The sequence below is a fragment of the Pseudomonas sp. MDT1-17 genome (assembly GCF_054898105.1).
Genome location: NZ_JBUBVM010000001.1, coordinates 3,663,004 through 3,720,674, shown reverse-complemented (window position 1 = coordinate 3,720,674; position 57,671 = coordinate 3,663,004). Strand labels below are relative to the sequence as shown.

Annotated in this window: 44 protein-coding genes and 1 pseudogene (2 of these 45 only partly in view); 29 read left to right on the top strand and 16 right to left on the bottom strand. The window is 58.8% G+C overall.

Features of this window, described 5'->3' with window-relative positions; all coding sequences use genetic code 11:
- The 7 genes from ACYZTX_RS17200 to ACYZTX_RS17170 form a co-directional block, all read right to left on the bottom strand.
- Positions 1 to 154 carry the 5' portion of a response regulator gene (locus tag ACYZTX_RS17200; protein ID WP_462037061.1) on the bottom strand. Its footprint begins 1,499 nt before the window's first position, so only the first 154 of its 1,653 coding nucleotides appear in the window; it begins with the start codon at positions 152 to 154; the stop codon falls past the left edge of the window.
- A 14-nt stretch (positions 155 to 168) separates the two neighbouring features.
- On the bottom strand, positions 169 to 1,671 hold the full coding sequence (locus tag ACYZTX_RS17195; RefSeq protein ID WP_462035078.1) for an ATPase domain-containing protein: 1,503 nt from the start codon (positions 1,669 to 1,671) through the stop codon (positions 169 to 171).
- Between the two features lie 115 nt (positions 1,672 to 1,786).
- Positions 1,787 to 2,842, bottom strand: a complete 1,056-nt coding sequence (locus ACYZTX_RS17190) for a HEAT repeat domain-containing protein (RefSeq protein WP_462035077.1) — start codon at positions 2,840 to 2,842, stop codon at positions 1,787 to 1,789.
- Positions 2,843 to 3,162: 320 nt separating this feature from the next.
- Positions 3,163 to 4,584: an efflux transporter outer membrane subunit gene (locus ACYZTX_RS17185; RefSeq protein ID WP_462035076.1), complete on the bottom strand. Its 1,422-nt coding sequence runs from the start codon at positions 4,582 to 4,584 to the stop codon at positions 3,163 to 3,165.
- Positions 4,581 to 7,763 carry an efflux RND transporter permease subunit gene (locus tag ACYZTX_RS17180; protein ID WP_462035075.1) on the bottom strand — a complete coding sequence of 1,061 codons (3,183 nt, stop codon included), beginning with the start codon at positions 7,761 to 7,763 and terminating at the stop codon, positions 4,581 to 4,583. The genes ACYZTX_RS17185 and ACYZTX_RS17180 overlap by 4 nt, the downstream gene beginning before the upstream one ends.
- Positions 7,764 to 7,778: 15 nt before the next feature.
- Complete coding sequence (mexE, locus tag ACYZTX_RS17175) at positions 7,779 to 9,032, bottom strand: multidrug efflux RND transporter periplasmic adaptor subunit MexE (protein WP_462035074.1); 1,254 nt, start codon at positions 9,030 to 9,032, stop codon at positions 7,779 to 7,781.
- A gap of 310 nt (positions 9,033 to 9,342) precedes the next feature.
- On the bottom strand, positions 9,343 to 10,260 hold the full coding sequence (locus ACYZTX_RS17170; protein ID WP_462035073.1) for a LysR family transcriptional regulator: 918 nt from the start codon (positions 10,258 to 10,260) through the stop codon (positions 9,343 to 9,345).
- Between the two features lie 268 nt (positions 10,261 to 10,528).
- On the opposite strand from ACYZTX_RS17170, the gene ACYZTX_RS17165 reads away from it, so the two are divergent.
- The 4 genes from ACYZTX_RS17165 to pgm all read left to right on the top strand — a co-directional run bounded on the left by ACYZTX_RS17165 (position 10,529) and on the right by pgm (position 16,843).
- Positions 10,529 to 11,551: a zinc-dependent alcohol dehydrogenase family protein gene (locus tag ACYZTX_RS17165; protein ID WP_462035072.1), complete on the top strand. Its 1,023-nt coding sequence runs from the start codon at positions 10,529 to 10,531 to the stop codon at positions 11,549 to 11,551.
- Between the two features lie 577 nt (positions 11,552 to 12,128).
- Positions 12,129 to 13,619 (top strand): hypothetical protein, encoded by a 1,491-nt coding sequence (locus ACYZTX_RS17160; protein WP_462035071.1) that lies wholly within the window; start codon positions 12,129 to 12,131, stop codon positions 13,617 to 13,619.
- A gap of 67 nt (positions 13,620 to 13,686) precedes the next feature.
- Positions 13,687 to 15,087: an aminotransferase-like domain-containing protein gene (locus ACYZTX_RS17155; RefSeq protein WP_462035070.1), complete on the top strand. Its 1,401-nt coding sequence runs from the start codon at positions 13,687 to 13,689 to the stop codon at positions 15,085 to 15,087.
- 109 nt (positions 15,088 to 15,196) lie between these two features.
- Entirely contained in the window at positions 15,197 to 16,843 is a 1,647-nt protein-coding gene (gene pgm, locus ACYZTX_RS17150) for a phosphoglucomutase (alpha-D-glucose-1,6-bisphosphate-dependent) (RefSeq protein ID WP_462035069.1), read from the top strand.
- Positions 16,844 to 16,912: 69 nt separating this feature from the next.
- On the opposite strand, the gene ACYZTX_RS17145 is transcribed toward pgm, so the two are convergent.
- Complete coding sequence (locus ACYZTX_RS17145) at positions 16,913 to 17,608, bottom strand: pirin family protein (RefSeq protein WP_462035068.1); 696 nt, start codon at positions 17,606 to 17,608, stop codon at positions 16,913 to 16,915.
- Between the two features lie 278 nt (positions 17,609 to 17,886).
- Between ACYZTX_RS17145 and ACYZTX_RS17140 the strand changes: the two genes are divergently transcribed.
- Positions 17,887 to 20,361, top strand: a complete 2,475-nt coding sequence (locus tag ACYZTX_RS17140; RefSeq protein WP_462035067.1) for a UvrD-helicase domain-containing protein — start codon at positions 17,887 to 17,889, stop codon at positions 20,359 to 20,361.
- A 64-nt stretch (positions 20,362 to 20,425) separates the two neighbouring features.
- Here ACYZTX_RS17140 and ACYZTX_RS17135 read toward each other — a convergent pair whose 3' ends face one another.
- A complete protein-coding gene (locus ACYZTX_RS17135) occupies positions 20,426 to 20,698 on the bottom strand; it encodes a DUF1652 domain-containing protein (RefSeq protein WP_033054957.1) in 273 nt (90 codons plus the stop codon).
- A gap of 274 nt (positions 20,699 to 20,972) precedes the next feature.
- Between ACYZTX_RS17135 and ACYZTX_RS17130 the strand changes: the two genes are divergently transcribed.
- From ACYZTX_RS17130 to ACYZTX_RS17075, 12 genes are all read left to right on the top strand, one after another.
- On the top strand, positions 20,973 to 21,788 hold the full coding sequence (locus ACYZTX_RS17130; protein WP_462035066.1) for a helix-turn-helix domain-containing protein: 816 nt from the start codon (positions 20,973 to 20,975) through the stop codon (positions 21,786 to 21,788).
- A 50-nt stretch (positions 21,789 to 21,838) separates the two neighbouring features.
- Complete coding sequence (locus ACYZTX_RS17125; protein ID WP_462035065.1) at positions 21,839 to 23,242, top strand: NAD(P)/FAD-dependent oxidoreductase; 1,404 nt, start codon at positions 21,839 to 21,841, stop codon at positions 23,240 to 23,242.
- 43 nt (positions 23,243 to 23,285) lie between these two features.
- Entirely contained in the window at positions 23,286 to 23,627 is a 342-nt protein-coding gene (locus ACYZTX_RS17120) for a cupin domain-containing protein (protein ID WP_056743722.1), read from the top strand.
- A 60-nt stretch (positions 23,628 to 23,687) separates the two neighbouring features.
- Positions 23,688 to 24,773 carry a polyamine ABC transporter substrate-binding protein gene (locus tag ACYZTX_RS17115; protein WP_462035064.1) on the top strand — a complete coding sequence of 362 codons (1,086 nt, stop codon included), beginning with the start codon at positions 23,688 to 23,690 and terminating at the stop codon, positions 24,771 to 24,773.
- A 91-nt stretch (positions 24,774 to 24,864) separates the two neighbouring features.
- Positions 24,865 to 25,323: an REP-associated tyrosine transposase gene (locus ACYZTX_RS17110; RefSeq protein ID WP_462035063.1), complete on the top strand. Its 459-nt coding sequence runs from the start codon at positions 24,865 to 24,867 to the stop codon at positions 25,321 to 25,323.
- 483 nt (positions 25,324 to 25,806) lie between these two features.
- The gene (locus ACYZTX_RS17105; RefSeq protein WP_462035062.1) at positions 25,807 to 27,255 is read left to right on the top strand and encodes a serralysin family metalloprotease; all 1,449 of its coding nucleotides are present in this window, start codon (positions 25,807 to 25,809) and stop codon (positions 27,253 to 27,255) included.
- Positions 27,256 to 27,323: 68 nt separating this feature from the next.
- Positions 27,324 to 27,746, top strand: a complete 423-nt coding sequence (locus tag ACYZTX_RS17100; RefSeq protein ID WP_462035061.1) for an AprI/Inh family metalloprotease inhibitor — start codon at positions 27,324 to 27,326, stop codon at positions 27,744 to 27,746.
- 157 nt (positions 27,747 to 27,903) lie between these two features.
- A complete protein-coding gene (locus ACYZTX_RS17095) occupies positions 27,904 to 29,679 on the top strand; it encodes a type I secretion system permease/ATPase (protein ID WP_462035060.1) in 1,776 nt (591 codons plus the stop codon).
- Entirely contained in the window at positions 29,676 to 31,010 is a 1,335-nt protein-coding gene (locus tag ACYZTX_RS17090; protein ID WP_462035059.1) for an HlyD family type I secretion periplasmic adaptor subunit, read from the top strand. Before ACYZTX_RS17095 ends, ACYZTX_RS17090 begins: the two co-directional genes overlap by 4 nt.
- Before the next feature lie 2 nt (positions 31,011 to 31,012).
- Positions 31,013 to 32,368: a TolC family outer membrane protein gene (locus ACYZTX_RS17085; protein WP_462035058.1), complete on the top strand. Its 1,356-nt coding sequence runs from the start codon at positions 31,013 to 31,015 to the stop codon at positions 32,366 to 32,368.
- Positions 32,369 to 32,577: 209 nt separating this feature from the next.
- Entirely contained in the window at positions 32,578 to 35,625 is a 3,048-nt protein-coding gene (locus ACYZTX_RS17080; RefSeq protein WP_462035057.1) for an autotransporter domain-containing protein, read from the top strand.
- Between the two features lie 85 nt (positions 35,626 to 35,710).
- Positions 35,711 to 37,564: a polyurethane esterase gene (locus ACYZTX_RS17075; protein WP_462035056.1), complete on the top strand. Its 1,854-nt coding sequence runs from the start codon at positions 35,711 to 35,713 to the stop codon at positions 37,562 to 37,564.
- Between the two features lie 99 nt (positions 37,565 to 37,663).
- Here the strand turns inward: ACYZTX_RS17075 and ACYZTX_RS17070 are convergent, their stop codons facing one another.
- Positions 37,664 to 37,888, bottom strand: coding sequence for a YgdI/YgdR family lipoprotein (locus ACYZTX_RS17070; RefSeq protein ID WP_449645517.1), 225 nt, complete (start codon positions 37,886 to 37,888; stop codon positions 37,664 to 37,666).
- A 223-nt stretch (positions 37,889 to 38,111) separates the two neighbouring features.
- Here ACYZTX_RS17070 and ACYZTX_RS17065 point away from each other — a divergent pair, with 223 nt between their 5' ends.
- The 4 genes from ACYZTX_RS17065 (at position 38,112) to ACYZTX_RS17050 (ending at position 45,086) form a co-directional block, all read left to right on the top strand.
- Entirely contained in the window at positions 38,112 to 39,764 is a 1,653-nt protein-coding gene (locus ACYZTX_RS17065; protein WP_462035055.1) for a VRR-NUC domain-containing protein, read from the top strand.
- On the top strand, positions 39,761 to 42,040 hold the full coding sequence (locus ACYZTX_RS17060; protein WP_462035054.1) for an ATP-dependent DNA helicase: 2,280 nt from the start codon (positions 39,761 to 39,763) through the stop codon (positions 42,038 to 42,040). Before ACYZTX_RS17065 ends, ACYZTX_RS17060 begins: the two co-directional genes overlap by 4 nt.
- A gap of 128 nt (positions 42,041 to 42,168) precedes the next feature.
- Entirely contained in the window at positions 42,169 to 43,077 is a 909-nt protein-coding gene (locus ACYZTX_RS17055) for a zeta toxin family protein (RefSeq protein ID WP_462035053.1), read from the top strand.
- 86 nt (positions 43,078 to 43,163) lie between these two features.
- Positions 43,164 to 45,086: a hybrid sensor histidine kinase/response regulator gene (locus tag ACYZTX_RS17050; RefSeq protein ID WP_462035052.1), complete on the top strand. Its 1,923-nt coding sequence runs from the start codon at positions 43,164 to 43,166 to the stop codon at positions 45,084 to 45,086.
- Between the two features lie 9 nt (positions 45,087 to 45,095).
- On the opposite strand, the gene ACYZTX_RS17045 is transcribed toward ACYZTX_RS17050, so the two are convergent.
- Entirely contained in the window at positions 45,096 to 45,341 is a 246-nt protein-coding gene (locus ACYZTX_RS17045) for a hypothetical protein (protein WP_462035051.1), read from the bottom strand.
- A gap of 126 nt (positions 45,342 to 45,467) precedes the next feature.
- Here ACYZTX_RS17045 and ACYZTX_RS17040 point away from each other — a divergent pair, with 126 nt between their 5' ends.
- Together ACYZTX_RS17040 and ACYZTX_RS17035 are read left to right on the top strand one after the other, a co-directional pair.
- Positions 45,468 to 45,722, top strand: coding sequence for a hypothetical protein (locus tag ACYZTX_RS17040; protein ID WP_462035050.1), 255 nt, complete (start codon positions 45,468 to 45,470; stop codon positions 45,720 to 45,722).
- 52 nt (positions 45,723 to 45,774) lie between these two features.
- The gene (locus tag ACYZTX_RS17035) at positions 45,775 to 46,311 is read left to right on the top strand and encodes a hypothetical protein (RefSeq protein WP_462035049.1); all 537 of its coding nucleotides are present in this window, start codon (positions 45,775 to 45,777) and stop codon (positions 46,309 to 46,311) included.
- A gap of 594 nt (positions 46,312 to 46,905) precedes the next feature.
- On the opposite strand, the gene ACYZTX_RS17030 is transcribed toward ACYZTX_RS17035, so the two are convergent.
- The 3 genes from ACYZTX_RS17030 to ACYZTX_RS17020 form a co-directional block, all read right to left on the bottom strand.
- Positions 46,906 to 47,382, bottom strand: coding sequence for a hemerythrin domain-containing protein (locus tag ACYZTX_RS17030; RefSeq protein ID WP_462035048.1), 477 nt, complete (start codon positions 47,380 to 47,382; stop codon positions 46,906 to 46,908).
- Positions 47,383 to 47,637: 255 nt separating this feature from the next.
- A complete protein-coding gene (locus tag ACYZTX_RS17025) occupies positions 47,638 to 47,934 on the bottom strand; it encodes a hypothetical protein (protein ID WP_462035047.1) in 297 nt (98 codons plus the stop codon).
- 187 nt (positions 47,935 to 48,121) lie between these two features.
- Positions 48,122 to 49,465: a cation:proton antiporter gene (locus ACYZTX_RS17020; RefSeq protein WP_462035046.1), complete on the bottom strand. Its 1,344-nt coding sequence runs from the start codon at positions 49,463 to 49,465 to the stop codon at positions 48,122 to 48,124.
- 240 nt (positions 49,466 to 49,705) lie between these two features.
- On the opposite strand from ACYZTX_RS17020, the gene ACYZTX_RS17015 reads away from it, so the two are divergent.
- Positions 49,706 to 50,224, top strand: coding sequence for a hypothetical protein (locus tag ACYZTX_RS17015; protein WP_462035045.1), 519 nt, complete (start codon positions 49,706 to 49,708; stop codon positions 50,222 to 50,224).
- Between the two features lie 7 nt (positions 50,225 to 50,231).
- Entirely contained in the window at positions 50,232 to 50,681 is a 450-nt protein-coding gene (locus ACYZTX_RS17010; protein WP_462035044.1) for a DUF421 domain-containing protein, read from the top strand.
- 44 nt (positions 50,682 to 50,725) lie between these two features.
- Here ACYZTX_RS17010 and ACYZTX_RS17005 read toward each other — a convergent pair.
- Both ACYZTX_RS17005 and ACYZTX_RS17000 read right to left on the bottom strand, forming a co-directional pair.
- Positions 50,726 to 51,061 (bottom strand): annotated as a pseudogene (locus ACYZTX_RS17005) (SDR family oxidoreductase); the annotation flags it as partial.
- Positions 51,062 to 51,277: 216 nt separating this feature from the next.
- A complete protein-coding gene (locus tag ACYZTX_RS17000; RefSeq protein WP_462035043.1) occupies positions 51,278 to 52,432 on the bottom strand; it encodes a MalY/PatB family protein in 1,155 nt (384 codons plus the stop codon).
- A 221-nt stretch (positions 52,433 to 52,653) separates the two neighbouring features.
- Here ACYZTX_RS17000 and fdnG point away from each other — a divergent pair, with 221 nt between their 5' ends.
- The 4 genes in view from fdnG to fdhE are tightly spaced (at most 4 nt apart) and all read left to right on the top strand, a layout consistent with a single transcriptional unit that may run on beyond the window.
- The gene (gene fdnG, locus ACYZTX_RS16995; RefSeq protein WP_462035042.1) at positions 52,654 to 55,719 is read left to right on the top strand and encodes a formate dehydrogenase-N subunit alpha; all 3,066 of its coding nucleotides are present in this window, start codon (positions 52,654 to 52,656) and stop codon (positions 55,717 to 55,719) included.
- Positions 55,720 to 56,655: a formate dehydrogenase subunit beta gene (gene fdxH, locus ACYZTX_RS16990; RefSeq protein ID WP_462035041.1), complete on the top strand. Its 936-nt coding sequence runs from the start codon at positions 55,720 to 55,722 to the stop codon at positions 56,653 to 56,655.
- On the top strand, positions 56,652 to 57,305 hold the full coding sequence (locus ACYZTX_RS16985; protein WP_462035040.1) for a formate dehydrogenase subunit gamma: 654 nt from the start codon (positions 56,652 to 56,654) through the stop codon (positions 57,303 to 57,305). Before fdxH ends, ACYZTX_RS16985 begins: the two co-directional genes overlap by 4 nt.
- A 4-nt stretch (positions 57,306 to 57,309) precedes the next feature.
- On the top strand, positions 57,310 to 57,671 hold the beginning of the coding sequence (gene fdhE / locus ACYZTX_RS16980; RefSeq protein WP_462035039.1) for a formate dehydrogenase accessory protein FdhE. Its footprint extends 565 nt past the window's final position; only the first 362 of its 927 coding nucleotides appear in the window; the start codon lies at positions 57,310 to 57,312; the stop codon falls past the right edge of the window.

Here is a 57,671-nt window from a genome sequence, read left to right as displayed (position 1 = left end):
AGATCAGCAGCAATCCTGCCCCTTGCTCCAATTCGCCGCACAACGCCACCAAGTCTCGAGTAATCACCCCGTCGTAACCCGCTTCGTTGAGCATCATCAACGCAATCTGGCTGTCGCGACCCAGCGGCGCGAGAATGATCGCGCGCTCGGACATCGCTTCCTGGGCAATCACGGGCTGCCTTCCTCAAGCAGGGGTTTGCTGGCACCCAGATAAGTAGGAACGCCGCGCAATACGCCCTGAAATGCATCCAGTGGTTCGCCAATGGTCATGCCCTGAGCGCTGATGCGGTATTCACGAATGGTTGACTCATGGCTGCCCGTGCGTTTCTTGATGATCGAGATCGCCCGGCGAACCTTGCCCAGTGCTTCGAAGTAGCGCAACAGGATGACCGTATCGGCCAGATAGGTGATGTCGACGGGGGCCTGCATGTCGCCTACCAGTCCATGCTGGGCGACAGTCATGAAGGTCGCGGCACCCTGGCGATTGAGGTACAGCAGCAGCTCGTGCATGTGCAGCACCAGCGCGTTTTCTTCGGGCATCGCCGCCTGATAGCCGTTGATGCTGTCGATCACCACGGTTTTGATATTGCCCTCATCGACGCAGCGACGAACCCGGTAGGAAAACTCTCCGGGAGACAACTCGGCCGCGTCTACTTGCTCGATCTGCAGATTGCCGGTGTCTTGCAGCGCCTTGAGGTCGATGCCGATGTTCTTCATGCGCTCGAACAGTAACCCGAGCTCCTCATCGAAAATGAACAGCGCGGCTTTTTCGCCCCGAGCCACGGCGGCAGCGGCGAAGATCATCGAGATCAGCGATTTGCCGGTACCGGCCGGGCCAATAATCAGTGTACTGGACCCGGTCTCGATACCGCCGCCGAGCAGGGCGTCCATTGCCACGATGCCACTGGACAATTGCTGGCGGACATAGCGGCCGCGATGTTCGGCGGCCACCAGGCGCGGAAATACATGCACGCCGTCACCCATGATGGTGAAGTCGTGGTAACCGCCGCGGTATTTCTGACCGCGGTATTTCACCACGCGAACCCGTCGACGCTCGGCGCCATAGTTGGGGGTCAGTTCCTCAAGGCGAATGACGCCGTGGGCCACACTGTGTACGGTTTTATCGAGGGATTCGGTGGTCAGGTCGTCCAGCAACACCACCGTGGCGTCATAGCGCACGAAGTAATGTTTGATCGCGAGGATCTGGCGACGGTAGCGCAGCGAGCTTTGGGCCAGCAGACGGATCTCGGAAAGACTGTCGAGCACCACGCGGGTTGGCTTGAGCCGTTCGACCACTTCGAAAATCTGTTTGGTGGCTTCGCCCAGTTCAAGGTCCGAGGAATACAACAAGCTCTGCTGATGCTCGGCATTGAGTACGCTTTCCGGGGGCGTCAACTCGAAGATGTGGATGTTCTCATCCAGCTCCCAGCCGTGCGATAACGCACCTTGTCGCAACTCGCGCTCGGTTTCCGACAAGGTGATGTACAACGAGCGTTCGCCGGCACGAGCGCCGGCCAACAGGAAATGCAAAGCGACGGTGGTTTTGCCGGTTCCGGGTTCACCCTCCAGTAAAAACACATGGCCACGCGACAATCCACCGGTCAGGATGTCATCCAGACCTTCGATGCCGGTCGCGGCTTTTGCACTGAGCAACTCGTTAGATGTAGACAAAAAATGCCCTCTCATGACTAGGGAAAACGAGGCAGCAGGCCGTAAGTGCCTGAATGGACTGCCTGTTCTCTTGACCCTTGGTCGAGACGACGAGTTCAACGAATTTTTTGCTGGGTTAAAGCCCTTGCTGCAGGGCCGGGTCGTCGGGGTTGAGTTGTTCAAGTTGCGCCAACAGAATCTGCACGTTTTGCAGTTGGCCGCTCTCTTTCCAGTAGTTGATCAACAATACCCGGGCCTTGCGGTCGGCCGGGTGGCGCTGGACGATCTCCTGCAACTGTTTTTGCGCCGCTTCCAGCTCTTGTTCATCGTGAAGCGTGGTGGCCAGGTCGTAACGGTATTCCTTGTTATCCGGCTCCAGCTCCACGGCTTTGGAAAGGCCGAGCAGGGCGAATTCACTTTGCCCGTGATGCAGCAGCCAGAGCCCCAGGGCATGTTGCAGATAAGCCGATTGGGGTTGAGCCTTCAGCTGCTTGGCCAACAGCTGCCGGGCGGCATCGTTTTGGCCCTGTCGATCCAGCACTTCGATTTGCATCACCAGCGCCGGGAGGTTGCCGGGCGCAAGGCGCAAGGTGTTCTCCAGTGCCAGCTGCGCTTCTTTCAATTCGGCATTGTGCAGATGCAGCCGAGCCAATTGATAGTGGTTGTCGGCGCTCTCCGGCTGACGCTTCAGGTCCTCTTCCCAAGCATCGATGGCCTGCTCCAGCGGCCCGAAATACAACCCGAGATCGTCCGGTGAAAGCCCCAACAAAGCGTTGACGGCGGCATAGCGGACGCGCTGTTCGCTGTCATCGAGTAACGGGCCCAGCAGCAGACTGCGCTGGCCGCTGGGCACCAGGCCGCTGATGCTTTTGATTGCCGCAATGCGCACCTCTGGTGATTCATGCTGCAAGTCCGCATCCGCCAGTTTCAGGGCCACGGAGCTGGGGTAGTTCGGCAGTTCGGCATGCAACCAGATGCGGCGTTTGACCGATATATCGGGGCGGCCCAATTGCTGGTAGAGCACCCGCGCGGCACCCGGTTGCCCTGCGCGTGCCTGGTTCAGCGCTTCGCTGTAGCCACGCTTGATCGCCTCCGGCACTGCGGGGGTGGTGCTGCGCAGGAAAAACCAGGCAAGTCCGATGGCAAACAGGACACAGAGGCTGATGAGCAGGTAGCGACGGGACTGGGGCATGCAGGAATCCAGGAGCTGGCAAGCTGTTGCAAGGTTGCCAGCTTCGGTCAGGCAGGGCTGTGAGTCAAACCCAGTGTCGGGGGCGGGCGGCTGTCCAGGATAACAAGTAGGCACACTAACCCCTGTGGGAGCGGGCTTGCTCGCGAAGACGGCTGCACATTCAACATTAATGTCGGCTGACAGATCGCATTCGCGGGCAAGCCCGCTCCCACAGGGTCAGCGTTGCATTCGGAACAAGCAAAAAAAAGCCCCGCGACCGAATGAGGCGCAGGGCAAAGAAATTGGTTGGTTGCGGCCAACCAAAGGAGCTCGTTAAAACATTACTTGCTGGCGAGCGTCTCTGGTTGCCAGCCACCGCCGAGGGCTTTGTAAATCGCGACAATGCCGCGGTACAGATCGACCTCGGCCTGGGCCTGGGTATCTTCAGCCGCCAGACGCTCACGCTGGGCGTCGAGCAGGACGAGGAAGTCTGCCGTGCCTTCGCGGTAGCGAATGTCGGCCAGGTTGGCCGCAGCGCGACTGGATTCGCTCTGACGAATCAGCGAGATCAGGCGTTGTTGACGTTTGCCGTAGTCGCTAAAGGCGTTTTCCGACTCTTCCAACGCCAACAATACTTGCTGCTCGTAGGTCGCCAGGGCGCCTTCGGCATCAGCATCGGCGCCACGTAAACGGGCGCGCACGCTGCCAAGGTCGAACGCAGCCCAGGTAATACTTGGGCCCAGCGCCCAGGCGTTGGCCGCCGAGGAGCCGATTTGCGAACCGCGCCCGGCAGTGAAGCCAAGGAAACCGCTGAGGCTGACCCGTGGGAACAAATCAGCCTTGGCCACGCCGATACGGGCCGTGGCGGAAGCCAGTTTGCGCTCGGCGCTGAGAATGTCCGGGCGACGTTGCAGCAGTTGACCCGGATCACCGATCGGCAGGGCCTTGGCGATCGCCGGCAAATCTTTTGGACTCAGGTCGACGGTCAGCTTGTCCGGACGTTCACCCAACAGGGTGGCGATTCGGTTTTTCTGCCGAACCTGCTCGGCCTGCAATTGCGGCACGCTGGCTTCGACGGACGCCAGGCGTGCATCGGCGCGGACCACATCGAGCTGATCGCCGACGCCGGCATCACGCAGGCTGACGGTGATCTTGCTCGATTCCTGTTGATTGTTCAGGTTGGCCAAAGCGATCTTTTCACGCAGTTGCGCACCGCGCAGTTGACCGTAGGCGTCCACCAGTTCGGCAATCATGGAAACTTGCAGTTGGTACAGATCGGCTTCGAGCGCCTGCTGTTCGGCGTCGGCGGATTCCAGGTTGCGCTGGATACGGCCAAACAGGTCGATCTCCCACGCCATGTCCAGGCCCAGGTCGTAGCGTTCGCTGCTAACCCGTTTCGTGGTCTGGCCCGGGATCTGACCCTTGGCCAGGTCACTGCTGGCCCGGCTGGTGATGGTCGGCATGGCGTCATTGCTGACGTCGTCGCGAATCGCCCGCGCCGCTTTCCAGCGGGCGAAGGCCACGCGCAAATCACGGTTGCCTTGCAGCGAGTGAGTCACCAACTGGTTGAGCGTCGGGTCTTCGAACTGCTGCCACCAGATGCCTTCGAAACGCGAGCGGTCGAAGTTCTTCTGACCGGCGCTGCCATCGGTGGCGGTCGTGATGTTGGCCGGCTCAGTGGCTGGAGTCTTGTAGTCCGGGCCGACGGCACAGGCACTCAGGGCCAGTACCAGAAGGCTCGGCAGGAAGGCTTTCAGGCTCATTGTTGCGCCTCCGGTTTCAGGGCCTTGGCCGCTTTGCGCGCTTCACCGCGCTCCACAAAGTTACGAATCAATACGTAGAACACTGGCGTCAGCAACAGACCGAAGAAGGTCACCCCGAGCATCCCGGAGAACACCGCCACACCCATGGCATGACGCATTTCGGCACCGGCACCGCTGGAAAAGACCAGAGGCACAACACCCATGATGAACGCGAAGGAGGTCATCAGGATCGGACGCAGCCGCAGCCGGCATGCTTCGAGCACCGCGGCGAGCGGGCTGAGGCCTTCGTCCTGCTGTTTATCCTTGGCAAACTCGACAATCAGAATCGCGTTCTTACAGGCAAGCCCCACCAGTACGATCAAGCCGATCTGGGTGAAGATGTTGTTGTCGCCCCCCGAGGCAATCACACCGGTGATGGCCGACAGCAGGGTCATCGGTACGATCAGGATCACCGCCAGTGGCAGGCTCCAGCTTTCGTACTGTGCCGCGAGCACCAGGAACGCCAGCAGTACGCAGAGCGGGAACACGAACAGCGCGGTGTTGCCGGACAAAATCTGCTGGTAGGTCAGGTCGGTCCACTCGTAGGTCATGCCGTTCGGAAGTTCTTCCTTGAGCAATTTCTCGATGGCTTTTTCGGCCTGGCCGGAGCTGTAGCCGGGGGCGGCTGCGCCGTTGATTTCAGCGGTGATGAAACCGTTGTAGTGCATCACGCGGTCCGGGCCCGAGGTGTCGCTGACCTTGATGAAGGTCGCCAGCGGGATCATCTCGCCTTTGTTGTTACGCACTTTCAGCTGACCGATCTGGTCCGGTTCGAGACGGAACTGCTGTTCCGCCTGAACGTTGACCTGATAGGTACGACCGAAGCGGTTGAAGTCGTTGGCATACAGCGAACCCAGGTAGATCTGCAGGGTGTCGAAGATGTCGCTGACGGCCACGCCATGGGTTTTGGCTTTTTCCCGGTCGATAGCCGCATCGACCTGTGGCACGTTCACGGTGTAGCTGGTGAACAGGGCGGCCAGTTCCGGCACGTTGTGGCTTTTGTTGATGATGTTCATGGTTTCTTTGTACAGCTCGTCATAGCCCAGGTTGCCCCGGTCTTCGATCTGCAGGCGGAAACCACCGATGGTGCCCAGGCCTTGTACGGGCGGCGGCGGGAAGATCGCCATGTAGGCTTCCTGAATCCCGGCGAACTGGCCGTTCAATGCACCGGCAATCGCACCGGCGGACATGCTCGGGTCTTTGCGCTCGTCGAACGGTTTCAGGGTCACAAACACGATGCCGGCGTTGGGACTGTTGGTGAAACCGTTGATCGACAGGCCAGGGAAGGCCACCGCACTTTCCACGCCAGGCTGTTTCAGGGCCAGGTCGGACATGCGTTTGATCACGTCTTCGGTACGGTCCAGGCTCGAGGCATCCGGCAGTTGAGCGAAGGCCACCAGGTATTGCTTGTCCTGGCCGGGTACGAAACCGGTCGGGGTGTTGGCGAAACCGAAGAAGGTCAACACCATCAGGCCTGCGTACACCAGCAGGGCGATACCGCTGCTGCGGATAACCCGGCCCACGGTGCCGACATAGCCGTGGCTGGCCTTGTCAAAGAAGCGGTTGAACGGGCGGAACAGCCAGCCACCAAAGATCTTGTCGAGGACCTTGGAGAAACGGTCCTTCGGCGCGTCATGGCTTTTGAGCAACACAGCCGCCAGGGCAGGCGACAGGGTCAGCGAGTTGAACGCCGAGATCACAGTCGAGATCGCAATGGTCAGGGCGAATTGCTTGTAGAACTGCCCAGTCAAACCGGAGATGAAGGCCGCCGGGATAAACACCGCACACAGCACCAGCGCCGTCGCGATGATCGGGCCGGTCACTTCACGCATGGCTCGTTTGGTGGCTTCGACCGGTGTGAGCCCCAATCCGATATTTCGCTCGACGTTTTCCACCACCACGATGGCGTCGTCCACCACGATACCGATGGCCAACACCAGGCCGAACAGTGACAGGGCATTCAGCGAGAAGCCGAACAGGTGCATTACGGCAAACGTACCGATCAACGAAACCGGCACCGCCACCAACGGAATGATTGAGGCGCGCCAGGTTTGCAGGAACAGGATCACCACCAGAACTACGAGAATCAGTGCTTCGAAGAGGGTGTGAACCACCGCTTCGATGGAGCCGCGCACGAAGATCGTCGGGTCATAGACGATGCTGAAGTCCATACCTTCCGGGAAGTTCTTCTTCAGCTCGGCCATCTTGCCGCGCACTTCGTTGGAGATTTCGATCGCATTGGAGCCAGGGCGCTGGAAGATCGGGATCGCCACGGCCGGTTGGTTATTCAGCAGCGAGCGCAGGGCGTACTGGCTGGAACCCAATTCAATCCGAGCGATGTCTTTCAGGCGCGTGATTTCACCGTTGTCGCCGGAGCGAATGATGATGTTCTCGAACTCTTCTTCAGAAACCAGACGGCCTTGGGTGTTGACCGACAGCTGGAACGCGGTGGCATTCGGTGCAGGCGGTGCACCCAACGCACCGGCAGCCACCTGACGGTTCTGTTCACGGATGGCGGTTACGACGTCGGTGGCGGTCAGGTTACGCGAAGCGGTCTTGTTCGGATCGAGCCAGACCCGCAGCGAGTAATCGCCCATACCGAACAACTGCACGTCACCGACACCGCCCAAACGCGCTAGCTCATCTTTGATGTTGAGCAAGGCGTAGTTGGACAGGTAGAGCATGTCGTAGCGTTTGTCCGGCGAGGTCAAGTGCACAACCATCGTCAGGTCGGGCGAAGCCTTGTCCACGGTGATACCGATGCGCGTCACTTCTTCTGGAAGCTTCGGCTCGGTCCGGGTCACACGGTTCTGCACCTGCACCTGTGCGTTGTCCAGGTCAGTACCCAGCGCAAAGGTGATGGTCAGGGTGATTTTGCCGTCCGCGGTGGACTGCGAGGACATGTACAGCATGTTCTCGACGCCGGTGATGGCTTGCTCCAGCGGAGCTGCCACGGTTTCACCGATGACTTTTGGGTTGGCGCCCGGGAAGTTGGCGCGGACCACTACGGTCGGCGGAACCACTTCCGGGTATTCGCTGATCGGCAACTGGAACAGCGAGATAGCGCCGGCGATCAGGATCAGCAGCGAAAGCACCGCTGCAAAGATCGGCCGTGAAATGAAGAATTGGGAAAAATTCATCGGAGTTGTCGTCCCTTAACCGCGTGGAGTCGCAGCAGCCAGTTTCACAACCGAACCCGGCGCGACCTTGGCAGGTGCGACTTGGGGCAGGTTGCTGGCTTCCAGCGCTTGTCGTTGTTGAGCCAGAGCGGCGAGGGTTTGCTCGCTGGCCATCGGGATCACTTCAGGGGTGACCGGCGAACCCGGACGAACCCGTTGCAGACCCTTGACGATGACGGTGTCGTCCTTGTTCAGGCCGCTGCGCACGATGCGCAAGCCTTCGATCTTCGGACCCAGCTCGACCGAGCGATACGCCGTCTTGTTGTCGGCATCCATCACCAGCACGAACTTTTTACCCAAATCGGTACCGACCGCTTCGTCATTGATCAGCACGGCGGAGTAGGTGCCGCTGCCGACCAGTTTCAGGCGTGCATACAGGCCTGGGGTGTAGGTGCCGTCGCTGTTATCGAACACCGCACGACCGCGGATGGTGCCGGTTTTCGGGTTGACCTGGTTGTCGACGAAGTTCATTACGCCCTGGTGCGGGTTGCCGTCTTCATTGGACAGGCCAAGGTAAACCGGGGTGGTTGCACCACGTTTGCCTTGGCGAGCGAGCGCGGTGTACTTGAGGAATACACGCTCGTCGGCGTCGAAGTAGGCGTAGACCTTGTCGGTGGAAACCACACTGGTCAGCGCGGTGGTGTCGGCGGTTACCAGGTTGCCGGCGGTAATTTCCGCACGGCTGACGCGACCACTGATTGGCGCGGTGACACGGGTAAAGCTCAGGTTCAGTTTGGCCAGGTCCAGTTGTGCCTGGAGGGCACCGACGGCAGCGCGTGCTTCTTGCGAAGCGCTGGTGCGTGAATCGGCCAGTTCGGCGGAAATCGCATTGCTGGTACGCAGACGCTCACCGCGCTGGGCTTCATTTTCGCTGCGGGTGGCGTTGGCGCGGGATTGGGCAACCAGGGCTTCGAGACGGCGGACCTCGGCCTGGAATGGACGCGGGTCAATCTGGAACAGCAGGTCGCCTTTCTTGACCAATGCGCCTTCAGTGAAGGCCACTTCATCGATCTGGCCGGAGACCCGTGGACGAATCTCTACGGTTTCCGGCGCTTCGAGGCGCCCGGTGAATTCGTCCCATTCGTTCACCGGTTGTTCCAGCACCTTGGCCACGCTGACTTTGGCTGCGGGCATAGTGGCGGCCGTGTCCGGAGTCTTGCCGCAGGCGCTCATCACCAGCACGGCCAACAGGGCCAACGGGAAGCGCAAATGTTTGAGTGATTGTTCCATGGATGCATCCGCCAATGTATTGAGAATGGACGGATGATGCTCGGCGAGGCTGTATCGCACGAATCGAATGAGGCAAAGGTAACTATCATTCGGAATGATATAAGGCCCAGGCAAGCCCTCTAGCGTGCACCTTTCGTTAGGTGGCTATCAATTAGATTGATGACAATTCAGTGTTGTGGGGAATGCAAAGGTCTGACTCGTCACCGAGTCGCCTTCTTCGCGAGCAAGCCCGCTCCCACAGGGAACGCATTCCAATTGTGGGAGCGGGCTTGCTCGCGAATGGGCCATCAGCCTCAATACAAAATCAGGATCAGACCAAACTATCAGGGTCACCAAAAAACATCTGAATCCGCGACCTCAGCCACCGCTCGCCCGGATCATTGTCCTGCGACCCGCGCCAGGCCATGTGCAATTCAAAGCTGCGGACCGGCAATGGCGGATCTTCAGCGCGCACTCCGCCGGCCGCCGTCAACGCGTCAGCCGTGTAATCAGGCACGGTCGCGACAATATCGGTCCCGCTGATGAGTGTGCTGAGTCCATTGAACTGCGGCACCGCAAGCACCACATGTCGTTTGCGCCCGAGCTTTTCCAGCTCTTCATCTATAAAGCCGCTCAGGTCGCCCGCGAACGACACCAGCGCATGAGGCCGCGCGCAGAAATCATCCAGGCTCAACGGTCCTGGTACCGTATCGGCCCGCAACAGCTTCGGCATGCTGCGGCGCAGCACCTTGCGTTTGGCGTTGGCCGGCAGGTCTTGGGTGTAGCTGACGCCGATGGAAATCTCGCCCGAGGCCAGCAGGCTCGGCATCAGGATGTAATTGGCCCGACGCACCACCAGCACAATCCCCGGTGATTCGGCGCGCAGACGCTTGAGCAGCATCGGCAGCAGGGCGAATTCGACATCGTCCGACAGACCAATGCGAAACACTGCCGTGCTGGTCGCCGGGTCGAATTCCGCCGCACGGCTGACCGCGGTGGAAATCGAATCCAGTGCAGGCGAGAGCAGGGCGAAGATTTCCACCGCCCGGGCGGACGGTTCCATGCTGCGGCCGGTACGCACGAACAACGGATCATCGAACAACCCGCGCAGGCGCGAGAGTGCCGCACTGATGGCCGGCTGGCCGAGGAACAATTTCTCCGCAGCGCGAGTCACACTGCGTTCGTGCATCAATGTTTCGAAAACGATTAACAGGTTCAGGTCGACACGACGCAGGTCATTACGATTCATCTGGAGTCCTGGCAGAGTCATCAAGCTTGACGAAAGCAGCCATATGAGAACAATGGCCGGCGTGAATATTAAGGGGAAAGGCTGCTACTCTGCACCGAGTAATTCAGTTTTCCTGAAAAGGCTGCTTCGGTTTTCACGGCATTGGACGATGTCGCCGGCGCTGCGGAATCAATGACAGGCATGTCGACTATTAATAGCCACTGATAGTCTTGGGTAGAAAGCCCAGATAGAGTTCAGGGCATTAGAGGTTTCTTTGACGAGGTTTGCGATGTCCCGCACGATCCGTTTTCACAAGTTTGGTCCAGCCGAGGTGCTCAAATGCGAAGAGCATGCGGCCGCTCTCCCTGCACCGGGCGAAGTGCAGGTGCGCGTCGAAGCGATTGGCATCAGCTGGTACGACATTCTCTGGCGCCAGAACCTGGCTTCCTCCCATGCACGTCTGCCTTCAGGCCTTGGCCATGAAATGTCCGGCGTTGTTACGGCGGTCGGCGAGGGCGTCGATGACCTCGCCGTCGGTGACAAAGTCGCCAGCTTTCCGGCTGAAAGCCCTAACGACTACCCTGTTTATGGCGAGCAAATCGTTCTGCCACGCTCGGCACTGACCCGTTACCCGGATGTGCTAAGCCCGATCGAAGCAGCCGTGCATTACACGCCGCTGTTGATCGCCTATTTCGCTTATGTCGATCTGGCACGGGTCAAACCTGGGCAATTCGCCCTGGTGACCGACGCCAGTCACTGTGCCGGTCCGTCCTTCGTCCAACTGGGCAAGGCGCTGGGCATTCGGGTAATTGCCGCAACCAAAACCGCGGAAGAACGTGAATACCTGCTGTCCCTCGGGGCCGAGAAAGTCATCGTCACCGAAGAACAGGACCTGCTGATGCAGATCAACAAAATCACCGACAACCGTGGCGTGGACGTGGTGTTCGATGGTCTTGGCGGTCCACAGATGTCGTTGCTCGGCGATGTGCTTGCACCTCGCGGCAGTCTGGTGCTGTACGGCCTGCAAGGTGGCAACCAGACGCCATTCCCGGCCTGCGCAGCGTTCCAGAAGAACATTCAGTTCTTTGTGCACTGCATCGGCAACTTCACCGGCAAGCCGGAGCTGGGCATCATCCAGGACCAGGTTGCACTGCAACGTGCCTTGCGCGACATCAACCAGATGACCGCCGACCGCGTGTTGCTGCCGCTCAAGACTCGGGTCTTCCCGTTTGCCGAGTTTGTCGAAGCTCACCGCTACATGGACGAATGCCCATGCCGCGAACGAGTCGCCCTTCGGGTCGAACCTGCATAAGCCCTTTATCTAAACCCCTCTGCAAGAGTCCGTGCCCCCACGGACTCTTTTGCATGCGTCATCTGCCATAAATGAGACCTTCCATTGACCGGTCAATGGGCTAGTTCAGCAACTGAACTGGTTTTTGCTCTCAATCTGTATCTTCTAATCATCATATAAGCCTTGATAATTGAATGATTACTTTCATCTCAAGGAATGAGTCATGGCTGGGTGTCAGCTTGATACTTTTCAATACACACTGTTAATACATATCCGACCAATAGTTCGTCGCTGCGCAGTTGGCGAAAAAACAGGGGCGACTTCTTTCTTTATTTCTTGTGCTATATGTCTGTGGGACGCTGTCGGACATTTCCTAGGATGTCGCGCGCAGCCGCAAGAGGCCGGCTCTGCAGGGCCTCGCGGCAACCTGGCTCTGGCCGGAGCAGGGGTGCCGTCCAAACATTTCAAATAATTACCGAAAACTTAAGTGTTAGCATTTGGCAATAGCGTCCAATACTTCAATCGTGGCAGGCACCCATTGCGCAGTGCATGTCGTTGTTCGTGCGATATCGAACTTACAAGCATCAGGTAAATAAAAATGACCAATATCCATGATCAGGCGATGAACTATGTCTATCAGCAAGTGCTGCAGCGATTGTTGAGTTTCTTCTCTCGCGCCGAACGCACCGCCTTGCAGCTTATGATTCAGCGCCTGGTGGTCGCCGCCGGGGGCATGGACCGTATTGGCGATTACAAGGTCCTGGCGATTCAGTCCGGGTCCCGCGACAGTTGCTACACCCTGGCGCTGCTGCGCGCCGCACAATTGAGTATTGCCGGTCGGGCGCCTGCGACGTTCCGGCTGCGAGTCGCCTCCTTGCGCTTGAACGGCGCAAGCTCGACGGCCCTGGCAAATATCCATCGCAGCTACAGCGCCTTGTTTCTCTACGACGATCCTCGAGTTGAAGTGTTGATGGTCGATAACCGGGAAGTCCTGCCGTTCAGCCAACTGGCACCGATCTCAGAAGCCGGCCGTGAGTCGAATCGGCTCAATCTTTTGATGGTTGGCCATCGTCGTGCCTGTCATGGGCCGCTTGATCTGTGGGACAACGGGTACCTCGCGACCGGCGAGTTCCATGGGCAAATTGCTCGTTGGGACAGCGGTGTCGATGCATTGGTCAGTAGCGATACGCCTCGCCAGCAAAAACAGTTTCTCGACGGATTGAAACGGGCTGCCGCCAAGGCCGGGCTACAGGCCTCCAATCACCACGAAAGCGGCTACGAGGCACTATTCGCGCTGCTCGATGCGTTGGGTAGCGACTGCTACCGCGCTTTTTATGCTGAGCATGAGCAGGCAGTGTGGCGTCCGGCCGAACGATTTGAGGCGTGTCGCCGTGCCACGTACATCGACATTCACGACATGCTGGTCAGCAACCTCGAGGAGCGCTGGCCACTGCTCACCGAGTTTCTTGGTTTTCAATCTGATGAGCCGGCGGCACAACTCAGCGACAACGAATACGTCAGCTTTTCTATCTGCGCACACGTTCGGGGTTTGCAATCCTGCTTCGTGCATGGCCGGAACTACGAGACAGGTGTCGCCGAATACCTGCAACGGGCATTGGTGATGATGCGCCGCAAACAACTGCCGGAACGTTTGTGCGAACAAGCGATGGAGGTGTTTGGTAGCCCGGCAACGTGGGCCGAGCAGCGAGTTCTGGCAGCGGCCGAGGCTCAAAAAGACCTTGGCCTGAGCGAAGCGCAACTGGTCTGCCTGCTCTATTCACCATTTGTCGAGAATGGCGTGGCGCTTGAGCGTTTTCTGCGTCAGTGCCACCCAGGCATGCTCGTAGCGATGCCTGATTTGCACCGGGCGATGCAGGGCAATCCGGTGCCGGAGCAGGTGCTGCAATGGATAACCGACGTCAGCGGGCTGCCTGTCAACCTGATCGGTAGGCTGTACCGCATGGGTCCGGTGTCTTTGAATGAGGGTAGGGCAGGCGCCCCGAAAATCGGCGTCGCTGGTTTGCAAACCGAAGCCGCCGACCATAACGACGACACGGCTGTGGCGGATGAATGGTCAACGGGGCGCTGAAAGTGCCTGGTTTGACGGACTTATTGACGATGCATGATTTCGTGCTCATGGCATTCGGCCCTCGCCCATGAAAGGGCCACGAGAAACCGACTTCGCGTATCAAGCGGTGTACCGATATCTGACCAGTTTGATCAATGAGCCGGTGGGTGACACGCGTATCCGTCTGCCGTCGTTACGACAGTTGGCGGATCGGCTGAGCGTGTCGATCTCGACCATTCAGTACGCTTATTCGCTGCTGGAGAAGGAAGGGCGCGTTTATTCGGTCGCCAAGTCTGGCTACTACGCGTTACCGGTGTCCTCCATCAGCGCACTCAGCAGCGGCAATGACCTGCTTGAAACCGTCTATGTCAACGCCAGGCGCCCAGAAATGCTGGTCTTGAGCGCCGATGAGCCGGCGCTATTACAGCCGCTCGACAGCCCGCTGTTACTGCTGGAGCGAGAACTGCTGCGCCAGTATCCGCGTCAGCCGCAACCGTCATCGCAACCGTGTGGCGAACTGGAGCTGCGCATCGCCCTGGCGGCGCGCTACACCACCTCGCCGCTGCGCTGCTGGCACGCCGACGATGTCTATATTGGCGCCGACCTGCGCGGCGTGCTGGAAATGCTGATCGCTGTGTTGAGTCTCAAGGACGCCACGGTGCTGGTCGAGTCGCCGTGCGACTGGGCGATTCTGCGGTTGCTCCAGGCGGCGCAGGTGCGAGTGATTGAGCTGGCGGTGCAATCCGGCGGCGGCCTGGATGTCGAATGGCTCAAGGAGTTGCTGGAGACCGAGCCGGTGCGGCTGGTGATGGTTTCATCCGGGCTGAACATGCCGCGAGGCAGCCTGGCACCCGAGGAAAACCGACAAGCTGTTGCGCAATTGCTGGAGCGACATGGCAGTTGGGTGTTGGAAAACGACTGCTACGGCGAACTCGGATTCGAACCGGACAGCCAACGATTTCGCGACCTGCTGGACCCCGATCGGCTGATCGTGTTTTCCACGTTCGAGAAAATCATCGGGCCCGAGGCGCCATACGGTTATCTGCTCTCGCGGCATTTCAGTGTTGAACTGCAACGGCACTTTCTATTGCGTTCGTTCCGCTTGTCACCGATTCGCCAGAAAGCCATCGCTCGCTTGTACAGCAACGGACGTGTCGATCAGCACCTTCAGGTATTACGGCGAATGCTCAAGGACCGCAAGGCACAGATGACTCAGCTGTTGCAGGAACGACTGGGCGATGCCTTGTGCTTCGTCGAGCCGCAGGGCGGTGCAACCATCTGGGTCGGTTCGTTGCGTCGGGTCGATGTACGGCGGGTGTTTCATCGCCTGCTCAAGCAACAGGTGGTGATCGCACCGGGAGAGCTGTTCAGTCTCCAGGGTTTGCACGCGCAACACTTGCGCCTCAGTCACACCTTCGGCGGCGACCACGACCTGGCCGCGGCATTGGGCCTGTTAGGGGATGCCTTGCGCCTGGAGTCGATCGACTGAAAGGGGCCATAAACATCCTTGGCACTCGTAGATCGATCCCATCGCGTTGCGGTCAAACTGCCAGTAAACTGCGTCCTATTCCTGAACCACTCTATTTCAGAGGTTTTGCATGACACTCAGTCATTTTGCGGGCAAACCGGCACCGGTAGAACTGTTGGTCGACATCCCGCGACTGGTAACGGCCTATTACACCGGCCAGCCCGATGCGGCCATCTCGACTCAGCGCGTTGCCTTTGGCACGTCCGGGCACCGTGGCAGCTCGTTCGACTTGAGTTTCAACGAATGGCACGTTCTGGCGATCAGCCAGGCGATCTGCCTGTACCGCGAAGCCCAAGGCATCGACGGCCCGCTGTTCGTCGGCATCGATACCCATGCGCTGTCCACTCCGGCCGGCGCCAGCGCCCTTGAAGTGCTGGCCGCCAACGGCGTGACGGTGATGATCGCCGAAGGTGACGAATACACCCCGACACCGGCCATTTCCCATGCGATTCTCTGCTACAACCGCGGACGCACTTCGGGCCTGGCGGACGGCATCGTCATCACGCCGTCGCACAACCCGCCGCAAAGCGGCGGCTACAAATACAACCCTACCAACGGCGGCCCGGCCGATACTCATATCACCAAGTGGATCGAAGCCAAGGCCAACGAACTGCTGGTCAACAAGCTCGCCGGCGTCAAGCGCATCAGCTATGAGCAGGCGCTTAAGGCCAGCACGACTCATCGTCACGATTACCTCAATACCTATGTCGCCGACCTGATCAACGTGATCGACTTCGACGCTATCCGCGACGCCAAGCTGCATCTGGGTGTCGATCCGCTGGGTGGAGCAGGCGTGCGCTACTGGTCAGCGATCGCCGAGCATTACCGACTGGATCTGGAGGTGGTCAACAAACAGGTCGATCCGACCTTCCGCTTCATGACGGTCGACTGGGACGGTCAAATCCGTATGGACCCATCGTCCAGCCACGCGATGCAGGGCCTTATCGGTCTGAAAGAACGTTTCGACGTAGCGTTTGCCTGCGACCCGGACCACGATCGCCATGGCATTGTGACGCCGTCCGGTGGATTGCTCGCGCCGAACAGCTACCTCGCGGTGTCGATCGACTACCTGTTCCAGAACCGTCCGCAGTGGCGCGCCGATGCCGCCGTGGGTAAAACCGTGGTCAGTAGTGGCTTGATCGATCGGGTTGCCAAGCGTCTGGGTCGTCGCCTGTACGAAGTGCCAGTTGGCTTCAAGTGGTTTGCTGACGGCCTGTTCGACGGCTCTCTGGGCTTTGGCGGCGAAGAAAGTGCCGGTGCTTCGTTCCTGCGCAAGGATGGTAGCGTCTGGAGTACCGACAAGGATGGCTTGATCCCGGCGCTGCTGGCAGCAGAAATGACCGCACGTACCGGCCGTGACCCCAGTCAGGCCTATCGCGCCTTGACCGATGAACTGGGCGAACCGTTCTCGGTACGAGTCGATGCCAAGGCCAATCCTGAGCAGAAGGCATTGCTGAGCAAGTTGTCGCCGGACCAGGTTACCTCGACCCAACTGGCGGGCGAAGCGATCCAGAGCATCCTCAGCCACGCACCGGGCAACGACCAGGCGATCGGGGGGCTGAAAGTCATGACCGAGAACGGCTGGTTCGCGGCGCGTCCGTCGGGCACTGAAGACATCTACAAAATCTACGCTGAAAGCTTCGTCAGTGACGACCACCTCAAGCAATTGGTGGCAGAGGCTCAAACGCTGGTAGATGGTGCAATTGCTGCAAAGTGATTGAGTGCAGCAGACAATAAAAAGGGGCGACCATGACGGTCGCCCCTTTTTTGTCCCGCGTTTACAGGATCAGGCCAAGTCCACCAGAACAATTTCACTGTCCTCGATGGCGGTCACCCGCAACACCTGCTCATTGGCAACGGCAACACCGTCCCGAGCTTGTGCACGCAAGCCATTGACTTCAATGATGCCGGTGGCCGGAACCAGATAGGCGCGACGGCCATTGTCCAGGCGATACTCCGCGGATTCACCGGCCTTGAGGTTCGCCGCCACCAGTCGCGCATCAGCTCTAATCCGCAGGCTTTGATCGTCGCCAGCCTTGCCGCTGGCGAGGGTCACGAAACCTTCACGCTGGCCTTTCGGGAAAGGCTTGGCGCCCCAGGAGGGGGCCAGACCGGATTCGTTCGGAATGATCCAGATCTGGAAGATCCTGGTTTCGCCCGCTTCCAGGTTGTATTCGCTGTGGGCAATTCCGGTACCGGCGCTCATGACCTGAACGTCGCCCGCTTCGGTGCGGCCCTTGTTGCCCAGGTTATCTTCGTGAGTGATTGCGCCTTCACGAACGTAGGTGATGATTTCCATGTCGCGGTGCGTATGTTTCGGGAACCCGGTGCCCGAGGCGATCACGTCGTCGTTCCACACCCGCAGGTTGCCCCAGTTCATGCGTTTTGGGTCATGGTACTCGGCGAACGAAAAGTGGTGATGAGCATCCAACCAGCCATGGTGGGCGCCGCCCAGGGAGTTGAAGGGTCTGAGTTCAAGCATGATCTTCTCCTGAAAAGGTTCGTCATGGGCAGGGCGCCTGAGCCACGAAACGAGAACCGGTGGTTGATGGCGAGCATCATCTATCAAGCACCAATCGATAAAAAGCGTAAAAATTGCCTCAGTACAATCGAATAAACCGATATCAAATGACCTCGAAAGATTCTCATCCAACCTTCACTTCATCGCATAAGCCAATGACCTGTAAGCATTTCACTAGAACTGAACGGCAAATGCAGACACCATAGCCGCAACAGCCTCACACCCTGGAGTCAGCCCGCGTGCCGCAACACACCCCCGATCTTCCTCCCGAACTTCGTCCCCTGGCCGAGATGCCACTGCTCAAGCGTTTGGCCGCTCGGTTTTTTGGCCACGGCCTGACACGTCTGCGCGCACAACACCGTGCCTCCTGGTTGCATGGCCAGGCGGATGGCTTTCGCAGCGGGCACAGTGCCGGGGTGGATTACGGCTATAAAGAAGGCAAGCTTGAAGGGTTGGAACAAGGCCGGCAGGTGTTGCTGATCCGCGACTCGCGCTCCGCCGAGCACCGGCCGCCCAACGTTGACGACCATCTGTTCGACGATTGGCGTCTGCCTTTGAGCGCCGAGTTGAAGAAGCGCATGAAGACTGATGTCGCTCGACTGCTGCCAGCGCACGCTCAACCCAGTGCCGCGCAGTGGAAAATGATCTTCAGCGACACGCCCTCGACCTCGGTGATTGCCGGCGCGGGGGCGGGCAAATCGACCACGTTGGTGTTGCGGATTTTGTTGCTGACCCATTATCTGGGGTTCGAGCTGAGTTCGATGACGGTGGTGACCTTTACCCGCGAATCGCGCAAAGACTTCATCAACAAACTGATCGAGCTGTTTGCACTCTGGGGGCGGGCGCTCAGTTTCAAAGAGGCACGTGATCTGGTGCGTACCTTTCATTCGCGAATCCTGCCGATGGTTCGCAGCCTGCCAGGCTTCGAGCGACTGCAAGCCTTCGAAAATCTCAGCCACCGTCCGCAAAACGGCGATGAGGAGGTTGACAGCAATCCCTTCGACTTGCGCATCAACGATGCCCAGCGCCAACAACTCAACGCTTGCTATCACAGCCTGCACACTCGTAATGAGCGCTTCCGCGAATTGATCAAGCCATTGTCTCGTCACGCGCTGCAGCTCAAGGAGTTGGAACGCGATCACCCTGACGTGCAGAAACGCGTGGCCGTGACCGAACTGGCCGCCAAGCGGGATGAAGAGCTCTGCGATGCAGTTGAAGATCTGTGGTTCCGCGCGGGTGCCTGGCCGATCAAAGGCATCGAGCCGAATCGCCAGACGTTCGATATCAACGGTTCAACGTTCCATTGTCATGGCTATATTCCGAGCCTCGACGCTTGGGTGGTGCTGGGGTTCGATCCTCGGGAAAATCCGCAGGTCAGCCGCCCGAATGCCAAACTGACAGTCCGGGCAGAATGGGCGGTAAAACGCACCCTGTTTCAAGCTTTCTGTCGTAAGCCACTGATATGGATAGATAGTTACGAATCTTCAAAGCGTGTACTGGCGTCTCTTGCCGGTGATGCCAGCGCTGGCCCGGGCTTCGATTACAAGGTCAAGGGTGAACTCGGTTCTGCGCCGTTGCTGGATTGTTTTGTCGCGGCGGCGGGGTTTATCGAGAACCTCGGCCTGGATGTGCCCAATGCCGTGGGCCAGATGAGTTTTGCCAAGGACGACCCTGATCGGTTCTTCTTCGAGGCCTTGAGCCTGTACTGGCGAGCGCTGGAAGATCATCTGCTTGATCAGAAGCCACCGGTGATGACCTACAACCGGATGTTCGCCTTGTTCAGCGAGCATTCTCCGGAAAACCTGAAGCTGTTGAACGATGAGTTGCTCAGGCCAATGTCGCACCTGATGATCGACGAATTTCAAGACGTATCCCCGCAGATCGTTTCCTGGATTCGCGCGAGCCTGACGGAGATCCGTAGTCGCGGACCGGCCATGCACGTGGGGCGCGGCGCACAACGTTCGTCATTGCTCTGTGTGGGCGATGACTGGCAATCCATCTATGGCTGGCGTGGCAGTTCGCCGACGTATTTCATGGAATTCAACAAGGAATTCCCTTCGCCAAGCACGACCAAGGTCATGCTCAGCGACAACTACCGCAGTCACCAACACATCATCGATGCCGCTGAACATATCGTTCGTGCGGCGCCCGCGATCGCTGGCAAGAAGGCCAAGGCCAGCGGCGAGCCGAAGGCGTTGCTGCCGGTGAACGTTCTCGATCGCGACGATCAAGGCATGGCCGAACGCCTGATGGAGCACTACAGAAAGGGCGATTCAATCTTGATGCTTTATCGAAAAAGTAGCGATAAGTCATTGATAGAAGAGCATATTAAGTCTGTAGTTAATGTGGATTCTAGCTTGCCATACGAAGCGCGACGGCTGAAGCAACTGACTTATCACAGCGCCAAGGGACTTCAAGCCGACGCCGTGTTCCTGCTGGGTGATTGTCAGCACCTGACCAGTTCACCTTACAAGAACCAGGTCTATCGCATGGCAGGTCTGGGCAAGGCTGGCGACAACGAAGCGTACGACAGCGCACAGAAAGACGAGATCCTGCGGCTGGCTTACGTCGGCATCACTCGGGCGGTGAGTCATTGCTACTGGTACGTCGATGGACAAGACACCCAAGCGGCCAATTTGCCTAAAGCTTCCGATCGGATTGGCAAGGGCAAGGCGTTCTTTGCCGATCACCGACAGCGTAAGACATTGGCGTGAGCCGTAAAATCTTGCGCCACAAAAAAGCCCACTTAACGTGGGCTTGTTGTTGTGTGTTCTGCCTTCAGGCATAGCTCCTGAGGGCGACTGGCGGAATGAAAGCCTCAAGCTCATCCTCCACCGCTTCGATTATTCGCTCTACATCCGCCGCATTCATTACCGTCGCGCAAGGAATACCCGCGATGGCGATCATGGTCTCGCCACTGGCACGGTCAAATAGACGGGCAATCATGCTGCCCGGCGCGTCCATGCTCGCCTCGAAACCCATGGGATGAAAATGCCAGCGCATCAGCTGGCAGGCGTTTGGAAAGGTGACTTTACTGAACCCTTTATTCATGTGTTGCCCGCCTTATTCATCGAGCGCTTCCTTTAGCTCATGTTAGGAGGGAAGAACCTTCAATGGCTCAACCGGTGACTGCCTTTAAAAGTAGCATCCAGATGTGAAATTAATGTGGATTTTTCAGTCCGTTTAGCGATTGGTTCAGTTTTTTTGATGCAGGTCACGAGAACGGTGGGTTTTCGGCAATTGGCTACCACTGGTTGGCCATTCATTTGCCATTGAAGCTGAAGCAAAACTTCGGCAAGCTCGGCTTTTTTTCGCCGAGTCCTTTATGCACGCCGATGATGATGGTCCGCTGCAAACCCAGGCCACGGGCGACACGGTGATGCGTTATCACTTGCGCTGGAAACACCGGGATCTGGATGGGGTCATGGCGCTCTTTCACCCAGAGGTTCAGTACAGCGATTTTTTCCAGAACCGTGTGATGGGGCTGTCTGAATTACGAGAGTATGTGCAAAGCAGCATGCCTCGAGATCCCGATGAAGCCCTGGAGCATTCGGACCGTATTCGCCTGGACGGCAACACGGCGTTCATTCAGTACCGCATCACCCTTCGCGGCGGTGAAGGGCTGGTGTCGTTCCGGGCCAGCGAGGCGATTACCGTCCGCGACGGACTGATCTGGCGGGTCAACGAGTACGCCTCGCTGGTGCGTGAGCAGCCCGTCAGCAAGGCCGCCAGCAGCCAACGCCCGGCGGTCAGTCGGCTCGGGCTGTCTGCGCGCCAGCTGAGTTTCATGGCTGAAGACTTGCAGCAGTATTTTCAGCGCCAGCAGCCGTATCTCGATCCCGAACTTGACCTGCAACGGGTGGCGAAGGAGTGCGGGTACAGCCGCAATCAGATTTCCTATCTGCTGAATCAGGTGCTTGGCCAGAGTTTCTATCGATACGTCAACCAGGCGCGCCTGCAGCATTTGCTCGCGGCACTGGAGAGCGCCGCGCTGCCACTGCGTATCGACGAGCTGGCGTTTGCCGCCGGGTTCAATTCGCTGTCGGCGTTCTATAGCTGCTTCCGTCAGCACACCGGCCAGTCACCCAAGGCTTACGTAAAACAAATTTCTTTGCGTGCACGCGCGCAAGACAACCTCTGAGTCCACGCACTAGGATCGACGCCATCGAAGTTTGAGTGGCGGAGTCTTGCATGCCGGCGTGGCGCACTATCAGTTTGTGGATGGATCAACTCGACGAGCCATTATTGGCGCGTCCCTCGTTGGAACAGGATCTGGACGTCGACGTCGCCATTATTGGCGCGGGGTACACCGGGCTCTGGACCGCGTATTACCTCAAGCGCCTGGCTCCCGACCTGAGCATCGCCATCGTGGAAGCGCAAACCGCCGGTTTCGGTGCCTCGGGGCGTAACGGCGGCTGGCTGATGGGCAATGTGCTGGGCGAAGACCGCTTGCTCGCCGACCTGCCGCCCGAACAGCGCCGGGCTTCTTTCGATTTGCTGCACGGCATCCCGGATGAAGTCGCAATTGTCCTCGAACGTGAAGGTATCGACTGCGATTACCGCAAGGGCGGGGCGCTGTATTGCGCCGCACGTTATCCAGAACAGGAAGCCAGTCTTCGGCACTATCTAGACAAGCTCTACCGCCAGGGACTGACCGAAAGCGATTACCGCTGGCTTAGCCCCGAGCAGTTGGCGCAACAGATCAGAGTCGCCAAACCTTATGGCGGTATCTATGCACCGCACGTTGCGACGCTGCACCCGGCAAAGTTGGTGCGAGGTCTGGCTCGAGCGGTGGAGAAAATGGGTGTCAGAATTTACGAGAACAGCGCGGTCACCCAGTGGCAGTCGGGTGGTCTACGCACGGCGAAAGCTTCGGTTCGCAGCCGCTGGATCGTACCGGCCGTAGAAGGCTACTCGGTCACCTTGCCACCGTTGGGACGTTATCAGTTGCCGGTTCAAAGCTTGATAGTGGCCACCGAGCCGCTGTCGGCTGCCACGTGGGATGAAATCGGCCTGAGTCGCGGCCAGGCCTTCAGCGAAAGCAGCCGCCAAGTTACTTACGGTCAGCGCACGGCTGACAACCGGTTGGTGTTCGGTGCCCGGGGCGGTTATCAGTTTGCTGCCAAGTTACGCCATGACTTTGACTTGACCACCAGCGAGGTGGAGCTGCGGCGCTATCTGTTCGGCGAACTCTTCCCGCAACTCAAGAACGTGCGGATTACCCATGCCTGGGGCGGCAATCTGGGGATGTCCCGGCGTTTCAAGCCGCACATGCTTTGCGATCAAACGAGCGGCATTGCGATTTCCGGCGGCTATGGCGGGGAGGGCGTCGGTGCCAGCAACCTGGGCGGCCGGACCTTGGCGGATCTGATTCTGCAGCGTGACACCGAGCTGGTTCGCCAGCCGTGGGTTCTCCAGGGTGGTCTCGACGCGCTCAGGGCCTGGGAGCCGGAACCCTGCCGCTGGCTCGGCTACAACGCGATCATCCGCAGCTTCGTCCAAGAAGACCAGACCCTGGCCAACCCGGCCACCGCACCCTGGCGTCGCAAACTGGCTACCGGTATTGCCGGCTTCATGGAAGGTTTCATGCAGTAAACGGCGCGCTCTTCATCTATAGGCTCAATCGACAGGTACTCCCATGAGCATCACGCAATTCAAGAACACCGCAACCTTGAAGCTGGAAGAGTCGAACCCGGTCGCCGTCCCGTTGGGCATGCCCGTGGCAGTGGCCTCGACCACCAGCGTTGAGCGCGACGATGGCGTCGAAACCGGCGTCTGGGAATGCACGCCCGGGCGCTGGCGGCGGCAGATTGTTGCCCAGGAGTTCTGTCACTTCATCCAGGGACGCTGCACCTTTACCCCGGATGACGGTGAAACCCTGCACATAGAAGCCGGCGATGCACTGATGTTGCCAGCCAACAGCCTCGGCATCTGGGATATCCAGGAAACCGTGCGCAAGACCTACGTTTTGATTTTTTGATCCTCTGATTGCCTGCCAGCTCTCCAATAAAAAGAATACAAACCAAACAGGAAGCGACTCATGATCCGAAAGACCCTGACTCTGGCTCCACTGGCGCTCATCGCGTCCTTCAGCCACGCGACCGAGACCGTCAAGATCTACAACTGGTCGGACTACATCGCCCCGGACACCACCAAAAACTTCCAGAAAGAAACCGGCATCGCGTTCAGCTACGACGTTTTCGACAGTAACGAAACCCTCGACGGCAAGTTGATGACCGGCAAATCCGGGTACGACGTGGTATTCCCGTCCAACCACTTCATGGCGCGGCAGATTCAGGGTGTGGCGCTGAAAAAACTCGACAAAAGCCAACTGCCGAACTGGAAAAACCTCAACCCGGCGCTGCTCAAAGCGTTACAAACCAACGATCCGGGCAACGAACACGGCTTCCCGTACCTCTGGGGCAGCACTGGCATCGGTTACAACATCGCCAAGGTCAAGGCCGTGTTGGGTGATGACGCGCCAGTGGATTCCTGGGACCTGATTTTCAAACCCGAAAACATGGAAAAGCTGCAAAAGTGCGGCGTGGCCATCCTCGACAACGGCCCCGAGCTGTTGCCGGCGGCACTGAACTACCTGGGCCTGCCGCATCACAGCAAAAATCCTGAAGACTACAAAAAAGCTGAAGCGCTGCTGATGAAAGTCCGCCCGTATATCAGCTATTTCCACTCGTCCAAATACACCAGCGATCTGGCCAACGGCGACATCTGCGTGGCCGTCGGCTTCTCCGGTGACATCCTGCAAGCCGAAAACCGCGCGAAAGAAGCCAAGAACGGTGTCGACATCGGCTATGCGATTCCCCGGGAAGGCGCCGCCATCTGGTTCGACATGGTGGCCATGCCGGTCGACGCCCCGGACGAAAAGGCCGGCTACGCCTTCATGAACTACCTGCTGCGCCCGGACGTCATGGCCAGCATCAGCAACTACGTGCACTACGCCAACGGCAACGAACAGGCCGACAGCTTGATCGACCCGGCAATCAAGAATGACACCAAGGTTTACCCGAGCCCGGAGATGATGGGGAAATTGTTTGCGCTGGAGGCGATGCCGCTGAACATTGACCGGGTTCGCACGCGAGTGTGGAACAAGATTCGGACCGGGAGTTAAGGGTTCATATTTTGTAGTCATTGCGGCCATTCGGGCTGGATGGTAACGCTGTAGATTTCTCGCCTCCTTTCAATGGTTAGGAGGCAATGGAATGCCTATCTGCTTGAATGCTGGTCGTCTGCGTATGGGTCGCTTCTGCGAGCCAGGGCGTATTTATTTGATAACGGCTGTCGTTGACCAACGGCAGCCGTTTTTTGTTGATTGGCGATTGGGGAGGTTGGTCGTTCAGGAGTTGCGTCAAGCGCAGGAGGAGGGCTGGGCCGATTTTTTGACGTGGGTTGTGATGCCGGATCATATGCACTGCCTGGTGCAGCTTCACGACAAGACGCTGGCGGAACTGATGTGCCGAATAAAATCCCGGAGCAGTCTGGCGGTCAATCAGGCGTTAGGGCGGCGAGGGCGTTTGTGGCAAAAGGGTTACTACGATCGTGCGGTTCGGCGAGAGGAAGATGTGAAGGAGCTTGCCCGATATGTCGTGGCCAATCCGGTTCGAGCGGGACTGGTGACGCGGGTTCATGATTATCCCCTGTGGGATGCGTGTTGGTTGTGATGATTCGGCGACTGCTTCGCAGCCGAACGCAGCCTCGCGGGCTCGGCAGCTGCTACAGGTTTCGCGTACACCACAAACCTTGTAGCAGCTGCCGAAGGCTGCGTTCGGCTGCGCAGCAGTCGTCAAAATCTGAAATCCAACAAATCCCTAACTGATATCAATACGCCGGCACTCATATTAATAACTCACAAAAAGCGAGACCTCATCGACAAAAAACAACTTACCTCTATTTAATAATTAAATAACTAATTGTCAGACGATTTGCACAAACCCCCATCTAACCAACAATATTTCGACAGCACAGTCATTGTTTCCGGGTACTTGCTTGGACTTAACAATTTGACGTCAAAAAAAATGTAGACGTTTGATTTCGAATTGTGTCAGTTTTCTTTCGCCTTCATTGGGCGAGTGATAGGACGATCTCGCCAGAGATTGTCGCTGTCTGAAAAAAAACTGTTCATAGCTAAACAAGGAAGTGTGTTTATGTCGAAAGTAAAAAACAACGCAATTGATCTTGCCGAACAGGCGTTCCAGCCACTGGCTGCATCCAGTTCTGCATTCAACCAGATCAATAACTTCAGCCATCAATATGATCGGGGTGGCAACCTCACGGTCAATGGCAAACCCTCCTTCTCCGTCGACCAGGCAGCTACACAATTGCTGCGCGATGGCGCTGCCTACCTGGACAAGGACGGCAGCGGCAAAATCGAACTCACCTACACGTTCCTGACCTCGGCGTCGTCGAGCACTATGAACAAGCACGGGATTACCGGGTTCAGCCAGTTCAGCGCTCAGCAGAAAGGCCAGGCCGTGCTGGCCATGCAATCCTGGGCCGACGTGGCCAATGTCACGTTCACCGATAAGGCCACGGGCGGCGACGGTCACATGACGTTCGGCAACTACAGCGGCGGCCAGGATGGCGCGGCGGCCTTCGCCTATCTGCCAGGCACGGGCGCCGGTTATGACGGGACTTCCTGGTACCTGACCAACAGCAGCTACACGCCAAACAAGTCGCCGGACCTGAACAATTACGGCCGGCAAACCCTGACCCACGAAATCGGTCACTCCCTGGGCCTGGCCCACCCTGGCGACTACAACGCCGGTGAGGGCGCTCCGACCTACAACGACGCGTCCTACGGGCAAGACACCCGCGGTTACAGCGTCATGAGCTACTGGAGTGAAAGCAATACCAGCCAGAACTTCAGCAAGGGCGGCGTCGAAGCCTATTCGTCCGGCCCGCTGATGGACGATATCGCGGCCATCCAGAAGCTCTACGGCGCCAACACCACCACCCGTACCGGTGACACCACTTACGGCTTCAACTCCAACGCCGGTCGCGACTTCCTGAGCGCGTCTTCGTCGTCGGACAAGGTTGTGTTTTCGGTATGGGATGCGGGCGGCAAAGACACGCTGGATTTCTCCGGTTTTACCCAGAACCAGAAGATCAACCTCAATGAGGCGTCGTTCTCCGACGTTGGCGGCCTGGTAGGTAACGTGTCCATTGCCAAGGGCGTCACCCTCGAGAATGCCATCGGCGGTTCGGGCAACGACCTGCTGATCGGCAATATCGTGTCCAACGAACTGAAGGGCGGTGCCGGTAACGACATCCTCTTCGGCGCAGGCGGTGCGGACAAACTGTGGGGGGGCGCCGGTTCGGACACCTTCGTGTTCGCGGCCAGCAACGATTCCAAACCGGGTGCAGTCGACCAAATCTTTGATTTTGTCAGCGGTCTGGACAAGATCGATCTGACCGGCATCACCAACGGCGCGGGCCTGCATTTCGTGAACTCGTTCACCGGTGCGGCAGGCGATGCGGTATTGACCTCTTCGGGCGGTAACAGCCTGTTGTCGGTAGATTTTTCCGGGCATGGCGTGGCTGATTTCCTGGTCAGCACCGTGGGCCAGGCGGCTTACTCCGACATTGCTGCGTGATGTGAGGTGAAAAAGGAGGGCGGCGCAGACGCGCTGCTCTCTGCCCCTTGAGATGAGTAAAGCGCCTTATGATCCATAACGGCTTCACCTGCAGAACAACCGCGTGGCTATTGGTGACGTTCATGATGTTTTTTGGAGATTCAGCCATGGCGAGCAGCCTGAAATTAACAGACCCCTCGGAACTGGCCGGCAAATGGCAGGCGACCCTGATCGCCCAAGAGGACTCGCCAGAGTCCCAGGCGTTGCAGGACAAACCGTCAAACGTGTGCACCCTCGAACTGCACGCTAACCAAACCCTGGGTGAGGGCGCCGAGTGCCTGAGTGCCTGGTCGGGCGAGCAAACAATCGGTTGGCTTACGGAGCCTGACGGCATCGCAATCACTGGGCCTGAAGGCTCAAAAGTGCTGTTTTTCAGTCGGCATCGTGATGGGCTTTATCAAAGCACGTTGAAATCCGGGTTGATCATTACGCTCAAGCGCGAAGTGCAATAAGTCCAACGCCCGCCGATAGCGTTATAAGCCGAAGATCAATAATCGAAGCGCTTTGTCGACGACAAAGAGTTGTTATAGAAGTGTAAGCGCTACTTGCAAAAAAAGATTAAACAGATCTCGCCAGGTAGGGCGGGGAATAACACCTCAGGAAGAACCCATGAAGATGGCAAAGAACCCGGCCGCCGCGCCGTTAATTAAGGTGCTGGGCGACTATAAGAGCATCCTGATTAGCGTCGGTTGTTTTACCGCTCTGATTAACGTACTGATGCTGGTTCCGTCGATTTATATGCTACAGGTCTATGACCGCGTATTGTCGTCGCAAAACGAAACAACGCTGGCCATGTTGTCATTGATGGTGGTCGGGTTCTTTGCCTTCATCGGCTTGCTGGAGATTGTGCGCAGTTTCATCGTCATTCGCATCGGCAGCCAACTGGAGCGACGCTTCAACCTTCGGGTCTATCAAGCCGCGTTCGAGCGCAACCTGCTAAAAGGCGAAGGCAACGCCGGACAGTCGTTGGGGGACCTGACCCATATTCGCCAGTTCCTGACCGGCCCGGCCTTGTTTGCCTTCTTCGATGCGCCGTGGTTTCCGGTCTATCTGTTCGTGATCTACCTGTTCAATGTCTGGCTCGGGGTGTTTGCGACAGTGGGCGCGGTGCTGTTGATCGGCCTTGCTTGCCTCAACGAGACCCTGACCAAAAAGCCCTTGGGCGAAGCGGCAGGGTTTTCCCAGAAATCCAGCCAACTGGCGACCAGTCACCTGCAAAACGCCGAAACCATTCAGGCCATGGGCATGCTCGGGGCGTTGCGTAAACGTTGGTTCCAGGTTCATTCACGGTTCCTCGGCCTGCAGAACCAGGCCAGCGACACCGGTGCTGTCATCAGTTCACTGAGCAAAACCCTGCGCCTGTGCCTGCAATCGCTGGTGCTGGGCCTTGGCGCCTTGTTGGTGATCAAGGGTGATATGACGGCCGGGATGATGATCGCCGGTTCCATCCTGATGGGGCGCGTCCTGAGCCCTATCGATCAGTTGATCGCCGTGTGGAAACAGTGGAGCGGCGCCAAACTTGCCTACCGCCGTCTCGACGCCCTGCTGCAAGCCTTCCCGCCAAGTGACGAGGCCATGGCGCTGCCGGCGCCCAAGGGCCAGATTACTTTCGAGCAAGTCAGCGCCGGTCCGCCGGGGCAACGGGCAGCGACGTTGCACCTGGTCAATTTCAACCTTGTCGCCGGTGAAGTGATGGGCGTGCTCGGCGCTTCCGGTTCCGGTAAATCGACGCTGGCCCGGGTACTGGTCGGTGTCTGGCCAACGCTTGGTGGCACGGTACGGCTCGATGGTGCGGATATCCATCGCTGGAACCGCGATGACCTGGGTCCTTACATCGGCTACTTGCCGCAAGACATCGAATTGTTCAGTGGCAGCATTGCCGAAAACATCGCCCGGTTTCGTGAGGCGGACCCGCAAAAAGTCGTTGAGGCCGCGCAGCAGGCCGGCGTTCACGAACTGATCCTGCGCATGCCTCAGGGCTACGACACTGTGCTCGGCGAGGACGGCAGTGGATTGTCCGGGGGCCAAAAACAGCGTGTGGCCCTGGCGCGCGCCCTATATGGCAATCCGAGTCTGGTGGTGCTGGATGAACCCAACTCCAACCTCGACACCGTCGGCGAATCGGCACTGGCTGGCGCCATTGCACACCTGAAGGCCCGGGGCACCAGCGTGATTCTGGTCACCCATCGCTCTTCGGCGCTGGCCCAGGCCGACAAATTGCTGGTGCTCAGCGAAGGCCGTTTGCAAGCCTTCGGCCCGAGCCAGGAGGTGCTCAAGGCACTCTCCGGTGCCCAGGAACAACAACGTGAAAAAGCTGCGCCGACACCGGGCGGGCTCAGCATGAGCCGGCAGTATCAGCCCTCGACAAGGAATTCGAGCTTATGAGCAACAACAGTGAAGCGACCATGGAACACGACTACATCGCCGAACGCCCTGAGCGCGACGCGCGTTTCTTCGCCCGCATGGGCTGGATTCTGGCGATCGTCGGCGCCGGCAGTTTCTTCACGTGGGCCAGTCTCGCACCGCTCGACCAAGGCATTCCTGTGCAAGGCACGGTCGTGGTGTCGGGCAAGCGCAAAGCCGTGCAATCGATGAGCAGTGGCGTGGTCAGCCAGATTCTGGTGCGCGAGGGCCAAGTGGTGAAGCAGGGCCAGCCGTTGTTCCAGCTCGACCAGACGCAAGTCGCCGCTGACGTGCAATCCCTGCAAGCGCAATACCGCATGGCCTGGGCCAGTCTGGCGCGGTGGCAGAGTGAACGGGACAACCTCAAGCAGGTGAGTTTCCCTATTGAACTGAGCAACAATCCCGACCCACGCCTGGCGCTGGTCCTCGAAGGCCAGCGTCAGTTATTCAGCAGCCGCCGTGAAGCTTTTTCCCGCGAACAGGCTGCCTTGCGCGCGAGCATCGAAGGCGCCAGCGCGCAACTGGCGGGCATGCGCCGCGCCCGCACTGACCTGACTGCCCAGGCCAGCTCTCTGCAACAACAGCTGAGCAACCTTCAGCCCCTGGCGGACAACGGCTACATCCCGCGCAATCGGTTGATGGAGTACCAGCGTCAGCTGTCGCAAGTTCAGCAACAATTGGCGGAAAACACCGGCGAAAGCGGCCGGGTAGAGCAGGGCATTCTCGAGTCGCGGCTGAAACTGCAGCAGCACATCGAGGAATACCAGAAAGAAGTCCGCACTCAATTGGCCGACGCGCAATTGAAAAGCGTGACGCTGGAAGAGCAACTGACCTCCGCCGGGTTCGATCTGCAACACAGCGAGATCATCGCCACCGCCGATGGCATCGCGGTCAACCTCGGGGTTCACACCGTGGGCGCGGTGGTGCGTCTGGGTGAAACCCTGCTGGAGATCGTGCCTCAGGGGACGAGTCTGGAGGTGGAAGGGCACCTGCCGATCAACCTGGTCGACAAGGTCGGCACGCACTTGCCGGTGGACATTCTGTTCACTGCGTTCAACCAGAGCCGCACGCCGCGCGTGCCCGGCGAGGTAAGCCTGATCTCCGCCGACCAGATGATCGATGAGAAAACCGGTGCGCCGTATTACGTGCTGCGCAGCAGCGTCAGCGATCAGGCCATGGAAAAACTCAACGGTCTGGTGATCAAGCCCGGCATGCCGGCGGAAATGTTCGTGCGCACGGGTGAACGTTCACTCCTCAACTATTTGTTCAAACCGCTGCTCGACCGGGCAGGCTCCGCGTTGACCGAGGAATAAGGATGTTCGGCTGTATGAGTAAGCTTTCCATGCTCGCCGCAACCCTGGCGCTGCTGACCTGCAACAGTGTGCTGGCCATGGGGCCGTTTGAGGTCTACGAACAAGCGTTGCGTAACGATCCGGTATTTCTCGGCGCTATCAAAGAACGCGATGCCGGCCTCGAGAATCGCGCTATCGGCCGCGCCGGGCTGTTGCCCAGGATCGGTTACAACTACAACAAGGGCCGCAACACCTCCAAAGTGACGTACTTGAACGATCGCGGTCGCAGCCAGAGTGACGATCGTAACTACAGCAGTTACGGCTCGACGTTCACCCTGCAACAACCGTTGCTCGACTACGAGGCCTACGCCGCGTATCGCAAGGGCGTGGCGCAGTCGCTGTTCGCCGATGAGAACTTTCGCGGCAAAAGCCAAGAGCTGCTGGTTCGGGTGCTGGAGAACTACACCAAAGCACTGTTCGCTCAGGATCAGATCGACATTGCCCTGGCCAAGAAAAAAGCCTTTGAGCGGCAGTTCCAGCAGAACGAGCAGATGTTTCGTCAGGGAGAGGGCACGCGCACCGACATTCTTGAGGCCGAGTCGCGCTATGAGCTGGCCACCGCCGAGGAAATCGAGGCCCGCAACGAACAGGATGCATCCTTGCGCGAACTGGGGGCGCTGATCGGCGTGCCGGCCATCGACATCGCCGATTTGGCGCCACTGGCCCCGCATTTCCAGACGTTTGCCCTGCAACCGGCCAGTTACGACACCTGGCACGAGATCGCGGTGGCCAACAACCCGAACCTGGCCTCCCAGCGCCAGGCGCTGGAGGTGGCGCGATACGAGGTTGAACGCAACCGCGCCGGGCACCTGCCCAAAGTCAGCGCTTACGCCTCTGTGCGGCAGAACGAGTCGGAAAGCGGCAACACCTACAACCAACGTTACGACACCAACACCATCGGCATCGAAGTCAACGTGCCGCTGTATGCCGGTGGCGGGGTCTCGGCCTCGACGCGCCAGGCCAGCCGCGCGATGGAGCAGGCCGAATACGAACTGGACGGCAAGACCCGGGAAACGCTGATCGAGCTGCGTCGGCAGTTCAGCGCCTGCCTGTCGGGCGTGAGCAAACTGCGGGCTTATCAGAAAGCCCTGAAGTCTGCCGAAGCGCTGGTGGTGTCGACCAGGCAAAGCATTTTGGGCGGTGAACGGGTCAACCTCGATGCGCTGAACGCCGAACAACAACTGTTTACCACCCGCCGGGATCTGGCCCAGACACGTTATGACTACTTGATGGCCTGGACCAAGTTGCATTACTACGCCGGGACCTTGAGCGAGCAGGACCTCGCCAAGGTTGACGAGGCGTTTGGCGGCCAGTTTTAACGCGAACCCTGTAGCAGCCTGCGTCCGGCTGCGCAGCAGTCGCAAAATCAGGCACTGCGGTCCGTCAGTTACACCGTGCATTCAGGGTTTACGACTGCTGCGCAGCCGGACGCAGGCTGCGCCTGCTACAGGGATTGTGCTTCACAAACATAAAAACAGGCGCTTTCAAGGCACAGGATTTTGGCAACACAACTAAGGACGGTAGCTGGATGAATAACAAATACAACAACCTTGCCTTGCTCTGCGCATTGGCCTCCATCGGCAACGCGCAAGCGGCGCCCTACGTGGAAAACGCTAGAGCGGGCGATCCCAATAGTTGGCGCAGCGCCGAATTCACTGCCGATTGGGGACTGGGAGCGGTCAACGCACAAGAGGCCTACGCCGCCGGTTACACCGGCAAAGGCGTGAAACTGGGGATCTTCGACCAACCGGTCTACGCCGCGCATCCGGAGTTTTCCGGTCCCGATAAAGTGATCACTCTGGTCACCAGCGGCATCCGCGAATACACCGACCCGTACATCCCGGTCAAAGCGGGGGACGCCTTTCGCTACGACGGTTCGCCCTCGATCGGTTCCGACGGCAAGCTCGGTGCCCACGGTACCCACGTTGGCGGGATCGCTGCCGGCAGTCGAGATGGCGGTCCGATGCATGGCGTGGCATTCGGTGCGCAGATCATCAGTGCGGATAACGGAGATCCGGGCCCGGAGGACGGCATCATTCGCGGCAACGACGGCGCGGTCTACAAGGCCGGTTGGGATGCCTTGATCGCCAGCGGCGCGCGGATCATCAACAACAGTTGGGGCATCGGCATCACCGATCGCTTCGACCTCGGAGGACGCAACCCGGCGTACCCGCATTTCACCGTGCAAGACGCCCAATTGCAGTTCAACGAGATCCGTCCGTTACTCGGGACCCAACCGGGCGGAGCCTACGACGGCGCCATCGCGGCGGCTCGCAGCGGTATCGTGACGATCTTCGCAGCCGGCAACGACTACAACCTCAACAACCCGGACGCCATCGCGGGCCTGGGTTTTTTTGTCCCGGACATCGCGCCGAACTGGGTCACCGTGGCGGCCTTGCAAAAGAACCCGGACCTCAACAGCCCGGACCTCTACAACATCAGCACCTTCTCTTCACGCTGCGGCTACACCGCTAGCTTTTGCGTGTCTGCACCGGGCAGCAAGATCTACAGCTCGATCATCAGCGGTACCAACGCCGGCAACCTGACCACCGGTTACGCCAACTACAACGGCACCTCGATGGCGGCGCCGCATGTCGCCGGTTCCATGGCCGTGCTGATGGAGCGCTTCCCGTACATGACCGGCGCTCAGGTCGCCAGCGTGTTGCGCACCACAGCCACCGACCTCGGTACGCCGGGTGTCGATTCGCTGTACGGCTGGGGCATGATCAACCTGCGCAAAGGCATCGATGGCCCGGCGATGTTCGTCACCGAGCAGGACATTCCCGAAGAATTTCGCATTCAGGGTGCCTACGGTTCGAGTCAGTTTGTCGCGGATTTGCCAGGCATCGGCGCGATCATCGACGCGGGCAAACCGACCGAACGCGTCTGCAATGACGTGCACTGCGGCCTCGACACGTGGCGCAACGACATTTCCGGGCACGGCGGTTTGACCAAGCAAGGCATCGGCACGCTGGTCATGACTGGAGCCAACACCTACACCGGCCCGACGCTGGTCAATCAGGGCCGCTTGGCCATTAACGGTTCGCTCGCATCAGCCGTCACGGTCAATGACCGCGGCATCCTCGGCGGTAACGGCCGCATCAGTGCGCTGACCGCGAAAAGCGGCGGCACCGTGGCGCCGGGCAATTCCATCGGCACCTTGCAGGTGGCGGGCGACGTGATCTTCGAGCCTGGCTCGACCTACGCCGTGGAATTGTCGCCCACCCGCAGCGACCAGATCGTGGCGGGCGGTAAAGCCGTGATCGAAGGCGCTACCGTCAGCCTGTCCCTGGAAAACAGCCCGACCTTGCTGACCACCAGCGAAGTGAAATCCCTGCTCGGCAATCAATACAACATTCTGCAAGCGGCCGGCGGGATCGAAGGGCGTTTCGGCGCGGTGCTACCGGATTATCTGTTCATCGGAGGCACGCTCGACTACTCGGCCAATGGCATCCAACTGGCGGTAGAGCGCATCGCAGCGTCCTTCGCCAGCGTCGGCCAATCCCCGAACCAACGCGCCGTTGCCGCCGCCGCCGAGCAATTGGGCGCCGGCAATCCGCTCTATGAAACCTTGCTGCTTTCGCCGACCGCGGCCGTCGCGCAACAAGCCTTCCAGCAACTGTCTGGTGAGATTCATCCGGCAATCGGTACGCTGCTGATCAACGACAGCCGTTACCTGCGCGATGCCGTCGGCGAACGCCTGCGCGAGCGTGATCTGTTCAATGCAGCGGCACCGACCGATGACCGTAGCAACGCCTGGGTCAAAGTCCTCGGCGCCTGGGGCAAGAGCGATGGCGGGCATGACAACGCCAGTTCCAACAGCTCCATCGGCGGCTTGCTGGCCGGTGTCGACGGTCTGATCACTGACGATACGCGGCTGGGTTTCGTGACCGGTTACAGCGACAGTTCGTTGAGCATGGGCGATGGCACGCATGCGTCAGCCTCCGTCGACAGCTACCACTTGGGCGCCTACCTGGGCCATGAAATCGATGCACTGCGTCTGAGTGTCGGCGGCGCCTACAGCTGGCATCGCATCGAGGTGAAGCGTGATCTGCAATTCGGCGATGTCAGCGGCAAACAGAAATCCAAACGCGACGCGACAACCGCACAACTGTTTACCGAAGCGGCGTATCGCCTGGACCTGCAACCGCTGGCACTGGAACCGTTCGCCAACCTGGCTTACGTGCACCTCAACAGTGACAGCTTCACCGAGAAGGGTGATGCCGCAGCGCTCAAGGGTGGCGAAGACAACCGCGACGCCGTGCTCTCGACCCTCGGTCTACGGGCGAGCAAAGCGATTGCCCTGTCGGACAAACAGCAACTGGAACTCTCCGGCACGCTGGGCTGGCAGCACAACCTGAGCAACACCCGTTCCGAAGATCACCTGGCCTTTGCCAACGGCAATACCGCGTTCAGCGTGCAGAGCGTTTCCCTGGATCGTAACGCCGCCGTTGTGGGGGCGCGGGCCGGTCTGGCGGTGGCGCAGGATGTGCGGGTGAGCCTGGATTACAACGGACTGCTGGGCTCCAACGAAAAAGACCACGGTGTGGGTCTGACGCTCGGCTGGCAGTTCTGATTCAAATGCTCCGGGGCGCCTCGTGATCGGGCGTCCTGGTTGTGAGCTATCTCTGACAACTCCAACAAAGAGAGAGGCAATACCAATGGGTGTGTACGACTACAAACACTTCGGCACAGCAGATTCCAAAGCGTTATTTACCGACGCCATGGCAATCACGCTGTATTCCTATCACAACCTCGATAACGGCTTTGCCACCGGCTATCAGCACAACGGCTTCGGCCTTGGCTTGCCGGCGACACTGGTCACGGCGCTGATCGGCGGCACCGACTCCCAGGGTGTCATCCCCGGCGTTCCGTGGAATCCCGATTCGGAAAAAGCCGAGCTGGACGCGGTGCAGAAGGCCGGCTGGACGCCCATCACCGCCACACAACTGGGCTATGACGGCAAGGTCGATGCACGCGGAACGTTCTTCGGCGAGAAGGACGGCTACACCAGCGCTCAGGTGGAAATCCTCGGCAAGTACGACGCGCAGGGTCATCTCAGTGAAATCGGTATCGCCTTTCGCGGCACCAGCGGCCCCCGGGAAACCCTGGTCAGTGATTCAATCGCAGACGTGATCAACGATCTGATGGCGGCGTTGGGGCCGAAAGATTACGCCAAGAACTACGTCGGCGAAGCCTTCGGCGACCTGCTCAGTGACGTTGCGGCATTTGCCCGGGCCAATGGCCTGTCGGGCAAGGACGTGCTGGTCAGCGGCCATAGCCTCGGCGGGTTGGCGGTCAATAGCCTGGCGGACCTGAGCAACGACAAATGGGCCGGTTTCTACCAGGATTCCAACTACATCGCCTACGCCTCGCCAACCCAAAGCAGCACGGACAAAGTGCTCAACGTCGGTTACGAAAACGACCCGGTGTTCCGTGCCCTCGACGGCTCATCGTTCAACCTGTCGTCGGTGGGCGTACACGACGCCGCCAAAGACTCGGCGACTGATAACATCGTCAGCTTCAACGATCACTACGCCTCGACGGCTTGGAACGTGCTGCCGTTTTCGATCCTCAACATTCCGACCTGGATCTCGCACTTGCCCACTGCCTATGGCGACGGCATGAACCGGGTGATCGAGTCGGCGTTCTATGAGCTCACCAGCAAAGACTCGACGATCATCGTTGCCAACCTGTCGGACCCGGCGCGCAGCAACACCTGGGTCCAGGATCTGAACCACAACGCCGACACCCATAAGGGCAGCACCTTCATTATCGGCAGCGACGGCAACGATCTGATCCAGGGTGGCCAGGGCAACGACTATCTGGAAGGCCGCGATGGCAACGACACCTTCCGCGACGGTGGTGGCTACAACATCCTGTTGGGCGGCAAGGGCAACAACGTGCTGGACTTGCAGCAGTCGGTGAAAAACGTCGACTTCGCCAATGACGGTGCCGGCAATCTGTACATCCGCGACGCCAAGGGTGGCATCAGCATTAGCCGCGACATCGGCAGCATCGTGACCAAGGAGCCGGGGTTTCTGTGGGGGCTGTTCAAGGATGACGTGACCCACAGCGTCACTGCCGAGGGCCTTAAGGTGGGCAACAACCTGACCCAGTACGCGTCAACGGTGAAGGGCGGTGCTGGCGCCGATACGCTCAAGGCTCACGCTGGCGGCGATTGGTTGATAGGGCTGGACGGCAACGATCATTTGATCGGCGGCAAGGGTAACGACGTGTTTGTCGGCGGGGTGGGAAACGACCTGCTGGAGTCGGGGGGCGGGATCGATACCTTTTTGTTTAGCGGCGCGTTTGGTCAGGACCGGGTGGTTGGTTACCAGGCCAGCGACAAACTGGTGTTTCTCGGGGTTCAAGGGGTGACGCCAAACGACGACTACCGAGCGCATGCCACGGCGGTGGGGCACGACACGGTGCTGACGTTTGGGGGGGATTCGGTGACGTTGGTCGGGGTTGGGCTGGATAGCCTGTCGGGAGGGGGAATCGTTATCGCCTAGGTTTGCTGCCACACCAGCAAAAGATCGCAGGCTTCGCCAGCTCCTACGCCCATGATCGGCGTAGGAGCTGGCGCAGCCTGCGATCTTTTGATTTGCTGTTCAGTCTTCCTGCCGAATCGTGGTCACTTCATCGGCCTTGACCTTCACTTTTGCCCCGGAAATATCTTCGAACTCAAAGAAACCATCCTTGGTCTTGGTTTTCGGTATGTCCTTGGTCAAATACTGGGTGCCGTTCTGCAGCGTCACTACCGTTGGCGTCGAGCAACCGGCCAGGACCAGAAAGGCCGCTACCGCCAGGGGCAAGCCCAGAGTCTTGATATTCATAACCACCTCTCATCCTTCAAAAAAACAGCGCGACTGTCGCGAACGAAATCAATCATCACTGCACCTCTAACGCGGTTGGTGCGATGGATCGGCAGAAAGTTCATAGGCACCCGAAAAATTACCGGATAGCGCCGCCGCTTATCCTTTTCCGTTTGCACCGGACAGGGCTCAGCTGGTATCTGTACGCATAACCAGTACTCGCTTGCCATGGCCTTTTTTTCCTGTGACTGCAAATCCTCTCGAAGACCCGTTCTACTACTTGAACAATTTCATGCAAGTGCTTGATTGGCTTGAGCACCGCTATGCCGATGTGCTGAGTGTCGAAGAGCAACGCTTCATCCACGACTTCAATCGGTTGCCCCGTGAGTCCAGGGCTCTGCTGGTCAGGATGGTGATGCGCAAGGGGAGTCACTTCAGGGCGAGCAAGCTGCACTACCTCGAAATCGGCGATACCGCCATTGCCGCCGGCCCATTGCTGGCGCTGGGCTGGATCGATGAGCAATTGCCGTTGTCGATCGATGCGCTGTTCGAGGTGTTGCTAAAAGCAGAAATTCTCCAGTGTTTTGGCCCCACCATCGATCAGCCCAAGGGAAAAAAGACCGATTGGCTGCCGGTACTGAGCGAGCGGTTTCCCCAGGATCAAACCTTCGACCAGTGGTGCCCGAAGCTGCATGACCGATTGTTCAGCCTGACCATCATGGGCCTGTGCGACCGGCTGCGTTTGATGTTTTTCGGCAATCTTTACCAGGATTGGTCCGAGTTCGTGCTGGCTGACCTGGGCATCTTTACCTATGAAAAAGTCGAGTTCTGCGCCGATTCCCGAGGCCTGCGCAGCCGTGACGACGTGGATGCCTGCCTCTTCCTTCATGAGTGCCAGCAGCATTTCGAGGCCGGCGAAGCCGTGGAAGGCATTGTCGAGCAGATCAACGCACTGGCCCTGAGCAATCCCTGGCTGCAACGACGTCGCGGCAAATTGTTGTTCCAGATCGGTCAGCACTGCGAGCGCATGGCGGATTTCTCTACCGCACTGACGATCTACCGCGCGTGTGCCTATCCCGGCGCGCGGCTGCGGTTGATCCGCGTGTTGGAGCGCTGCGGTGAATACCAGCTGGCCATGGACCTGGCATCCGCGATAGAGCAATCGCCGGAAAGTGCCGCCGAGCAGCAACAATTGCTGCGTGTGCTGCCCAGGCTGCGGCGCAAGCTTGGCGGGCCGGTGATGAAGCGCGTATCCCCACGGGAAATCCTGCGCCTGGACCTGCAACTGCCCAGAACCGACCCGGCGTTGTCGGTGGAGTATTACGTTCAGGCGCATTTGGCGGAAGAATCGGCACCGGTGCATTACGTTGAAAACAGTCTGATCAACTCGCTGTTCGGTCTGCTGTGCTGGCCGGCGATCTTCGCACCGTTGCCGGGGGCGTTTTTCCACCCGTTCCAGCGTGGGCCGGTGGATCTGCTCAATGAAGACTTTCACGCGCGCCGCGCGGAGCTGTTCCAGGATTGCCTGGCTGAACTCGATGACGGGCGTTACCTCCAGACCATTCGTGAACGCCATGCCAGCAAGTGGGGCGTGCAGTCACCCTTCGTGTTCTGGGGTGTGCTGAGCGAAGAATTGCTGGATCAGGCACTCGACTGCCTGCCGGCCGAACACCTCAAGCACTGGTTCAATCGCCTGTTGTTGGACATCAAGGCCAATCGCGCCGGCATGCCGGACCTGATCCAGTTCTGGCCGCAGGACAAAACCTACCGGATGATCGAAGTCAAAGGCCCCGGTGATCGCCTGCAAGACAATCAATTGCGCTGGCTCGAGTTCTGCCATGAGCACCAGATGCCGATTGCCGTCTGCTACGTGCAATGGGCGGAGCAGGGCGCTTGAGTTACAGCATCGCGGTGCGGGCGCTGTGTGAATTCACCGCCAAGGTCGGTGACCTCGACCTGCGTTTCACGCCCTCGCCGACGGCGCTGGAAGGGATTGTCGGGCACCGTACGGTGGCGTCCCGACGCAGCGAGGGCTACCAGAGTGAAGTCGCGCTTGAAGGCTTGTATCAAACGTTGAAGGTCAAGGGCAGGGCTGACGGCTACGACCCTGCGCAAAACTGCCTGGAAGAAGTCAAAACCTATCGCGGCGACTTGAGCAAGCAACCCGCCAACCACCGTCAGCTGCACTGGGCGCAGGCGAAGATTTACGGCGGGTTGATGTGTCAGAAACTGGATCTGGCGCAGATCAATCTGGCCCTGGTGTACTTCGACATCGTCAGCGAAAAGGAAACCTGCCTGGTCGAGGCGTTCAGCGCCGACGAACTGGGGCTGTTCTTCGAAGAACATTGCGCCTTGTTTCTGCACTGGGCCGAACAGGAAATGGCTCATCGCGCAGGGCGTAATCGGGCTGCGCAGCAACTGGCGTTTCCCCATGCCGACTTTCGACCGGGGCAACGTCATCTGGCGGAATCGGTGTTCAAGGCCGTCAGCACCGGTCGTTGCTTGATGGCCCAGGCGCCCACGGGGATCGGCAAGACGGTCGGCACGCTGTTCCCGATGCTCAAGGCTCTGGCGCCGCAGCAACTGGACAAGGTGTTCTTCCTCACGGCGAAAACCCCGGGGCGCAAACTGGCGCTGGACGCCGCACAGGTGATCCTCGACAGCGCCGACGCGCCGCCCTTGCGGGTCCTCGAAATGATTGCCCGGGACAAGGCCTGCGAGCATCCGGACAAAGCCTGTCACGGCGAATCCTGCCCGCTGGCCCAGGGGTTTTATGATCGCTTGCCCGCCGCTCGCCAGGCAGCCAGCGAACTGAGCCTGTTGAACCAGAGCGCATTGCGCCAGGTTGCTCTAAAACACGACGTCTGTCCCTACTACCTGAGCCAGGAAATGGCCCGCTGGGCAGACGTGGTGGTCGCCGATTACAACTACTATTTCGATTTCAGCGCGCTGCTGTTCGGGCTGGCCCAGGCCAATAACTGGAAAGTCGCGGTGCTGGTGGACGAAGCCCACAACCTGGTAGAGCGCGGTCGGCAGATGTACAGCGCCAGCCTCGACCAATCCACCCTCAACGGTGTACGAAAAACCGCACCAGAGGCGTTGAAAAAACCCTTGCAACGGGTCAACCGTGAGTGGAATGCCCTGCATAATCTGCAACTCGGCGCCTATCAGGCCTATGACAAGGCCCCGGAAAAACTGCTCCAGGCGTTGTCGTCGTGCAGTGCGAGCATCGGCGACTACCTGAACGATCATCCTCAGGGCCTGGACGGGGCGTTACAGAACTTCTATTTCGACATGCTGCAATTTTGCCGGGTGGCCGAACTCTTCGATGAACAGTTTCTGTTCGACATCAGCAAGCGCGACCTCGACCGCAAACGCAACCTGTCGCAGCTGTGCCTGCGCAACGTGGTGCCCGCCGGTTTCATCCGCCCGCGCTTGACGGCTGCACGCAGCACGGTGCTGTTTTCGGCGACGCTGAGCCCTCGCCACTACTACGCCGATCTGCTGGGTACGCCGACAAACACGGTGTGGATTGACGTCGAGTCGCCGTTTCACGCCGACCAGTTGCAAGTGCACATCGTCAGCCAGATCTCCACGCGGTTCGTCCATCGTCAGTCATCCCTCGCGCCAATCGTCGAGCTGATTGCCCGGCAGTTCAGCCAACGTCCAGGCAACTACCTGGCGTTTTTCAGCAGCTTCGATTATTTGCAGCAAGTGGCGCAGTTGCTGGCCGAGAAACATCCACACATCAATCTGTGGTCGCAGTCCCGGGGCATGGGGGAAGGGCAGCGTCAGGACTTTCTCGATCAGTTCACCGCCGACAGTCAGGGTGTCGGTTTTGCGGTGTTGGGTGGGGCGTTTGGCGAAGGCATCGACTTGCCCGGTGCGCGCCTGATCGGGGCGTTCATCGCCACCCTCGGGCTGGCGCAACTCAACCCGGTCAACGAGCAGTTGAAACAGCGCATGGCGGCGATTTTCGGCGCCGGTTATGACTACACCTACCTGTTTCCCGGTGTGCAGAAAGTGGTGCAGGCGGCGGGGAGGGTGATCCGCACCCAGCAGGATCAAGGGGTGGTGATGTTGATCGATGACCGGTTTGGCGACAGCAAGGTCAAGCAGTTATTGCCGCGCTGGTGGTCGATTGCTCCGAGGCTTTTTCACAAAACCGAGTAGGATTTTTTACCTTAAAAAACATAGACATACCTTGAAAGAAACACCTATTTGAACAAACAGCGAATGCCAGCTTTATTCAAAGGGCGAGTCATCACTTTCAAACCAATCTTTGATAAGGAAATCAAGGTATGTCAGCAGCACCGAGATACACGTACACCTCTGAGCAGGTCACTGCAGCATTCGATGAAATAAAAGCAACGTTGTTCAGCGGCATCACGGCCGAGGCAACCCCGAAAATGCTGGTTGTTGCCGGGCTGCAAGGGTCAGGCAAAACGTATCTGCTGGAAAAGAACCTGCTGCCTTCAAGACGCTACGACAATTATGTTCGTCTGTACCTGCCCGACTACCGCAAAAAACACCCCCAATACTCAGAGATGATCAAACTCGGCGTCTTGCATGCGTATGAGCATACCGAGGCATTCGTCCGAGAAGTCAGCGCGAAGATCTTTACGCAAGCCTTCACCGGCAAATACAACATCATCATGGAATGTGCGTTCGACAGTATCGATTTCGCGGCCTTTCCACCGTCGGCAACAGCCCAGGGTTATCAGTTCGAGACCCACATCGTTGGCTGCACTCAAGCGTTTGCTCATGTGTCGAGCATTAAACGAGCGCTCAAAAGCCTTGAAAGTCAGGAAATGGAAAGGTTTCTCACGGTGTCGAAGCTGAATGCCAGTATGGGTCATGCACAAGCGATCATCCTGGCTTTCGAGACGGCTGCAAAGGCCGTCAGCGGTTCGCAAATCACTGTGTACGAACGTGGGTTCGGCGTGTTGAACGAGCGGACGGTGCGTGCTCAGAGTACCTACACCCATGCTGCCGACGGCTCGGTGACGACAACAACGACCATGAGGCCTTTTGAGTACATCGTTTACTCCCGTATTGCGGATAACCACGTTTTCGCGGTGAACGGTCACCACGAAATCGTCAAAGAGTGCCATCTGGCATTGCTCAAGGCCGGGACACATGCCCCATTTATCCCAGCCTTTGTCTACAACGACCTGTACACATACATCGCCAAGTACCTGCACCGATAACGCTTTACGTCCAGAGGTGCTTTTCGGCTTTCCAAAATCCCGGTTTGTCGCATACTCCAGAAAAACACCAGTGACGTGAGGGATCAATGAGCGAGGATCGGACCAAAGCCACCTCCATCGAGGACATGCCTTTTCGCCTGTTGATCGATGCCGTGATTGACTACGCGATCTACATGATTGATCCCGGTGGCATCATCACCAGTTGGAACGCCGGCGCCAGGCGTTTCAAGGGGTATGAGGAGGCCGAGATTCTCGGCCAGCACTTCTCGCGTTTCTATACCGAAGAGGACCGCCGTGCCGGTTTACCCCAGCGAGCGCTGGACACGGCCATCAGGGAAGGGCGTTTTGAGGGGGAAAGCTGGCGGGTTCGCAAGGACGGCACGCATTTCTGGTGCCATGTGGTTATCGATCCGATTATCGACCCGTCGGGCAGGTTGCTGGGGTTTGCCAAGATCACCCGGGACCTGACCGACCGCAAGATGGCGGAAGAAACCCTCAAGCAAAGCGAGCAGCAATTCCGGCTACTGGTTCAGAGCGTCACTGACTACGCCATCTACATGCTCACCCCGGAGGGCCGCCTGGCCAACTGGAACCTCGGGGCTCAGCGGATCAAGGGCTACATGCCCGAAGAAGTCATCGGCCAGCACTTTTCGATGTTTTACACCCCGGAGGACGGTGAGGCAGGCGAACCACAACGGACTCTGGACGTTGCAACCCGCGAGGGACGATTCGAAAACAAAGCCTGGCGCGTGCGCAAGGACGGTACGCGGTTTCTGGCACATGTCGTGGTCGACCCGATCTGGGGCGACACCGGCACGTTGCTCGGTTTTGCCAAGATCACCCGTGATATCACCGAAGTCACACAAGCCCAGCAGGCCCTGGAGCAAACCCGCGAAGCGCTGTTTCAGGCGCAGAAGATGCAGGTCATCGGTCAACTCAGTGGAGGCATTGCCCACGACTTCAACAATTTGCTGACCGTCATCCTTGGCAATCTGGAAATCATCCGCAAACGCGTCGGGGACGATTCGAGAATTACCCGATTGGTCGACAACGCCACTCAAGGTGCCTTGCGTGGCGTCACCCTGACTCAGCGCATGCTGGCGTTTGCCAGACGTCAGGAGCTCAAAGCCGAACCCGTCGAGCTCCCGGCGCTGGTGCAAGGGATCACTGGGCTGTTGCGCAGCTCTCTCGGGCCTTCCGTGGTGCTCGAATCGCGCTTTTCACCAGAACTCGAACCGGTCCTGGCCGACGTCAACCAGCTCGAACTGGCGATATTGAACCTGGTGACCAACGCCCGCGATGCAATGCCCCATGGCGGAAAAATCGTGATCAGTGCCCAGGTAGATGCTGTGCCGGACACGGCGCAGCTTACCCTGGCACCCGGTCGTTATGTCTGCCTGAGTATCACCGATACCGGTGAGGGAATGGATGACGCCACACTGGGGTCGGCGATGGACCCTTTTTTCACCACAAAAGGTGTCGGCAAAGGCACTGGCCTGGGGCTGTCGATGGTTCATGGATTTATCGAGCAACTGGGCGGTCGATTCGTTCTCAAGAGTCAGAAAGACAAAGGCACAACCGCCGAACTGTGGATACCCGTCGCCACTGCTGGTTCAGTTGCCAAACCTGTTGCCGAGGAGCCAGCCGCATCGCCCGTGCCCCGTCTGAGCGTGTTGGTGGTGGACGACGACAGCCTGGTTTTGACGAGTACCTGCCTGTTGCTCGAGGATTTAGGGCATCGAGTGATCAGCGCAACGTCCGGTGCACAGGCGCTGGCCATGTTCGACAGTGAGCAGGCAATTGATCTGGTTATCACGGACATGGCCATGCCACAGATGAATGGCGCGCAACTGGCGCAGGCTATCCGAAACCTTAAGCCGGACTTGCCGATCGTCCTTGCCACCGGTTACGCCGAGCGCCTGGAAGGTTTCGCAACAAGACTTCCGCGCTTGTCCAAACCTTTTACCCAACTCAATCTGGTGGAAATCATCGCCTCGACCATGAAATGACAAGCGAGCTCAATGTTCGGCCGCGGATCCCGCGTTCTTCTTGAAGCCGCGCACGTTCATGGCGCACAGGCAAAATTGCAAGGCGATCAGTGCGTAAGCTTGGGTGTGGTAACCCCAGATCACCCACAAAACATTGCTGACAATAAAACAGATGAAACCCGTAACCCGGCGCCTGGGGTTTTGCGACCCGATCAACCACGCCGCCAGCACCGTGACCAGCATCGCTGGCCATTGCACCCAATCGAGATAGTCCATCCCTATTCCTTAACGTCAGAGCCTTAACTGAGGGACCACAGTGGCGAAGCACCGTTCGAGACTGCCTGTGAATTTTTCGGCATTGAGCAGCTCACAGTTTTTATTGCCCTCTGGAGCACTCTCGCCATGAGCCATCCCATCGAAAACCCGCCGACCGCCCTGTTTTTCGACGATGACGGGCAGACGCCCAACAGTCGTCTGCCTGTTCTGCTATATCGACATGTCGCGCTGGAAAAGTATGACATTCAGCGTCCGAATCCTACGACTCACGCCCCGTCCGTTGTTCGAATCGCCAAGGTTTCCACTCCCCTTGGCCGATCCTGTGTCTGGCGGCGAGGGTGCCTTGATGGGTGCCTGGAGGGCGCGTTGAAATCCGGCTGAACTTGTCGGGAGGCGTTTCTTCTAAACGTTTTCCATCCCGTGCGTGACTCCTGTGCCAAAAATACTGACCGAGGCCCCGGCCGAAGAAACCCTGACTGAACACAACGCCAAGATGTTCGGTTCACCCAAGGAACGCCTGGATTTCTACCGCCGGGAAATCCAGTATGAAACCAGCATTCTGGCTAATCGCACCGACGCCTACCTGGCGGCGCAATCGTTTTTGGTGATTGCTTTCGCATCGTGCATGTCCAACCTCAACCCCGAGTGGGGAAAACTCTTCACGCTGGTGGTGCCGCCCTTTTTGGCACTGTTGGGGCTGCTCAGTTCGCTCAACGCCTGGCCGGGGATTCGCGCGGCATACGACATCATTGATCATTGGCATTTCAAGCAGAGTGAATTACTGCGCAGCGAGCCCTTGATGGGGCTTGCTTATGATGAGTCGCCGCTGTTCAGTGAGATGGAATCGACCCATAAGGGATATCGCAAGTCGTTATTATTTTCCGTGCGTACGCCGTGGATTTTCGCCACGTTCTGGGTGCTGCTGGGCAGCTATGCGTTTTATATTCAGGTGACCAACCCCGGCGCGTGAACCGAACAACTAAAAAGGCACGGCATATGCCGTAATGTTGTTCACTTAAGGTTGGGTATATATCCATTTCTGCGGTAGCGGCTGCTGGCGGTTTCGCTTTTACAGCGAGTCACTTGGAACAGCCCCAAGTAACCAAGGGCTCTTGCCCCTGACGTTCGGTGCCTCGCTTAGGCTCGGCATGCCCTCGCTCCGGTCCTGCTCCGTGGGCCCGCCACCATCGGCCATCCAAGGCCGGGGGCGGCTAACCCGGCATCCATGCCGGGTTGCCCACTGCGCAGAACCTCCACTCGGCCTCTCGAGGGGGCGTGCACCGCAAACGCCAAAGCGAGGCGGCCTACCGGCCGGCCTGGCTTCAAGTGAACGCATTTCCCTGTAGGAGCTGTCGAGCGAAGCGAGGCTGCGATCTTTTGATCTTGCCGTTGCCGTTGCCGTTGCTTTGGCTCCAGATCTGCCGCCCCTTTCCCAGAGGCCGTACGTCAGGGGCGAGAGCGTTTGGTTACTTGGCGCTTTTCCAAGTAACTCGCTGTAAAAGCGAAACCGCCAGCAGCCATCACCGCAGAAACGGATTTGCCCCCCAACTTTAAGTGACCAGAATCAAGCCGCCAGATTGGCTGCACTCAGTTCTTTCTTGTACTGGGCCTTCAAGCTTTCCATCTGTGCGCCCAATTCCTCGAGGGTAGCTTTACCCAGCAGCTTTTTAGCCTGAGGAAACATTTCCGTTTCCTCTTCTTCGATGTGGTGTTCCAGCAGTTCCTTGACCACTTTCACGCGACCGGCGAATTCCGGGGTCGACGGGTCGGTGACTTTCAGGTCTGGCAGCACCAGCGAATCAACGGTGCGATGTTCTTCCTTGGCTTCGTAATACATGATGTCCTGCTCCTTACCCCCGGCTTTCTTGTACGCCGGGTACAAGACTTCTTCTTCAAGACGGGTGTGGATGGCGATCTCCATTTCCAGCTTGGCCAGCAACTCGCCGCGCTTTTTAACACCCCGCTCGGTGGATTCGCTCAATTGGGTGAGGATGCCTTTTACACGTTCATGGTCGGCTTTCAACAGGTCTATGGCGTTCATGGTCGAGTCTCTCCAGCAAGTCAGGGGGGGAGCGCGAACGGTCTTAAGGCCGAACGTCGCGCATAGTCCTTGAGCATTTGTCGTGCCGGTTTTTCGCTGCGATAACTTGCTTATAAAACAATAAGTTGAAGTGACTGATGGCGAACTGAGGTCATGCAGCCTGCATGAGTCTGGACGTTGACTCATGCAGTTCGCAGTGGAGCAATAATGTCCCGGACAATAAAAAGCCCGGCGACGGTGCCGGGCTTTTCAGGTTCAGACCCTGGATTCGGGCTGCTGGAGCAAACGATGGTCGTTTTGCGTGGACATGGAGACAGGTGGAAAATCTTCGTTGATCACCCGCAAGTGTTCGATCGCCTCCTGGAACTTCAAGTCGGCCTTGCGGCGCATGGCCCGATACCGGTCAAACAGCTCCACGTCCATGTCGCTGCCCTCGAGTAATGCAAAAGCGCTACGGCTCAGCGCCTGGGCCTCTTCAAACATTTGACGATTACGTTCCAGGGCGAATGCCCGGCAGGCTTTGATTTCATCGGAGGTGGAATAGTGAATCATGACCAGCACCTGATTTTTCGAGGTCTCTTTTGATAGGCATCGACGCCACAGGGGAACCGATCCTGGCAAGTCCCACCGCGCATAAGCCGGGCGGGATTAAGGTTGTGACCTACGGGATCGCTAAAGGATTTCAAATTTATGAGCGTGAAAATTCGATAGTTCGGACCATAAACGCACAGGCATAGAATCAAATATCCTGCTTTTTTTGCCGTTCATATCGAATCAAAAGCGGTTGAGTGCTGATCCCGTGGATGAGGATGCTGAGCGCAACCACGGACAAGGTCAGGTCGATACAGAGCGTTGACATCGACTGATCCAGCCCATGATTGAGAGCATAAAACAGGTAATACAGACTGCCGATTCCGCGTATGCCGAACCAGCCAATCAGCATTCGCTGGCGACCGTTGAGCAAACCACCCCAGGGCATGGCGACAACGCTCAGCGGTCGAATCAGGCAAAACAACACGCCGGCGATCGGCAACGCACGCCAGTCCCAGTGCGCCATCAGCACCACGCCGAGCAGCGTCACCAGAAACACTTCCATGGCCCGTTCCACCAGGCTGCCGAAGGCGAGCATGTCACCCATCATGATGCCCGCGGCGACCTGAGTGTCTTCCAGGCGTGCGGTATCACCATGAACCGCGTGCTGCGGCTCGACGTTCTGATGACCCACAACAGGCTGAACCAGATACTCGGCAGGAAGTTCATCGTCGCCGGTGGATTTGACTTCTTCGTGGCGCAAACCCAGACCGGCGGCGAACACCGACAGAAAGCCGTAACCGTGAATCGACTCGGCCCCGACATAAGCCAGGGCGATCAAGGCGAGGGCGAGGTAGTCATTCGGGGAAAGGGTGCTGTCGTCATTCTTTATGCGCATTAACAAGGTCAGGCGGCCAATGCCGCGTCCCATCCAGTAACCGATAAGCAAACCGGCCGGGACTGCCCACAACAGACTGCGCAGCACCCAATCGACCAGCCAGCCGGGGTTGCCGTCGTGTTGCACCAGGAGCAGGCCGAGGATGACAAACGGGAAGGCGATCCCGTCATTGAGCCCGGCCTCACCCGACAGCCCGAAGCGCACGCTGTCGTCATCCCGGGCGTCGTTGACTTGCACCAGGGCGGCGAGTACCGGGTCGGTAGGCGCCAGAATCGAGCCGATCAACACGGACGCACCCCAAGACAATTGGAATCCGTAATGCAGCAACAGGCTGACGCCCACAATGGTCAAAACCATGACCGGTCCGGCCAGGCCGTAGGCGATGCGCCAGTTTTTATCCATGAGCGGCAAGCGCAACTTTAAACCGCAGACAAACAACGAAAAGAGCACCGCGACTTCCGTCAGGTGCTCCATCCAGGTGGACGCATTATCGGTGTCCAGTTTCAACAGCCCAAGCCCCGCGGGCCCGATGGCCACACCCAACACCAGACACACCGCCGACGTGGTCACCGGCATCCAGCGCAGGTACGACGACGTCAGCGCCAGCGTCAGCAGCACCGCACCCAACACCGCCACCCATAAAATGAAGCTCATGCTCTGTACTCGCAGGGGCCCCTAAACGTATTGAGGGACGATTTTTGACAGGGTTCACTTTTTTATCCCCTGAGTCGGACGTGGTCCGATAGGGGGAATGTTTGCAGACGCTGAAGGTCAACCGAGCAGCACTCCTTTCTGGATGACTTGCCATGAGTATCAGCCAATCCGTAGTCGAGTATCTGCATGAAAACGTCCATCAACGGGCATTGGTCGGCGAGCAAGGGCAGGGCGTACTCGATGAACGATGAATCTGGCCATACCGATTACCACAGCCGCGACTATCCGGTGCGTGAAGACATGGCGCATCAGGTCAAGGTCTGGCGATTCGAGCGTTGGGGCTGGTGCGCCCTGGTGCTGTTGGTGTTGCTGGCGCTGCTCGGGCTGTTTTCACGCGGGCCGCTGAGCACCCGGGATGTTCACGGTGACGACGGCAAAGTCCGGGTGCAGTACGAGATGTTCCACCGCCACGGATCGTCCAACCCGATGCAGATCAGCGTGAGCGGTGCGCCCAATGCCACCGTTGAGCTGGAACTGACCGGGGCGTTGCTGGACGGTTTCAACATCGAAACCCTGCAACCGCAACCCCTGCGCTCCGTCAGTGCCGGGCAGGGCATGAAGCTGTGGGTGCAGACCGACGCGCGGGGCCAGGCAAACCTTTATCTGACCTTGCGCGGCGATGGGCTGGGACTGTTTCGCAGCCGCGTTGCATCGCCCGGCGCCATGCCCGTGAACCTCGATCAATTCATTTTCCCTTAGGTGACCTATGGACTCGGTATTGCGCGCGGCCGCGATGTATCTGGCGCTGATGGTGCTGTTCAAGATTGCCGGTCGGCGTTCTTTGGCCGAGCTGACGACATTCGATTTTGTGCTGTTGATGATCATCGGTGAGGCCACCCAACAGGCGTTGCTGGGCGATGACTTTTCCCTGACCAATTCGATGTTGGTGATCGTCACGCTGATCGTCATCGACGTCGGCCTGTCGCTACTCAAACAGCGTTCGGAATGGATGTCGCAGTTGATCGACGGCGGACCGACGATCGTCGTCGAGAACGGCAAGGTACTGCACAAACGCCTGCGCCACGCACGATTGATCGAGGCCGACATCATGGAAGCCGCACGCTCAAGTCAGGGCATCGAGACCCTGGGTCAGATCAAGTTCGCCATCCTGGAGCGCAACGGCAAGATATCGGTGATCGCTCAAGAGCGGGCGTGAAGCTGCTGCCGAACGCAACCTTCGGCAGCGGCGGCACGTCCTGTTCAAAGCATCGGCTTACCGCCAGTGATCCCATACCGCTGGCCCGTGATGTAACTGGCCTCATCCGACGCCAGCAACACATAAATCGGCGCCACCTCCACCGGTTGGCCCGGCCGGCCGAGCGGGGTCTGCCCACCAAAGTTCTGCACTTCTTCATCCGGCATGGTCGAGACAATCAGCGGTGTCCAGATCGGCCCCGGCGCCACGCAGTTCACCCGAATGTTCTTCGGCCCCAGCATCTGCCCCAGGCCGGCGGTGAAGTTGGCAATCGCGCCCTTGGTGGTGCCGTATGGCAGGAGGGTGGGTTTGGGCATGTCCGAATTGACCGAGCTGGTGTTGGCCTTGTTTCGGGAAGGGTGGTTTTGGATAGGTGGTCATTGGGAATCTCCGTTCTCAAGGCAGAAGATTCAAAGGGTTGACCCCGGTCTTTTGCCTTGAGTTCGGTTGGATTTCATGTCGTGAAAAATCAAAAGATCGCAGCCTTCGGCAGCTCCTGCAGGGTGTACGCAATTGCGCGTAGGAGCTGCCGAAGGCTGCGATCTTTTGATCTGGATTCAGGCTTTGCGATTGAGCAAGCTGCGCTCCATCCGCGCAATGCCTTCTTCCAGCAATGCCCGTGGGCAGCCGAAATTCAGGCGCACGAACTGTTTGCTGTCATCGCCGAATTCCAGACCCGCGCTCAACCCGACTTTTGCGTGTTCAAGGAAAAACTGCTGAGGGTTATCCAGTCCCAGCGCCGAGCAATCGAGCCACGCCAGATACGTGCCTTGCGGGATGTTCATGGTCACACCTGGCAGTCGCGTGCTGACCGCTTCCACCAGATAATCGCGATTGCTTTGCAGATACGCCTTCAACCCGGCCAGCCAAGGGCCGCCTTCGCTGTAGGCGACGCGAGTCGCTTCCATGCCTAACGGGTTGACGCTGTCGACCATGCCGCAGCGGGCGTGGTTGACCTTTGCGCGCAAAGCCGAGTCCTGAATAATCATGAACGATGTTTTCAGCCCGGCGATGTTGTAGGCCTTGCTCGCCGACATCAGCGTGATGGTGCGCTTGGCGATTTCCGGGCTCAGGGAAGCCGTCGGAATGTGCACGCGCCCGTCGAAACACAGCTCGGCATGTATCTCGTCAGAAATGATCCAGGCGTCCTGCTCCAGGCAGATGTCGGCGACCGCTTGCAGTTCTTCTCGAGGGAAGACTTTGCCCACCGGGTTGTGCGGGTTGCTCAGCAGCAGCGCACCGCCACCGGACAGCGCCTGATTCAGGGCATCGAGTGGTGTGGCGTAAGTGCCGTCCGCCAACGCGTCGAATTCGAGTTCAACCTTGTTCAATCCCCAGTGACCCGGCGCATGACGCAGCGGCGGGTAGTTCGGGACCTGAACCACAACGTTCTGCTGCGGCTGGACCAGCGCATTCAGCGCCATGTTGAACCCAGACTCCACGCCCGGCAGGAAAATCAGCTCCTCAGGCAATACGCGCCAGGCGTACTTGTTCCAGAGGTCGGCGACGATGGCCTCGCGCAAGTCATCCTGGGCCACGCTGTAGCCGAGCATCGGGTGCTCCAGACGTTTTTGCAGGGCCTGGATGATCACCGGTGGTGCGGAGAAGTCCATGTCGGCCACCCACATCGGCAATACGTCGGCCGGGTAACGGCTCCATTTGGTACTGCCGGTGTTGTGGCGGTCGAACACCTGATCAAAATCGAAAGTCATGCTCAGTCTCATAAAAAAGCGTGGTTGAACGTGGGGCAATGATAAGCGCCAGTTTGATCGTTGGCGACAGAATGAACCGCAGCGCCGCCGACGGTCGGTTTTCACACAATGCGCTGATGCATTGTCTACAGTTTCAAGTGTCGGCAGCCAGGCTGCCGCCACCGTGATTGTCCAGAAAAACCCGGCACTAGTCCCGGGTTTCCACCTGATAGGAGTGCACGATGGACCTCAACCGTCGTCAGTTCTTCAAGGTCGCTGGTATCGGCCTTGCGGGCTCGAGCCTCGGCGCGCTGGGCATGGCCCCGGCGACTGCCTTCGCCGAGCAGGTGCGCCACTTCAAGCTTGCCCACACCCGTGAAACCCGCAACACCTGCCCGTATTGCTCGGTCGGCTGCGGCGTGATCATGTACAGCCAGGGCGATGCCGCCAAGAATGTCGCGCAAAATATCATCCACATCGAAGGCGATGCCGACCACCCGGTCAACCGCGGCACGCTGTGCCCCAAAGGTGCGGGGTTGCTGGACTTCATTCACAGCCCCGGCCGCCTGCAATATCCCGAGGTGCGCAAACCTGGCAGCAGCGAATGGACGCGGATTTCCTGGGATGAAGCGCTCGATCGCGTCGCCGACCTGATGAAGGCCGACCGCGATGCCAATTTCATCGAAAAGAACACCCAGGGCCAAACGGTGAACCGCTGGCTGACCACCGGTTTCCTCGCGGCCTCGGCGGCGTCCAACGAAGCGGGTTACATCACCCACAAAGTCATTCGCAGTCTCGGCATGCTGGGGTTCGATAACCAGGCGCGTGTCTGACACGGCCCGACGGTGGCAAGTCTTGCCCCGACGTACGGCCGTGGTGCCATGACCAATACCTGGACCGATATCGGTAATGCGAATCTGATCCTGGTGATGGGCGGCAACGCAGCAGAAGCGCACCCCTGCGGCTTCAAATGGGTGACCGAAGCCAAGGCGCATAACAAGGCACGCTTGATCGTGGTCGATCCGCGTTTTACCCGGACCGCTTCGGTGGCCGACTATTACGCGCCGATTCGCACCGGCACCGACATTGCCTTCATGGGCGGCCTGATCAATTACCTGCTGACCGAAGATAAAATCCAGCACGAGTACGTGCGCGCCTATACCGACGTGTCCTTCATCGTCAAGGCCGGGTTTGGCTTCGAGGACGGGATCTTCAGCGGCTATGACGCGGCCAAACGCAGCTACACGGACAAGTCCGGCTGGGGTTATGAAATGGGTGAGGACGGCTTTGTCAAAGTCGACCCGAGCCTGCATGACCCGCGCTGCGTCTATCAACTGATGAAGACCCATTACAGCCGTTACAACCCGGAACTGGCCAGCCAGATCTGCGGCATGCCCGTGGACGCGATGAAGAAGATCTGGGAGGAGATCGCCACGTGCTCTCAGCCGGGCAAGACCATGACGATTCTCTATGCGCTGGGCTGGACGCAGCACTCGATCGGTTCGCAGATCATTCGCAGCGCGGCCATGGTGCAATTGCTGCTGGGCAACGTCGGCATGCCGGGCGGGGGCGTCAATGCCTTGCGCGGGCATTCCAACATCCAGGGGCTTACCGACCTCGGTTTGCTGTCCAATTCGTTGCCGGGCTATCTGACTTTGCCGCAGGATGCGGAGCAGGATTACACCGCCTATATCACCAAACGCACGCAACCACCGTTGCGACCGGGGCAGCTGTCCTACTGGCAAAACTACGGCACATTCTACGTCAGCCTGATGAAAGCCTGGTACGGCGCGAATGCCACGCTCGAAAACCGCTGGGCGTATGACTATTTGCCGAAGCTGGACATCCCGAACTACGACATCCTCAAAGTGTTCGACCTGATGGGCCAGGGCAAGGTCAATGGCTATATGTGCCAGGGCTTCAACCCCATCGCCGCGTTGCCCGACAAGAACCGGGTGATGGCGGCGCTGGCCAAGTTGAAATGGCTGGTGGTGATGGACCCGCTGGCCACCGAAACCTCGGAGTTCTGGCGCAATGTCGGGCCGTATAACGATGTCGAAACCGCCGGCATCCAGACAGAAGTGATTCGCCTGCCCACCACCTGCTTCGCCGAAGAAGACGGCTCGCTGGTCAACAGCAGCCGCTGGCTGCAATGGCACTGGAAAGGCGCCGATGGCCCTGGCGAAGCGCGCACCGATGTGCGGATCATGAGCGAGCTGTTTATCCGTCTGCGCCAGCGTTACCAGGCCAACGGCGGGGCGTATTCCGAGCCGCTGCTCAAACTGTCCTGGCCATACAAAATCGCCGAGGAGCCTTCGCCGGAAGAACTGGCCAAGGAAATCAACGGCTATGCCACCACCGACTTCACCGACGCTAACGGCGCGACGATCAAGGGCAACACGCAACTGGCCGGTTTCGGCCAACTCAGGGACGACGGCAGCACCGCTTCCGGTTGCTGGATTTTCTGTGGCAGCTGGACCGAAACGGGCAACCAGATGGCCCGGCGCGACAACAGTGATCCGTACGGCATGAAGCAACATCTGGGCTGGGCCTGGGCCTGGCCGGCGAACCGACGGATTCTCTACAACCGCGCTTCGGCAGACCCGCAAGGCAAGCCGTGGGACGAGAAAAAGCGCCTGGTGTGGTGGAACGGCAAAGTCTGGACCGGCACCGATGTGCCGGACTACAAGGCCGACGTCCCACCGGAAGCGGGGATGAATCCGTTCATCATGAACCCCGAAGGCGTGGCGCGATTCTTCGCCGTCGACAAGATGGCCGAAGGGCCTTTCCCTGAGCATTACGAACCGTTCGAAACGCCGATCGGCATCAACCCGCTGCACCCGCAAAACAAGCAGGCCACCAGCAACCCGGCGGCGCGGATCTTCGATTCCGTCTGGGATTCCTTAGGCGTGGCCAAGGACTATCCGTATGCCGCGACCAGCTACCGGCTGACTGAGCATTTCCACTTCTGGAGCAAGCATTGCCGGCTCAACGCGATCTCTCAACCCGAGCAATTCGTTGAGATCGGTGAAGTGCTGGCCAAGGAGAAAGGCATCGTGGCCGGCGACCGGGTCCGTGTCAGTTCCAAGCGCGGGCACATCGAGGCGGTCGCGGTGGTGACCAAGCGGATTCGTCCGCTGCAGGTCAATAATCAGGTCGTGCACCAGATCGGTATCCCGCTGCACTGGGGGTTTACCGGCCTCACGCGCCACGGTTACCTGACCAACACCCTGGTGCCGTTCCTCGGCGATGGCAACACCCAGACCCCGGAATCCAAGTCGTTCCTGGTCAACGTGGAGAAAGTCTAAATGGCCAGCCAAGACATCATCGCCCGTTCGGCCACCACCACGGTCTCGCCTTCGGTGCGCAATCAGGAGGAAGTGGCCAAGCTGATCGACACCACCAAGTGCATCGGCTGCAAGGCCTGCCAGGTCGCCTGCTCGGAATGGAACGAGCTGCGCGACGATGTCGGCCACAACCACGGCACCTACGACAATCCTCAAGACCTCAGCGCGCAAACCTGGACCTTGATGCGCTTCACCGAGCACGAAACCGACGCCGGCAACCTGGAGTGGCTGATTCGCAAGGACGGCTGCATGCACTGCGCCGAGCCCGGTTGCCTGGCGGCGTGCCCGAGTCCGGGGGCGATCATCAAGCACGCCAATGGCATCGTCGATTTCGATCAGGACCATTGCATCGGCTGCGGTTATTGCATCACCGGTTGCCCGTTCAATATTCCGCGCATCTCGCAAAAGGATCACAAGGCCTACAAATGCACACTGTGCTCGGACCGAGTGGCGGTGGGCCTGGAGCCGGCGTGCGTAAAAACCTGCCCGACCGGGGCGATTGTTTTCGGGACCAAGAACGACATGAAGGAACATGCGGCGGAACGGATCGTCGACCTCAAAAGTCGGGGCTTCGACAACGCTGGCTTGTACGACCCCGAAGGTGTCGGCGGCACCCATGTCATGTACGTGCTGCACCACGCCGACACGCCGAAGTTGTACGCCGGCCTGCCGAGCGCTCCGACCATAAGCCCGTTGGTGGAGTTGTGGAAAGGTGTGAGCAAACCCTTGGGATTACTGGCCATGGGGTTGGCGGTGCTGGCCGGGTTCTTCCACTACGTGCGCGTCGGGCCGCAGTTGGTCGAAGAAGACGAACTCCCGACCACCCTCGATCCTGCGGTGCATGAGGTCGATCCGTCGGTGCATACCTTTGATCCGCGCGGGGAGGACCGATCATGATCCGCAAACAGATCCTGCGCTACACCTCAAACCAGCGCACCAACCACTGGCTGGTGGCGATCTTCTTCTTCATGGCGGCGCTGTCGGGGCTGGCGTTGTTTCATCCGGCGCTGTTCTGGCTCAGCCATCTGTTTGGCGGTGGGCCGTGGACGCGCATTCTGCATCCGTTCATGGGCGTGGTGATGTTCGTCCTGTTTGTGGGGTTGGTGATTCAATTCTTTCGGGCGAACTTCTTTATCGCCAATGACCGCGTGTGGCTGCGGCGCGTCGGGCGGGTCATGCGCAATGAGGAGGAGGGCGTGCCGCCCATCGGCAAGTACAACCCCGGGCAGAAAATGCTGTTCTGGATCTTGCTGGTTTGCATGCTGGTGCTGCTGTTCAGCGGGCTGGTGATCTGGCGCGCGTACTTTAGCGAGTACTTCGGCATCACCAGCATTCGCTGGGCCATGCTGCTGCATGCGTTGGCGGGTTTGATCCTGGTGCTGAGCATCATCGTCCACATTTATGCCGGCATCTGGATCAAGGGCTCGGTCAACGCCATGCTGCATGGCTGGGTCAGCCGCGCCTGGGCAAGGAAACACCATGAACTGTGGTACCGCGAAGTGACCCGCGACGAGCACCCCGACCCGCCGATCAGCAAAAAAGGATAACCCCTTGGCGACGATTCTTGAACCGGGTGAAATCGAAGCGGCGGCGAGTTCACCGCCGTTTTTATACCTGCCGCCGAAAAACCTGTTCACCTTGCGCGCCTTGCGCCTGGAGCGTCTGGCCGCCGGCCATCCACTGGCCGATTACCTGCGATTGGTGGCCGGCCTGTGCCACGTGCAGCAGCGTCTGATGGACGATCCGCCCGTCACCGCGATGCCCGATGCCGAGCGCCTGCGGGTGTGCCAGCAACAGGGTTTGCCACCGTTTGCGGCCGACAGTCTGGTGCGCGAGGGCAACTGGCTGCCCTACCTCGAAGCCCTGCTGCAGCGTTACCTGCTACCGCCGCAACCTGCCGTGGAAAAAGCCGT

Bases quoted from the DNA above. Each gene is read 5' to 3' on its own strand.
- pgm (WP_462035069.1), top strand. From the start codon at position 15,197: ATGACACTCAGTCATTTTGCGGGCAAACCGGCACCGGTAGAACTGTTG.
- ACYZTX_RS17185 (WP_462035076.1), bottom strand. From the start codon at position 4,584: ATGAGCCTGAAAGCCTTCCTGCCGAGCCTTCTGGTACTGGCCCTGAGT.
- ACYZTX_RS17105 (WP_462035062.1), top strand. From the start codon at position 25,807: ATGTCGAAAGTAAAAAACAACGCAATTGATCTTGCCGAACAGGCGTTC.
- ACYZTX_RS17015 (WP_462035045.1), top strand. From the start codon at position 49,706: ATGAACGATGAATCTGGCCATACCGATTACCACAGCCGCGACTATCCG.
- ACYZTX_RS17170 (WP_462035073.1), bottom strand. From the start codon at position 10,260: ATGAATCGTAATGACCTGCGTCGTGTCGACCTGAACCTGTTAATCGTT.
- ACYZTX_RS17030 (WP_462035048.1), bottom strand. From the start codon at position 47,382: ATGAACGCCATAGACCTGTTGAAAGCCGACCATGAACGTGTAAAAGGC.
- ACYZTX_RS17135 (WP_033054957.1), bottom strand. From the start codon at position 20,698: ATGAATAAAGGGTTCAGTAAAGTCACCTTTCCAAACGCCTGCCAGCTG.
- ACYZTX_RS17155 (WP_462035070.1), top strand. From the start codon at position 13,687: ATGAAAGGGCCACGAGAAACCGACTTCGCGTATCAAGCGGTGTACCGA.
- ACYZTX_RS17130 (WP_462035066.1), top strand. From the start codon at position 20,973: ATGCACGCCGATGATGATGGTCCGCTGCAAACCCAGGCCACGGGCGAC.
- mexE (WP_462035074.1), bottom strand. From the start codon at position 9,032: ATGGAACAATCACTCAAACATTTGCGCTTCCCGTTGGCCCTGTTGGCC.
- ACYZTX_RS17145 (WP_462035068.1), bottom strand. From the start codon at position 17,608: ATGCTTGAACTCAGACCCTTCAACTCCCTGGGCGGCGCCCACCATGGC.
- ACYZTX_RS17095 (WP_462035060.1), top strand. From the start codon at position 27,904: ATGAAGATGGCAAAGAACCCGGCCGCCGCGCCGTTAATTAAGGTGCTG.
- ACYZTX_RS17190 (WP_462035077.1), bottom strand. From the start codon at position 2,842: ATGCCCCAGTCCCGTCGCTACCTGCTCATCAGCCTCTGTGTCCTGTTT.
- ACYZTX_RS17080 (WP_462035057.1), top strand. From the start codon at position 32,578: ATGAATAACAAATACAACAACCTTGCCTTGCTCTGCGCATTGGCCTCC.
- ACYZTX_RS17165 (WP_462035072.1), top strand. From the start codon at position 10,529: ATGTCCCGCACGATCCGTTTTCACAAGTTTGGTCCAGCCGAGGTGCTC.
- ACYZTX_RS17115 (WP_462035064.1), top strand. From the start codon at position 23,688: ATGATCCGAAAGACCCTGACTCTGGCTCCACTGGCGCTCATCGCGTCC.
- ACYZTX_RS17075 (WP_462035056.1), top strand. From the start codon at position 35,711: ATGGGTGTGTACGACTACAAACACTTCGGCACAGCAGATTCCAAAGCG.
- ACYZTX_RS17180 (WP_462035075.1), bottom strand. From the start codon at position 7,763: ATGAATTTTTCCCAATTCTTCATTTCACGGCCGATCTTTGCAGCGGTG.
- ACYZTX_RS17020 (WP_462035046.1), bottom strand. From the start codon at position 49,465: ATGAGCTTCATTTTATGGGTGGCGGTGTTGGGTGCGGTGCTGCTGACG.
- ACYZTX_RS17055 (WP_462035053.1), top strand. From the start codon at position 42,169: ATGTCAGCAGCACCGAGATACACGTACACCTCTGAGCAGGTCACTGCA.
- ACYZTX_RS17025 (WP_462035047.1), bottom strand. From the start codon at position 47,934: ATGATTCACTATTCCACCTCCGATGAAATCAAAGCCTGCCGGGCATTC.
- ACYZTX_RS17160 (WP_462035071.1), top strand. From the start codon at position 12,129: ATGACCAATATCCATGATCAGGCGATGAACTATGTCTATCAGCAAGTG.
- ACYZTX_RS17120 (WP_056743722.1), top strand. From the start codon at position 23,286: ATGAGCATCACGCAATTCAAGAACACCGCAACCTTGAAGCTGGAAGAG.
- ACYZTX_RS17125 (WP_462035065.1), top strand. From the start codon at position 21,839: ATGCCGGCGTGGCGCACTATCAGTTTGTGGATGGATCAACTCGACGAG.
- ACYZTX_RS16985 (WP_462035040.1), top strand. From the start codon at position 56,652: ATGATCCGCAAACAGATCCTGCGCTACACCTCAAACCAGCGCACCAAC.
- ACYZTX_RS17110 (WP_462035063.1), top strand. From the start codon at position 24,865: ATGCCTATCTGCTTGAATGCTGGTCGTCTGCGTATGGGTCGCTTCTGC.
- ACYZTX_RS17090 (WP_462035059.1), top strand. From the start codon at position 29,676: ATGAGCAACAACAGTGAAGCGACCATGGAACACGACTACATCGCCGAA.
- ACYZTX_RS17085 (WP_462035058.1), top strand. From the start codon at position 31,013: ATGTTCGGCTGTATGAGTAAGCTTTCCATGCTCGCCGCAACCCTGGCG.
- ACYZTX_RS17050 (WP_462035052.1), top strand. From the start codon at position 43,164: ATGAGCGAGGATCGGACCAAAGCCACCTCCATCGAGGACATGCCTTTT.
- ACYZTX_RS17070 (WP_449645517.1), bottom strand. From the start codon at position 37,888: ATGAATATCAAGACTCTGGGCTTGCCCCTGGCGGTAGCGGCCTTTCTG.
- ACYZTX_RS17100 (WP_462035061.1), top strand. From the start codon at position 27,324: ATGATCCATAACGGCTTCACCTGCAGAACAACCGCGTGGCTATTGGTG.
- ACYZTX_RS17045 (WP_462035051.1), bottom strand. From the start codon at position 45,341: ATGGACTATCTCGATTGGGTGCAATGGCCAGCGATGCTGGTCACGGTG.
- ACYZTX_RS17040 (WP_462035050.1), top strand. From the start codon at position 45,468: ATGAGCCATCCCATCGAAAACCCGCCGACCGCCCTGTTTTTCGACGAT.
- ACYZTX_RS17010 (WP_462035044.1), top strand. From the start codon at position 50,232: ATGGACTCGGTATTGCGCGCGGCCGCGATGTATCTGGCGCTGATGGTG.
- ACYZTX_RS17000 (WP_462035043.1), bottom strand. From the start codon at position 52,432: ATGACTTTCGATTTTGATCAGGTGTTCGACCGCCACAACACCGGCAGT.
- fdxH (WP_462035041.1), top strand. From the start codon at position 55,720: ATGGCCAGCCAAGACATCATCGCCCGTTCGGCCACCACCACGGTCTCG.